The following is a 45,442-nucleotide window of genomic DNA, read 5'->3' as shown; positions in this document are numbered from 1 at the left end:
CTGTAACCCACCACCAAGAATGAAAAACCGGGAGCTGGTGAAAACAAGTGGGAAATGGCGGGACAAACTCAGGAATAGCGGGGCTTGTGGCGTGATGCGGTTAAGCCAAGCCGTTTAACCGCAAAATGAAAACTTTCGAGTCAAGCTGCTAGCCAATGCGCTGAAAATGAAAAACTAGGCGTAATGCCTAGTTTTAATTGGGATTGTTTAATCCCTTTGTAAACAGGTCACGAAATCCTAACTGGCGGAGTTGTTAGGATGTTTTTGGCTAAAAAAAATCGTGCCCGGCCCAGACTACCTTGCCGATCACGGCCAGGTTCTCCAGCTGGTTGGCTGGAACGACCTGCAGGGGGTAATCATCGCGGTTGTCGCTGATGATGGTGATCCCACCATCGAAGTTTTTCTGCAGGCGCTTGGCGTAGAGCTCTTCCCCCAGGCGCAACACGAAGATGGATCCATCTTCGATCTGATTCTTGCTGATATCGACCAGGATAGAGTCACCAGAGTGGATGGTGGGCTCCATGCTGTCGCCTTTGGCGAAGACCACCACCAGGTTATCCGGGTTTAACTTGCGAAACGTGAGCCACTTGCGGCGAAAGGCCAGCTTGCGTTTAACCTCATGATCATCATTAAACGCACCATGGCCGGTACTGACGGTGACATGGTAGCCATCGATCAGCGCGTACTCCTCATCAAACTCCTCACGTTGCACCATCTGCTCGGCCGCTCCATCGGGGTGTTTCGGGCCCTGACCGGTGGCCAGCCACTCCAGATTCACATTGAACGTCCGCGCGATGCGCAGCGCCTTGTCGATGGTGGGCAGCGAATTAAACGGTGGGAAGTATTTGCGCATCCCCGACTCACTCATCCCCACCAGTTCGGCAAATGCCTTGTAGCTCAGGCTCCCGCGCAGCTCATCCAGACGGTCACTCAAAGTATCCATTCCCGCCGTCAGAAAAGATACCTCACCGTCTTTTTGTGCTGCTTGTGGTTTTTCTTCATAACGCTCTGACATACAAGGAATTCTCGGCTAGTGGCTAATGCTGGTGAGTCGGTAGACAAAAAATTCCGCACAAAAAGACTTGTCAATCTTTTTGGGGTGATCAATCATTCATATGTGACGCATTGCGACATAAAATCATTCTTTTATGAATGATAAAGATACGCACTGCGACACTTGATGATACCGAAACGGGGTGAGTATGTCAGGGAAAACACCAGAGTGGATCAGGGCTGAGCTCATAAAATGCGGATATTCCCAAGCTGCTTGGGCCCGCGCTAAAGGGTTGCACCCCCGAGCCGTACAGCGTTGCATCAAACACTATGCTCCGGCCAGAGGGATTAGCCCCAAGCGTCGGGAAAGCCGCGCCATCATGGCCCTGCTGTCCGAGTCGCTGGGGATCGACCTGCTGGGAGGTGACCAATGAGCACCTGGTACACCGCCCAGGCGCTGGCCGGATTGGTCGGCATGCCCGCTTACCCCGATGGTGTGCGCAAAAAGGCCGAGCGTGAAGAGTGGCAAAGCCGCAAGCGCGAGAAAGGCAAAGGGGCCGAATACCACATTGGCTCACTGCCGATTGAAACCCGCCGTTACCTGGCAGAACAGGCTGTGGCCACACAAGGCCATGCAGTGACCGATCATGCAGCGGGTGGCAAGGCCATGGCCAAGTTGCTGGCACGCGAGGTGCCGGTCAAACCGGAGGCAGGCCGCAAATTGCTGACTTTGGGGGAGGGGGCTCGCCAGAAGGTCGATGCCAGACTGCTCATCCTGCAGGCCGCCGATATCTTCCTGGCCCCCTATCACGCCTGCCAGCAAGGGGAGGTGGGTCGCCGCGCCTTTATCGAGGCATACCGCGCCCGCACTCTAGCCCTGCCTGTCAGCGTTTATGAAAGGCAAAAGCCATTCAGTCTGATCACCCTGCGCCGCTGGCAAAGTGCGCTGGCGGATGAAGGCCCCGCAGCCCTGGCTGGCAACTATCAGCGGGAGCGGCCATCAACCGTCGAACAGAGCCCGGATCTGGCCCAGTTTCTCACCGCACTGGTCACTACCAAGCCCCATCTGGCCAACAAGTGGGGGGCGCTGCACGAACTGGCCAGCCAATACAGCGAAATGAACCAGCTGGGATGGCAGATCCCCAGCCAATCCTCCTTGCGTCGCTGGATGGTGAAATGGTTGGCAGAGAACAAGGTGGCGTTTACCTACACCACCAACCCGGATGCCTACAACAACAAATACCGCAGCGCGATCGAGGAGATGTACCCCTGGATGGCCCAGCCCAACGACGTGTGGGAGTTCGATAGCACTCCGGTCGATGCCATGCTGGTGGATGGTCGCCACAGCATCATCGCGGTGATCGACGTGTATACCCGTCGCGTTCGTCTGCTGGTGGCCAAGAGCTCATCGAGCGAAGGGATCTGCTTGCTGTTGCGCAAGACCCTGCTGGCCTGGGGCACCCTCAACGATAACGGCGTGATGCGCACCGATAACGGCTCTGACTACGTGAGCCAGCGGGTCATGTCCATCTGCACTCTGCTTGGTATGAACATCAGCCGCTCCAACGCCTACTCGGGGTGGGAGAAACCCCATATCGAGCGGTTTTTCCGCACCTTGAGCCATGGCCTGATAGAGCTGTTGCCCTCCTATATCGGCCACTGCGTGGCAGACCGTCAGGTGATAGAGGCCCGCAAGAGCTTTGCCCAGCGCCTGGAAGAGAAGCGCAAACCGGATGCGCAAAAAGAGATTTACGAGCTGGCCATGACAGCCGCAGAGCTGCAAACCCTGCTCGATAACTGGCTCGATGCCCGTTACCACAACCGCAAGCACAGTGCCCTAGGGGTCAGCCCCAATGAAAAGTACCAACTGGCCCGTTATCAGCGCCGCGCCATCCCCGATGAAGCTGCGCTGGATCTGCTGCTCAACCATATCGGCGAGGCGACCGTCTCCAAAGGCTTTATCAAGGCCGGTGGCCTCAAATACAGCGCCCCCGAACTGTTGGAGCACAACTGGAAGAGCCAGCGGGTCAGCGTCTTTCTCGATCCGAGCGATGTGGGCCGCGCCATCTTGTACCGCACCGGCGATTGGAACGAGCGGATCGAGGCTATCAACATCGACCTGCTGGGCAATGGCATCAGTCCCGATGCCTTCCGGGCGGCCAAAAAAGCCGATGCCAAGGCGTTGGCCAGTTTTCGCCGCGAGATGCGCAACCTTGCCAAGACCTTTGGCATCGACCAGCTCCATCAGGATGTGGTGCGCCACTTCGTCGATCAGGCCAAGGGTATTGAAGCGTTCAGTCGGCGCGATCTCACCCTCGATAACCCGGCATTGGCCGCGCTCACCGGGGTCTCAACCCCCGCTGAACCCGCCCGTTTCAATGCGGCAGAGCTGGCCGCCATAGAAGCCAGACGAGAAGCGAAAGCGCAGCGGGCGCAAGCCACCGCAGGGCAGGAATCGAGAGCACTCAAGACCGAGTACGAGCAAGCCATCTATCTGGCAGAGCGGGAGCTGGATACCCCGCTGACAGAGCGGGAGAAGGAGTGGCTGACCCGATACCTCTACAGCCACAAGCTGATGGCAAAACGCATTAACCGCCATCTGGATGAAGTTCGGGCTACCCGCCGCACCCAGGCAAAAGGTTAGCGAGTAGCCCGAAAAGGCCCAAAAACAAAGGACAAACCCACTATGAAACACAAGATCGTTGAAGTCAAAAACATGATCAAGACCGAGCAGCTGCTCGACAACTTGCTCAACCGCTCCAGCATAGTGCCAGGCATTGGCCTGATCCATGGCCCCTCCGGCTTTGGCAAGACCACCGCTGTGGAATGGCTGTTCAACCAGGACGAAGTGAACGGCATCTATGTCCGCTGCTACAAGGCCGACACGGTGACCAGCCTGCTGGAACAGATTGCCAAAGAGATCGGCATTCCCCAGCGCCATAACCTGCGTGCTCAGGTCGATAGCATCATCGAATCCGTCCGTGCCGAAGAGCTGGCCATCTTCGTGGATGAGGCCGATTACGTGGTCGGCAATGCCCGCATCATGGAGACCCTGCGCGATATCTACGATGCCACCGAACAACCCCTGATCCTGGTCGGGATGGAAGAGATTGCCCGCCGCATCAGCCAGCGCAAGCAACTGTTTAACCGCATCTCCCAGTGGATCGAATTCAAACCGGCCGATCTCGATGACGTGTCCCTGATTGCCAGCGAAATGCTGGAGGTGGACGTGGAGATCGACGATGCACTGCTGGATCTGATCCGCAAGCGTTCCAATGGCGTGGTGCGCACCATCGTCTCGGCCCTCGACAAGATTGAAAAAATGGCGATGGCCTCTGATGCCCGGATTATCCGGCTGGAGGACGTTGACGCCAGCGAGCTGCTCCATGACGTGCGTCGCAGCCGCTAGCCGTCAGGCTACAGCCAATAAAAACAAAGCACGGGAGGGATTCCAGTGGTTGATACAAAAGCAACGCTAATGACGTTGCAAGCCTGGGAATGGATGTGCCAGCAAGAGACTTTTCTGATCAAGGACGTGATCGCCGTGACGGGAATGTCGGAGGCACATATCTACAAGGTCGTGCGTGACTGGTTGGCCGCTGGCCACCTCATTAAACACCCGGACGGCGTGGTATCCCGCCCGGCCTATTTCAAAGTGGTTAGCGCTCAATACATGCCACCGATTGGCAAAAGCAGTGGCCAGAAGCGGCCCAAATGCAGGAACAAGCGCAAAACCAATCAACAGAAAATGTGGAACACCATGAAGATCAGCCGCTTCTTCACCCTGACAGACCTGATGCTGACGGCAGAGACGGGTCAGAAACAAGCCTGGTTTTACACCGATAGGTTGGTAAAAGCCGGTTACGTCAAAGTGCTGTTCAAAGTTGACAGTTTGCTGCCTGTACCCGCCAGACACGGCCTGACAGGACGCTATCAGCTGGTCAGGGATACAGGCCGTTATGCCCCGCTGTGTCGTGACCATGGTTGCTGGGATCAAAACCAGCAGCAGTTATACCCGTTCCAACGGGAGGAGGAGACACATGGAAACGTGGCTTGAGGTGTTGCAGGCCGAAGTGGCGGCCAGTTCGCTAGCCCAGGTGGCCGAGAAGCTCGGGCTCTCTCGCACCACCATCAGCCAGGTCTGTAACGAAAAGTATCCCGGCGATATGGCAAGGGTACAGACCCTGGTGGAAGGGGCCCTGATGGGCAACAAGGTGAGGTGCCCCATCCTGGGTGATATCCCGGCGCATCAGTGTCTCGCGCACCAACGCCGAGGCCCCAGCGAAGTGGGCAGCAGTCCGATGGATATCAAGCTCTGGAAGGCATGCCGCAGCGGTTGCCCCCATAGCCAGCTGACCGAGGCGCAGCAACTGCGCCGCCCGATGCGGTTATCGGTAGAGCAGGGCAAAGGGTCGCAGAAAACGGCTCGCTATGACGCCGAGGCCACCCTCTCGAGATTGCGCCGTCAGGCCAAAAGCGATGGCGACAATGCCAGCAGCAGCCTGCGCATCCTAAGTGAGCTGCTGGCCGAAGAGCTGAAAATCATGGCCATCAAATACAACCGGCTGCTCGACAAGCAAGAAGGCAAATAAGGGTTGGTGGGGCTCTTTCGCGGTGGGCCCGGTGACGAGATCACAAGGAGAACGGGATGAAAAAGCATCTGCACAGCAATTTGCAAAAGACCGCCGAGCAACTCAGCCACTGGCTGACGGCCAAGGGATATGACGTTCGCACCAGTCGGGTTTGCCATACCCCGCTGCTGGCGGTTACCGGGCCACTGCCCAAAGAGATGCAGGCGCGCGCCGTGTTAAGCCGTGAATGTCTGGCGGGCGTGGTGCGTGAAGTTGCCCTGGTGCGCTTTGGCGGGTGCCTGCTGCACTGGCGCCAAGAATCCTGAAACTGGCAAGGGGTATGAGATGAGCAAGATCCAGCTTGAGATAGAAGACGAGGCGCTGGCGCGGGTGGTGCTGCGCCAGTTACCCAAGTTTCTCGAATTCTGCAGCGCGGCCCACCAGGAGGAGCTGGCGAGCGCGACAGCAAAGCAACACTGCGCCGTGATGTGCCCTCCGGTGCCCGGCAGCAAAAAGATCCATTAAGGAGAAGTCCATGCAAGAAGCACAAACAAGCAGTACCACCCCGATGCGCCAGAACGCTCAGGGGCACTGGGTACCGGAAAACCTGATCGCCCCGGCAGACAAGCTGCGCGATGAAGTGGTGCTGGCCATTATCGCTGCTGCCCGCGAGCAGCGTTCGCAGCTGGCAGCCTTCAAGATTGGCGCCATGCAACAGATCGCCGACTTTGTGGATCTCTCCGCCGAGCAGTACGGCGTGGCGTGGGGCGGTACCAAGGGCAACGTGACCCTGCTCAGTTTTGATGGCCGTTACAAGCTCATTCGGGCAGTGGGGGAGCACCGCAAATTTGATGAACGGATCCAGGCCGCCAAAGCGCTAATTGACCAGTGCATCGAACGTTGGAGCGATGGCGCCAGCAGCGAGATCCGCGCTCTGGTAGACCATGCCTTTCGGGTATCCAAGAGCGGTCATATCGACGTGAACCAGGTGCTCTCCCTGCGCCAGCTCAATATCGATGACCCGGATTGGCTATTGGCCATGCAAGCTGCTGTCGATGCCATCCAGGTGACCGGCACCAGCCAATATCTGCGGCTCTACGAGCGTGACGCTCACGGGCGTTACATCCAGATGAGCCTGGATCTGGCCAAGGTATAGGGAGGAGGCGTGATGGAAATCAACGTAGAAAAAGCCGAAGAGCAACTGCTGCTCTGTGAGCAGATCACCGAAACCGAGGGCACCTGCTACCCCGACGACACCTATGAGGATGGCATCAAGGCCGCCTTGCTCTGGGCGCTGGGGCTGAGGCCTGCCCCCCTCAATGCCGAGGAGTATCAAGGGGTGACGCCACTGCAGTTCGAGTAATGGCCCGCTGCGAAACAGGGCGACGATGCCGCCCTGTCTGCCCGGTGTGGTGGCCGGGTACTGATGAGCAACCAAACGATCTGGGCCCAGGTCTTCACCGTCTTGATACAAGGAGCACGGCGATGACCAAAACAGAGATGGATATTCGACTTACCAAGTTATTCAGCAGCGCAGCCATTGCACTGGTAGCGGCTGACAAACGGGCTGTGTGCAAACAGCTCAAACAGTTTGATAAAGAGGCGCGCGCCCGTGGTTTTCATGCGCTGGCCGGAGAAGCCTGCCAGATGCGCTGGCAACTGGTGGCCGAATTGCAGCAGGCGAAATTGGCCAGAGATTGTGGCGGGGTACACGAAGCCGGGGATTGCCATGGCCATCTATAGCCCCCTGTTGGCTCCCCATATTCTGGCCCGTCGCCTGCAAAGCGGTCGGGCCTGCATCACCGAACTGGGGCTGGAGCAGCGCTGCCCCCGTTGTGGCGAGTTCTGGCCATGGGATACCGAGTTTTTCGGTATGGCTAGCGATGCCTCTGGGCTCTCCAGCTGGTGTCGGGGGTGCCTCAATGAGCACTACCAACAGCTGAGAGTGGCCGGGCAGCACCATGACAGCAAGGCCGAACGGGGAGGGGATAGGTGATGGATAAACGCAGCAGACTGATCCGGTTGGTACAGGTAGGGCGCCGTGCGTTGGCGCTCGATGACGAGTGTTACCGCGACCTGTTGGCCAGCCACACCGGCAAGCGCAGCGCCGCCCTGTTGAACGAGCAGGAGCTGGAACTGGTGCTGGCTGCCTTCAAGACGGCGGGCTTTACGCCCAAGCCTGCTCGCCATGCCGCCAACAGACGGCTGAGTCCGGTGACCGGTAGCCACGTCAGGGTCAATGAAATTGCCAAAATCAGGGCCATCTGGTGCGAGATGGCCCGCCTTGGCATCATCAGGGATGGCTCGGAAACCGCATTAAACCACTGGGTGCAACGGATGACCGCCCGTTTAAACGGTGGGGTCGGGGTGGCCGAGGTGGGCTGGCTGGATGCGCCTCTGGCCGTCAAAGTGCTGGAGGCGCTGAAAAAGTGGTGGGAAAGGAAGATTAGGGCATATTAGAAGTATACGATGTCTTGGCATCGTATTTATCTAAGGTTTTTAATACCCACTGCAAGGGAACTTTAAGTTCTTTGGCGATATCTTTTGGTTCAATATTACTGTTTGCCATTTCTAAGCATAAAATCCCACGGTCTTTGATTTCAATATCATTCACTGTTCTAGCTAGTGAAAAAGTATCTTTTGGCTGTTCCTGTGAGCGTTCCAATTGGTTTAAACGTTGGTTAAGTGAACGTGTATGCTCAAGAATTTCTGCCAGAATGTCTTTCTCTGGTCGTGTTTTTGGTCTTTCAGTAACCGGGGTATTAGCAATAATGGCTTGAAATTGCTGCTCAAATTGCGCCCAATAGGTGTCCAGTACCTTGGTCAGAATAGCGGGGTCTAGGCGGTTATCCCCCAAGCGGTTGTTGAGCGTATGCACTAGGGCATAAATACCACCTTGGTCTGGCTTGGTATGGTTGAACTGAGCCAAGGGGTCTCGAATATCGTGGGGCTCCAGGTCGATCAGCAGGGTGCAGACACGAGAGTTGGAGAGGCCCTTGGCCAGTGCGCCAGCCTCAAAGAGTATCCAGGGTTTCTCTTTGTTCTCTTGGGTCAGGCAGATTATGCCGGTTGTCACATCCTGCAACTGGTCTTGGATTTCGCTAAACCAGAGTGAACCCCGGTCAATATCCTTGGTGGAGATCCAGGGGCGGATCGCCTGCAATACGCAACGCAGCCACTCATCCAGCAAGGTGGCCACCAATCGACTGCGTTCCCCCGACCAACTCAGAAATACCTTCATCGCTTACCCCATTAACCCGCTGATTGAAGGGGGATTTTATCTGATGGGCGAAACAGGGGCCAGCAGAATCCTAGTCACTCCACCGCGCCAGCAAGCGGGCTAGAAAACCGAGCAGCCCTGAATGGTGTTGGCTCGGTTCCAGTCCCGTTGCCAGCAGCTTGATACCTGCAATCAAGAGACCTAACCATAGGAATGCCATTCCAACGAACTCAGACCAATGTAGTCTGCGCGCAACAGCTTGGAAGGCCATGGTTCGGAGATCCAAACCGGTTGTGAGCTGAGGGATTTCTTGAATCTTGCTGATGATCCATGCGGGTAGTAGCCAGTAGAAAAGCCCATATCCGATCAGGCCCAGCATTAGAGCACCCCACCAGGAACTCATCAGCATAGTGCTGGCGGTGTCGGTAATAAGTGACTGGTTTCTCCGTCGATAATAACGTCGGCCCATAGTTTTCAGACCTTTCCATGAATTTTGTTGGGAAGAGAGTTAAGGGACTCAGTATGCGCTAAAAAATGTGCGCATAAAATGGCCTGTGTTCTAATCGGCGCACCGCTTTTTCTATTTTGTCGGGGGAGTCATGGAACAGAATCAGGATCTCTTTGCTGATGATCACGCCTCGTTGGGGCAACTGGTCGATCGCCTCGACCAGGTCCCGGCCTCGGAACTGACGGCCAAATGGCCCAAAGCCCTGAGCGAGCTGGTGGATGTGCTGGCCTGCGAACTGGTAAGAGGGGGAATGGTGCAAGAACAGGCCAAGGCTCAGGCGCGAAAGCTGGCGCTGGTACAGGCCCATTACATGGGGGGGCGTGCCTACTACATCCCCACCGGGGAGCATCTCAAGGCAGCGCTGCGGGACAGAGCTATCTGGGATGAGTTCAATGGCCGCAATATCGACCAGCTTGCCCGTAAGCATGGCCTCTCGGTTCCGCAGACCTATGCTGTGGTTGCGGAGCAGAGATCATTAGCATTAAAACAACGACAAGGAAGACTATTTGTGTCGGTTGATACATGAAGTTTTCGTGATGAAGATAAAGTAAGTCATTGGTTGATGGTGATTTATCGATATTAGCGTGATATAGTTCAGCCCTATTTGGCACCAAAATGAATTCGCTTGAGTCCTAAAATGACAGAACATCCAACTAACAATCAAACAATGCTGACAGTTGAACATGCTCGTAGCTCCAACTATCAGGTTCATGTAGCTAGTGGTGTCACCGTAAATCCGATGGATGGTCGCATCGAGATGTCATTTTTTGCTGATAGAGTTCGATATAATCGAGAGGGACTTGTCACTGATGAACACAACCCCTCTGTAATGCGTGCGAATGGTCAAATTGAGGCGAGCCCGTTACGTGAACATGTAACAGGGGTTAGTATGTCAATAGAGAGTCTTATGGGTCTAAGGGATATGCTTAACTCTCTAATTGAAGATATTTCTATGCAACAGCGCCCCAATCCTTGATCCAGATGGCTACAGACATGGTCACTCACGGTCATAAAGACGGTGCAAAAAACACTGCGCAGTTTCCTCCTTATGTTCGGAGTTCTTCAGTCAATGAAGCAGTTCCATCGTGGAGTTCTAACGGTGTGCTTAAAGTCTTAACTTCATGCGCAGCGGTTGCAGTCGTTTCGTTGACTCCTATGCAGCAATCTAGCGCTAGCAATGTCAAGATTTCTCCAGCACCAATCGTTGTTTCCACAGAGGTTTCTCGTGTTATACGACGTGACAAGTGTGAGTCTGACGTGTACGTTGAAGAAGAGAGCATCGAGCCAACTAGCGATTGCCAAGCTTTTGAAGGCTCTTCTGTAGTCTCTGAAACAGTAAGGGAGGAAGGTTCTATGCTGAGTCCTGCCGATCTTGATCACCGTGAAAGAATCTTCAAGACCACCGTCAATAGTGTGACGTTACTCATAGGGGCGGGGATTGCGTCTGCAGTCTTTGGTCTACTAAGCTGGGTAGATGTTGTTCCAGGTGTTTTAGCTGGCATTGGGGTTCTGGGGTCTTGTGGCATTCAGCTGAACAAAGTTGATGCTTTAAGAAAACAGTAATGGCCCAGTCAAGGAAATGATTTGATAAAATGCCTGATTTTAGTCAGTTGTTTAACTTCATACCAAATACTCTTAAAGAGTTGGCATCTTTTTTGCCAACCAAAGACAACCATAGATTCAATCTTACATTTGATATAATTGCGCTCTTATTTATAGTTTGTTACGCATTTATTTTGTATGCAACGTTGGGTGTAACCAACAGTGACAAAATGGACTTGGTTCTCGAGATTATTAGTCGCATAGACATCGCATTTTTATCCGGTGGCGTGATGGCTTTTCTATGCTGGGTCACAACACTGTTTAAAAAAGAATAGCTTCGGCCCTTCAGTGACTTGCTGAGGGGCTTTTTGCTAGCATTCAAGTTAACTAACCCACCATAAACCCATGCCATAGAGGCCCCTCGGTACGCTGCTGATAACGCAGTTCACCGAGGGGCCTTTATGTTATCACTCGCTCTTAAATGGTTGCTTCGTCCTGATGTGGAAGGGGGGGAAGTCAACCACCCGGCAGACCGGGGTGGTCATACCAAGTACGGCATCGCCGATGCCGCCGATGGCAAGAAGGACGGCATGGCCGACCTCGATCGGGATGGGGTACCCGATATCGCTATCGGTGATCTGACTCCGGCCCATACCGAGCCCTTTTACCGCCAGAACTACTGGGCGCCCGCCCGCTGTGACCTGATCGCCAGCTTAAGCCCGGCCCTCGCTATCGCCGTGTTTGATGCAGCGGTGCATCACGGGCCGAAACGCGCCATCCAACAGCTGCAGCAGGTCTTGGGGGTGATGGCAGATGGTCGCCTTGGCCCGGTATCGATTGGCAGGCTCAAGCAGCAACTGGGCGCCAAGGGTGAAGGCCAGTTGTTGCTGGCGTTGATGATGCAGCGGGCCAGCTTCATGCACGGCATTGTGCGCAAAGACCCGAGCCAGTGGGCCAATGCCGATGGCTGGATCAACCGGCTGCTGCGTCTGCAGAGCTACCTCCTTTCCGACGTGGTTGGCGAGGTGGTGGCATGAGCGTGCTGACCATCAAGCAACAGAAGGCGGCGGCCGCGATCCAGGCTGCGGGCTACTTTGGCATTCCTGAGCTCAAGAACCCCCGTTACCTCGCTTGCTTCAAGGATGGGCGCAAAGCCCATCTCAAGGCCGCTCTGGCCAATCAGATCGCTGACCCGAAGGCGATCCCGCTCTATAGCCACCACCAGACCCGTCAATCCCTGTTTGAGAAAGGCTGGCGTTCGGTGACCGAACTGGATCGCCTGCGGGCCCGTGCCCGTCATTGCCAACCTCCGTTATTTCACCCCAAAAAGAAGGAAGTCCATCATGCCTGATTCCCTGTTACCTCAAGCGAAGTCTGCCTTTAAAAGCCGCACCGTGATCGGTGGTGTGATTGCCGTGGGGGCCGGTATTGCGGGTCTGTTCGGTGTGCCGGTCGATGCGGGTACCCAAGCGAGCTTGGCATCCACTCTGGTGGATCTGGCCAGTGCGGTGGGTGGCCTGCTCGCCATCTGGGGCCGCATCAAGGCGACCCATACCGTCCGTTAAAACACTGTTTGAGCCTGTTCCAGTAGGCGTTATTGGCGCAGCCAGTTTGGTCTCGGACAGCGCGCAGAAACCGCAGCGTACACGCAGTACGTGAGGCTTTCGAGCACTGCCCAGGGCCAAAATGGCAAGTGAAATAGCCTAATGGGATGGGCTCCGAGAGAGGTCATGTGACAGACCAAATAGACCGTGCCCAGCTGGCCGATGCCGATCGAACTGGGCGCATTATCGAAGCCCACCAGAACAGGGAAAGGCCACACGGCGATGGTATCTGTTGCGATTGTGACGAAGCCATCCCGTCCTCCCGCCTTGCCGCCGAGCCTGGTGCCGAGCGCTGTATCGAGTGCCAGACCCTGTATGAGCGCAAGGAGGCGACCCGTGTGGGAATTCATCGTTAAGAACTGGGGGCCTCTTTATGCATTGGCCAGCTTGGTGGGTCTGGTGGTCATCATCTTGCTCTCCAAAACCTACGCCAAGCGCGAAGACCTCACGGCCCTGGTGCAGAGAGTCCAGCGGGTGGAGCAGGTACTGGCTGATCTGCCGAGCGAGCGTGAGCTGCACAAGCTGCAGTTGGAGATCAGCGAGTTGCGGGGGGAGTTGCGGGAGGTGAAGCCGGAGCTGCGCCAAGCCCGTCGCCTTGCCGATCTGCTGTTGGAAAATGAGCTCGCCGCTGTACAGAAGGAGAAGCCATGAGCATTCAACAAATATTGGACGCCCAGCAGCGGCTGGTGATCCTGCGCTCCCTGCTGGATATCGGTGGTGCCGCCAACGAGTCAATCCTCAATGACTGCCTTGACCAGCTGGGTACCGGCCGGGTGACGCGGGATCGGGTGAAGATCCTGCTGGCCTGGCTGGAAGAGCAGGGGCTGGTACGCATCGAGCGACTGGCTACGGTGCAGGTGGCTCACCTGACCGGTCGTGGCCAGGATGCGGCAGAGGGCCGGGCAACGGTACCCGGCGTCAAGAAGCCCAGGGCTGGGGATTAAGGGGAGGATTAAGCATGAGTGAGAAGCCTACCCGAGGCCGCGCCAGCAAGGTGTGGCTGCTGCCTGAGTCCATCCGCAACGCGCTCAACGAGATGCTGCGGGACAAGGGCAACAGTCAGGCTGCCATCCTGGATGAGATCAACGGCCTGATCGAGGAGGCGGGGTTGCCCGATGATCTCAAGCTATCCCGCTCCGGGTTGAGCCGTCATGCCAGCCAGGTTGAACAGGTCGGCCAGCACCTGCGGGATTTGCGCGAAACCACGGCCGCCTTGACCTCCCAGCTTGGCGACAAGCCGATGGGGGAGACCACCAAGCTCATTCTGGAGCTGGGCCGTTCCCAGTTGTTCAAGGCGATGCTGGCTCAGGTGCAGAACCCGGAGGAGGCGGTGGATATCGACATGCTGAAAAACGCCATGCTGGCGGCCCAGCGGCTCGAATCGACCGCGATGCAGAGTCACAAGCGGGAGAAAGAGATCCGCCAGGCATTTGCCGAAGAGATCGCCGCCAAGACTGAAGCCATCGTGACTCAGGCGGGCTTGAGCGGTGAAGCCGCCGCCGAGATACGCCGCGAAATCCTGGGGATTGCCTGATGACCTCCATTACTCAGACCCCTATCGCCCAACAGTTGGCCCAGACCCTGGGTACCGAATACAACCCCGACGAGGTGTTGCTGCCATACCAGCGCATCTGGATTGCCGACGAGAGCCCGCTCAAGATTGCCGAGAAGAGCCGCCGCACCGGTATCACCTGGGCGGAGGCTGCTGATGCAGCCCTGACGGCCTCCAAGACCAAGACGGCCGGGGGCTGCCACCACTTTTATGTGGGCAGCAACAAGGAGATGGCCCGCGAGTTTATCGATGCGGTAGCGATGTGGGCCAAGGCGTACAACAAGGCGGCCGGTGAGATCCAGGAGGAGGTGTTCACCGACGATGAGGATAAAGCGATCCTCACCTTCGTGGTCTATTTCGCCTCTGGCTTCAAGGTGCAGGCGCTCTCCAGTAACCCCTCCAACCTGCGGGGGATGCAGGGCAATGTGACCATCGACGAGGCCGCATTCCACGACCGACTGGCCGAGGTGTTGAAGGCCGCCATGGCGCTGACCATGTGGGGCGCCAAGGTGCGGTTGATCAGTACCCATAACGGCGTCGATAACCTGTTTAACCAGCTCATCAACGACAGCCGCGCGGGCCGCAAAGAGTATTCCATCCATACCATCAGCCTGGACGATGCTTGCCGCCAGGGGCTCTATCGCCGGATCTGCCAGGTCAAGGGCGGCCTTTGGACACAGGAAGCAGAGGACGCCTGGAAGGCGGGGCTGCTCAAGGCCACCGCCACCGAAGAGGATGCCCTTGAGGAGTATTTCTGCGTACCCAAGCAGAGCAGCGGCGTCTATATCAAGCGCACCCTGATCGAGCGGGCGATGCAACCGGATATCCCCATCCTGCGCTTTACCGCCCCCAAAGACTTTGAGCTCTCGAGCGAGGAGACCCGCAAGGCAGTGGTGGATATCTGGTGCGAGGAGAACCTCAAGCCCTGTCTGGAAGCGCTCGATCGCAGTTGCCGCCATGCGTTTGGAGAGGACTTCGCCCGCAAGGGGGACTTGTCGGTGTTCGTTCCGCTCTCCATCACCACCAACTTGCGCAAACAGGTGCCCTTTGTGGTGGAGCTGGTCAATGCCCCCTATGAGAGTCAGCGCCAGATCCTGTTCTACCTGCTGCAGGGGTTGCACCGTTTCACGGCGGCGGCCTTCGATGCCACCGGTAACGGCGGCTATCTGGCAGAGGCTGCCAGACTGCGCTGGGGCGCCAGCATGATCGAGTGCGTGATGCTCAATGACCCCTGGTATCGGGAGTGGATGCCCAAGCTCAAGGCAGAGTTTGAGGATGGCAACCTGACCATCCCGCGCCATGCAGACGTGCAGGATGACTTGGGGAAAATCCAGGTCATCAACGGCATCCCCAAGATCGACAAGGGCAAGAACACCGGCCAAGGGGGCCAACAGCGCCACGGTGACTTTGCGGTGGCCTTGGCCATGGCGGTGCGGGCCAGCTGGATGGAGGGGGGCGCCATCGAGTTCACCCCACTACCAGGTAAACGTGATGACCATGGCAGCGACAACAACGATGACTATCACCGATATGAGCGAGGAGCCTGGTAATGGGCAGGATCATTGATATCCATGGCAAAACCATGAGCCTGGAAAAAGAGCCGCAGACCGAGAACGATGCCAAGTTGGCCCAGCTGCGCCGTCACTACAGCGATCACCCGACTATCGGGCTAACCCCCGGCAAAGCGGCGGCTGCGTTGAAAGAGGCCGAGGAAGGGGGCCTGCTCGCCCAGTGCGAGCTGGCCGAAGATATGGAGGAGAAGGATGCCCACCTGCAGAGTGAGCTCGGCAAACGCCGCCGCGCCCTGCTGGGGGTGAGCTGGACAATCGAGCCGCCCCGCAATGCGTCTCCAGCCGAGAAGCGCGATGCCGAGCTTATCCGGGAGCTGCTGGAGGACTTCACCTGGTTGGATGATGCCATCTTTGATGCCACCGACGGGATCCTCAAGGGGTTCAGTGCCCAGGAGTTCTGCGGCTGGGAGATGGTCGAGGGGCTGCAGATCCCCAAGGGCATCGTCTGGCGCGACCCTGCCTGGTTCCAGACCCACCCGGATGATCGCAATCAGCTGCGCTTGCGAGACGGCAGCCAGGAAGGGGTTGCCCTCAACCCCTTTGGCTGGCTGCTGCACAAGGCCAAGTCCAAATCGGGGTATCTGGCCCGCACCGGTCTTGTCCGTACCCTGATCTGGCCGTTTCTGTTCAAGAACTACAGCGTGCGGGATCTTGCCGAGTTTTTGGAGATCTACGGCCTGCCGGTGCGCCTTGGCAAATACCCGGAAGGGGCGACCGAGAAAGAGAAGGCCACTCTGCTGCAGGCGGTACTATCTATCGGTCATAACGCCGGGGGCATTATTCCGCGTGGGATGGAGATTGAGTTCCAGAACGCCGCCAGCGGTCAGGCCGACCCCTTTGTGGTGATGATGGAGTGGTGCGAGCGCTCCATGAGCAAGGCCATTCTGGGGGGCACCTTGACCTCGCAGGCCGATGGCAAGAGCTCGACCAATGCTCTGGGTAATGTCCATAACGAGGTGCGTCAGGAGGTACGGGATGCAGATCTCCGCCAGCTGGCCGCCACCCTGACCCGCGATCTGGTCTATCCCCTCTATGCCCTGAACGGCAAGAGCTATCAGGGCCCGCGCCGTAGCCCCCGGCTGGAGTTTGATGTGACCGAGCCGGAGGATATCTGCCGTTATGCCGACAGCCTGCCCAAGCTGGCAGCCTGCGGCATGCGCATCCCGCTCGACTGGGCCCACAAGAAGATGCAGATCCCGCAGGCCGAGCCCGATGAGCCGCAACTGGTTGCTGCTACGTCGGCCAGCAAACCGCCAGCTGATAAAGGGGAGGGGTGATGGCGGTTGCTGTTTTTAGCGACCGATCTTCTTTAGCCCCCTCTCCCCTTGCGGGAGAGGGGTGGGGTGAGGGGGAGGTTGCAGGGGGAAAATAAAAATACCCAAGCGGCCAGATACTGACGGCTTGGGTATCGCGCCCACCCCTATCCCTGTTGGTATACAGCCATTTCGGCTACTGGGAGACCTGTTCGCCTAGCTCTGTATGAGCCGCCTGCATACCCCTTGTTGATTTGAATCGCGCCGTGAGAGCAAAGGGCTGTTCACAGGGCTTAACTCGCAAGAGTGCTCAAATCTGTGGCGGTATTGCCGCCTTTCAGAGCGTTAAGGTGCTCTGACACCTGTTTGGGTGTCCGGTGAGGCTACCACTGTGCCGGGAACTCCTCAATCCCTTCCACCTGAAAGCCGTGTTGCAGCAGGGCTTGGCGGATCAGAAAGGGGACAGTGTGAGCATCGCTAGGCCATGTGGACGCTATTTCAGCGCTGGCCTTATCAAGGTGGCCCACCAGTTGTTTGCAAGTTAGTGGGGGAGAAATGGATGAGAACCAAATCGAATCATCCTGATGGCTATCGAGTAACAGCCCATCGTTAAATTGAATGCGCGCTTGAAAAACTATTCGAAAGGTATCCTGCCCTTGGTGATGCACAATCAGGCGCTCTTCCGGGTTGATCTTGTGCTGTTTTCCGCTGCGGGCATCGCGCCGCAGGTTGTAGAAGATGTGCTGGAAAATCACCTTGCCCTCAACCCGATAAAATTTCTTCGTCTTGGTTTCATCATCGATAGACCAATAGAGGCGAAAGGATTGGCGGCGCAGCGTATGGCCATAGCGGGTCAGCAATTCGGTCAGTTGCCCCTCATTGGCCAGTTTCGTCCCTTTTGCCCACGCGCTGACAATAGATTGCTGGGTTCGGCAAAGTGCGGCGATCTCTTTTTGCGTAAGACCATCGTTGAGAGCAAGCCGGATAAGGGCCCGAGTCTGTTTAAAAGGGCGCTTGGCGCCGGTGGATTGCTCGTTCTGTGTCATAAGGATCCAGATAAGGGGGGACTGAGCCCCCCGGTGCCTCTTGCTTACTTTTTGCCGCCGCTTTTCGGGGTCTGCGGATTCAATTGCCAGCCACGGTTCCCCTGATTACGGTCATAGGTATGGTTCGTACCGTTCGAGCCTTTGTTGGGGTTGCTGATATCGGCATTGTGGTTTGATTGCTTGGTCATAACATTCTCCCTTGTGTGTGTGATGACGAGAGAAATGTTAGCTAATTCATAATCTTATACCATTGATGATTTAATGATAAAAGTTGATAAACCGTGATATTTGACCTGGCTGCCCAATTTTCATTGGGCGCAGGATACAAGCACTGGCACAACAAGCAGCAGGGGGAATCAGATGGCAAATAACGAGAGTGTGCTCAATATGGTGGGGTTGGTGGAGGCTAGCGACTATCTGGCCAGCTTGCTGGCACGGCTCGCTGCACTGGAGCAGGGGAACGGTGTGGCTGCGGTCAGCGCGTTGCCAGAATTGCTGGCTGCCCAGCCCGATCCCCGCTCTCTCTACTTCGGTACCCCGCTTGAATATGGCGCGGCCCACCAGTTCGGGCGCCCAGAGATCAACCTGCCAGAGCGCCGCGCTCTGGGGCTGTCAGAAGGGGATAAAAAGAGCGTGTTGGAGACGCTGGAGGGGTATCTCATAACTGATTGAAAAGGATTGAGATCTAGCTAGTGCCAATGTCATCATATCCAGAATTCGATTGAGGCTGGTGCATGATGAGCGAACAAAGTATTGATACTAAAATTTCTGTTCCGCTAGGTAATGGAAGAGGTGAGAAAGTATTTTCATCAATTGACCAATATAACGATTTCATTAGAGGGGAGAGAGAATTCTGGAAATGGACAGATAGAAGATTTGATTATCCATTGAACCATCTGCAAGACTTCGTGAGGTCTTATTGTATTAACAATTTATTGATAGAAATTAATGATGGTAATGCTAAAAGTCAGTGGGATATATTGGTAAATAGGCAACATCAATGGTTGCCTATTTACTCATTCACCCCTGAAGGGGAGTTTGTTAAGTCCCTAGAGAGTGAATATGGTCATATAATTGCCATGTTTGCGCTGATTCATATCACGGATCTAACCCATAATGGATTGTCAACGGAATGTCAGCGTAACAGTCATTGTGCGGAAATGATGAAAATATTCTCTACTCAAAATTCATTTGCAGTTAGTTTGGTTCTTTCATTTGGCAATAAACTTTGTATAAACCAAGTTTCTTCATATATAAGCTCTGTTGAAAATTCACATAGACAATTTATGTCTACATTAGAATCAGTGGAAAAAGATCTCTCCCAATCAGTAGAGGACTATAGCAATAAACTCTCTGAAATAGTTAACAAGCATGAACTACTCCACAAAAAAACAAAAGAAAAAATAAAAAGATGGAGCTATAGATGCTTGTCAGGAATTAATAAAACTAGGGTTTTTGCAAAGAAAATCTTCGATGAGTCCAAACTGGATATAAGCCAAGCAGCAGCTGCATACCATGAGCAGATCGATTTAGATGCTTCAGTAACTTACTGGAATTCAAAAAAAACCAGAAATAATAGAAAAGCTTTCATATGGTTTGTTTTTGGAATTGGAGGATCTGTGGGGGCTACCTTTTATTTATTGGCAAAATACTATGCAAAAGGAGGTATTATTGGTATATCTGCAAAGTTGGCTGATGTGGGGGAGGCTGGCACAGCAGGTGTTAATAAACTCCAATCTGTTACTCCTGTGATAAGTAGTGGCATGGAGCATCTGGTATTTAACACTACAGGAGCCGCTCTTGTAGTCACCCTGATGGCTGTTATTATCAGAGTTGCATTACGTCAATTCAACACCTATTCCCATCTTAGCCTTGAGGCGGAGGAACGGGTCACTATGGTTAAAACTTACTTAGCCTTGCTTAATGAAGGCAAGCTCAAGTCCGATCAGGATCGCCATCTGGCATTGGAAGCTTTGTTCCGAACTTCTCAGACCGGCATGATTGCCGAAACCTCCTTTAACAGTCCCGTTGATATCATAGTGAAGTCACTAGCTGACAAGGCTAAGGTGTAGACGTTTTGGATAGCTGCCCCATCCCACTAGGTGGGGCACATGCTTTAGCTGCATTTGAGAGAGATTTAAACACCATTAAACACTAATCGGTTGATTGTTCATCATTGTAGTATTGGACAGGAAATGGTATTTGAAGATGTCTAAGGTAATAAGGTATCAATCTTTTCATAATAGATGTTACCAAAGAGTCTCTGATTTCTTCCGTCAAAATAGCACCTTCAGGATACATGCTAAAAAATTCATTTGTGGCTGATTTTATTAAATCGTCAAAGTGTTTCTTATTCTGAAGTATACTTGATATCGAATTTGCTCTTATAAGTCGCTCACGAATTTTGCAAACAGTTGCATCGTCAAGTTCACACGATGCTGGAATCGTATCTCTGTCAATTAATAATGGAATGTCTTTGCTTTCCTCCAAGTCTGTAACAATATTGTGACTATATGTTTTGTTGAGAGCAGTTCCAGTGTAATTATCATTTAATATAATCAAAAAACAGTGAGCACTAAAATATTCTATATAACAGTATAGTAATCTTGTCTGAGGGCAGCCTCGTAAATGAATCAAATGTGCTATCTCATATTCTGATAGTGACCCCATGACCATATCTGATGGATAGTTAAATACACAATCCACTTCATCATTTCCAATTATGTAACCAAGAAGGTGTTGTATAAATGAACGTTCACCACCAGAATGTATATAGAAATTTATTGCTGCTTTGCATACTGCTCTGAAGGTATCATCTCCCCCTACGCTAGAACTAATCCGAAGAGAGTCATTAAGATACACTGATTCTTTTTTTATTTTTGATTCAAGCATTGCTGTATTGATTTGTGGGTATTTTCTTTGGAGGCCAGAAAGCACTTGTTCTAGTTGCTTCTTGTCTTTAGCGTTGACATTTATAGTCACTTCCTTGTCAGAATTCTCTATTTTGATTTTTGGTACTTTTAGCTCAGGGTAACCACCGGGCCTGATATTATAGGCTATTCCAGTGTTTATATCTGTTGCGACAATATTAGGGACAGTCTTTCTATGTCTTTTTACATTGAACGAATTAGATAAAAATAAGAGTTGTGATGCTAGAGTCGCATCATACCTCTCACCTAAGGTAGAATTGCACTTGACACATATTAAATCCTTGGATGTAAGTTTTCCCCCACATGCATTCAATATAATATGTTCTTCAGTTACATTCTTACCGGCCAGCTCAGTGTTACATATATAGCAATTACTCATTGTTTCATCCTCAGCTGGTTATATAAGAGCTAGAGTTTACAGCATTAATCTACCATAAACCCCATCCCCCTTCATGCCGCCGCACTATGGCGGCATGAACATATCCAAGACCCCATACTCAGCGCCTTTCGTGGCTATCCTCCAAGCCAACCCTGTCAGCGGGGAGCGGCTGGCGGTGCTCGATGCGCAGCTCACCCCCCAAGGCGATGGCTGGTACCAGCTGCTGCCTGTCGGCCCGTTCAAGGCCCGTGATGGTCGTCCGTTCGATGTGGCGAGTGGTCACTGGCAACTGGACGGGCAGATCGCTGCAGCCCTGATTGCCCGTGCCAAAGCGCTCGGGCAAGACATCCTGATCGATTACGACCACCAGACCCTCAAGACTGACCAGAACGGCCAGCCAGCCCCTGCGGCCGGTTGGTACAACGCCGACGAGATTGTATGGCGCGAAGGGCAGGGGCTCTTTATTAAGCCGCGCTGGACGGAGCGGGCTGCCGCCCTGGTGGCTGCCAAAGAGTATCGATTCCTTTCTGCCGTCTTCCCCTATGACGCTCAGGGCCGCCCGCTGGAACTGCGGATGACAGCCATTACCAATGACCCCGGTGTGGTGGGCATGCAGGCGCTTGCCGCTTTGAGTGCGTTACCCGTTTCAAGCCATATGTCTATCCAACCCGGCCAGCTGGCCACCTCATCCCATGTTGCACAACAGGAGAAATCCATGAACGAACACCTGATCGCGCTGCTCGGCAAACTCGGCATCCAGCCGGGTGCCGATGGCCAGTTTACCGCCGAGCAGGGGACTGCCGCTCTGGCAGCTCTGGATACCCTGCAGGCCAGCGCTGCGAGCGCGCCGGAGCTGGAGGCGGCACTCTCTGCCGAGAAGGCATCGCTGGCTGCGCTCAAGGCGACCGTCGCCACAGGGCAGGGTGGCCAGATTGACCTGGCCAAGTATGTACCGGTGGAGACCTATAACGCCCTGGTGACGGAAGTCGCCACCTTGAGCGCCAAGGTTGAGACCACGGATGCCGCGACCTTGATCAAGGAAGCCCGTACCCAGGGCAAGGTGGTGGCAGCAGAAGAGGAGTATTTGACCGCCTATGCCGCCCAGAAAGGGGTGGCTGCCCTCAAGGCGTTGCTGGAGCCCCGTCCGGCGATTGCCGCCCTGGCCGCCAGCCAGACCACCCAGGTGACCCTGCCCGAGAAGAAGGGAGAGGCAGTGCTCTCGGCGGATGACAAGTATGCCGCCGATCAGCTCGGCATTTCCTATGAAGAGTTTGCCAAGGCAAAAGGCCGGTAGATTCGCTTAGCCGCGTAGCGGCGTAATCGGACGAACGCGACCGCCAGACCAACCTGTTTAACCAGAGAAGGAACACCCGTATGGCCATTGTTACTCCCGCGCTGTTGCAGGCCCTCTTCACCGGCTTCAAGAAGAACTTTGAAGACGCCAAGGGTGAAGCACCTGCCCAGTACACCAAGATCGCCACCGTGATCAAATCGACCACCAAGTCCAACACCTATGGCTGGCTGGGCAAGTTCCCCAGTCTGCGCAAGTGGGTCGGTGATCGGGTGATCGAGTCGATGAAGGCGCACGGTTACCAGATCGTAAACGAAGACTTCGAGGCCACCGTGGCGGTCGATCGCAACGATATCGAAGATGACGAGCTGGGTATCTACGCGCCGATGTTTGCCGAGATGGGCCGTTCGGCGGGCATTCACCCCGATGAGCTCTGTTTCGGTCTGCTCGGTGCTGGCTTCACCACGCCTTGCTATGACGGCCAGTATTTCTTCGACACCGATCACCCGGTCTATCCCAAGGCCGATGGCACCGGTACCCCTGTCTTGACTGCCAACGTGGTGGTGGATGCCGGTTATCAGGGGGAGCCCTGGTTCCTGCTCGATACCAGCCGCGCCCTCAAGCCGGTCATCTTCCAGGATCGCAAGTCACCGCAGCTGATTGCCATGACCAAGATCGATGACGAAGCGGTGTTTACCCGCAAGGAGTTCCGTTACGGGGTCGATTGCCGTGATGCCGCAGGCTTTGGCTTCTGGCAGCTGGCCTTTGCCAACAAGCGGGCGCTGACCCCCGACAACCTGTGGGATTCCTTCTCCAAAATGCGGGAGTTTCAGGCTGATGGCGGCCGCAAGCTCGGGGTGAAGGCCACCATGTTGGTGGTACACCCCTCCCTTGAGAAGCTGGCTACCCAGATGCTGGAGCGAGAGCTGTCGAACAGCAGCAGCAACGAGCTGAAAGGCAAGTTGGAGCTGGTGGTGGCTGACTACCTCTAACCCTGCGTTATGCCTGTTTAAAGCGGGGTTAAACAGCTGCCAGGCACTGTTTAACCCCCGGTTTAAACAGCCTCTCTATCAGATACGACGAGGAAAACATGAGATGGAACAAGAGATGGAACTGGCTATTCGAGTGGGGATTTATTGCCAAACAGGGTCAACAGTTCGTCAGGTCTATTTTCGCGCGGGCCTGCCGATTGTACCGGGCAAGTCTGAGATGGTTGTGTCGCCTGAGCAGTGCGCGACCCTGGAGAACGACCCGCGTCTGGTGGTCGTCCGGTTGGCTGAAGACACCAGCCTTCAGGCAGGTGATGCACCATCGGCGCCTGGGGATCTGGACGCAACACTGGGCGTCCTGACCGGTTCGGGCTATCTGGCAGGGGTTGCCACCTTGGCTGGCAAGGTCACGCCGCTGGCCGAGATGAAGGTCGATGAGCTGCGCGATCTGGCGGTGCAGATGGGTATCCCGGATGCGGCCAAGCTCAAGAAGGCAGAGCTGGTGACAGCGATCGCCGCGACCGACGTGCAATACCCGGTCAAGGATGAGCCGTCATCTGGCCAGAACGGAGAGCAGTGATATGTACGCCAGCGTCAATGACATGGTGATCCGCTTTGGCGAGGCTGAGTTGCTGCGCTTGAGTATGACGCCGACCGGTGAGCTGGACGAGGTGGCCTTGCGCCTCGCCCTGCAGGATGCAGGTGCCTTGATCGATGGCTATCTGGCGGGTCGCTATCCCTTGCCGCTGGCCCATATCCCGAGTGCCCTGGTACCTATCTGCGCCGATATCGCCCGTCACCGTCTCTATGGTGAACAGGCACCGGAGCAGATAGCCAAGCGCAACGAGGCGGCTCTGGCCTTTTTGAAATTGGTTGGCAAGGGGGAGCTGGCGCTGGGGTTGGCATCTGATGGGGCCACCCTGGAGAGCCAGAACCTGGCTCAACTGCAGTCGGATGGGCGCATCTTTGGCCGAAGTCAGGGGCGCGACAAGGGGGGCTTTCTATGAGCCAGCCCGCCAACCAGTCTGGTACCGAACTCGACTACCTGCAGGCGGGCGAGCGGCTGCGTGAGCTGCTGGCCCCCCTGATCGCCAAGGGGCTCAAGGATGTGTTTGTGGCCACCGATGTGGCGGCCATCGCCAATCTGGGCCAGCACAGCCCGGCGGTGCATGTGGTCTATCAGGGCGAACGTGAGAGCGAAGGCTCCCAGTCAGGCCGGGCCAGCAGCTTTGATCAACTCTGGTTGCTGGTGCTTGTGCATCGTGCCAGCCCCAAGGAGGTCAGTGCCGGAGTGTGGCTTGCCCGCATCCTGCAGGCCGTCAGTGGGCGAGCATGTGGTGACAGTACCTTTCGCCGGGTCACCCCACCGGTCAAACCCAGTTACAGCGGCGGTGCGGCTTATTTGCCGCTTGCCTTTACTACCCGAGTGAAATTCAAAGGAGAGCGATGATGAGCGAAACACTGCACCTGGAAGGGGATCTCTTTATCGAGACCTTTACCAACGGGGTCTCGGGCGGGGTGATTGGCCCCATTGATGTGGATAGCCTGGAAGTGAAACCCGACAGCCAGAAGATCTCCATTCCCAGCAAGCGCAAGGGGCAATACGGTCAGGCGCGGGAGAACTACCACATTCCCAAGCCCGCCATGGTCACCATCAAGACCACCGAGATCCCGCCCGTGCTGCTGGCTGCCGCCTTTATGGGTCTGGAGAGCCCCATAAATCAGGGGGCCGGGACGCTTACCGATCTGCCGGTGACCCTGCCCGCCTGGCCGAAGTGGGCCCAGCTGGGCAAAAGCAATATTGCCGCAACCGGTCTGGCCATCAAGGAAGGGGCCACGGCGCTGGTGGTGGGTACCGATATCGAGGTCAACTATGCGCTCGGGCTGGTACGGGCGATCAAGGGGAGCTCGGTGGCAGATGGCGGCAGCCTGACGGTCAGCGGTACCTATAACGCGGTGACCGGTACCCGCATCGCGGGCAACATCCAGCCGGAGATCAAGGCGCGGCTGCTGCTCGATGGCCGCAGTATCGTCAGCGGCGAGGCCATCAAACTGACGGTGCCCCGTGCCAGCTTGTCCCCCAAGAAGGCGGTGGACTTTATGAGCGACAAGCCCATCGAGATCGAGCTGGAAGGGGAGTTGCTGGCCGTGGATGGCGAGACCGCCCCCTTCTATGTGGATCGGCCGGTGACGGTGTGATGATTGGGGTGGGGAAGGGGAATGAAAAACGGCGGGGAGGCCCGCCGTTTTTCATATCGTTCATAGTCATTGGTCAGAAGCTTGATGTTTTATTGATCTCTATCTAGTCCAAAGATATATATCGTTCTCTCGAGAATATCACAGTTGGTATCGTACATGTTTTTAAATGCTCGACCATATCTAAAGTTGTAAAATTCACGAGTTGTTTCATCTTTAGTGATAAGTTCTACCTTTTCTATCAAATAAGACAAGTTCTCGGCTTCTTGGCATAAAACAGCAATCTCAATTTTAAGATTTGATTTTATAGCATCAATTTCATTCTGGGTGACTTTGCCACTTCGATTGCCGCCAAAATACATCAAGCAAAAATATACACTCCATATCTTCCTGTTCTTTTCACAAGGAATAATATTATGGATTATGTCGTCGACATCTTTGTCTAGTATGGCATCTATTCTTAGTGTAGTAGAGTTCAGTAAGGGCTGTAGTTCCCCTAGCTTCTTCTGTGAATTAGCAATATCCAGTTGTTTTTGCTGTAAATTGTAAGTGTACAGGACTCCAATGACAGTGAAAAATGATAGGGCAGAGCCGACTGTTCCTCCAATGAAGCTGCCGAAATTTCCCCATGTTTGGTTATTCTGAAAGCTATACTTTGATAAAAGGCCAAACTCCGAATAGTAAAAGTGAAGAGGAAAAAAAACTATCATTACAAGTAGAAGTAAAAGAGTTAGCCAAATGAGAGCTCTGAATGCAATTTTTACCATGTCGGACCTTTTATTCGTGATTCAGCATAAACCTATCCATTTTGCCATTTATTTATAATAAGGTATATCTTTACCTGACAGGAATACCTCATGCTCAGCTCCAAAAGTCTAAGCTTACCTTGGATCTCGCGATTGGGAACAGTTGGCTGATGTGATCAGATAAGAAGGGGCTTAGGCTTAGCGTAATGCCAGTCGCTTAATCATGACCAGTGGTTGAGATGAGGCAGAAAGGGGCAAGATGGATTGCTCTAACCACTGCCAGTCCAGCGGCGGAGTGCCTTCCTTAAATTTCTGATATGGCACGCCATCCTTGATGGTCAGAAACAGGGTGCAAGGCGTATCGGCACGACACACATAGCGCACCATCACATCGCCATGGAGTGAGCGCAGTAGATGTTTCAGGATTGGCAGCCCTTGTATGGTGTGGTGCCCCCCTTCATGCCAGATGCCAAATTGATGCATTCCGCCCATACCTTTCAACACAAGTAAATCTAAGTTTTGACCGTCTAGGCCAACTTGCCACTGTCAGAAATGACAGTTAACTTGTAAAAGTGGGAAGGTTGTTAGCCGTAGATTAGAGACAAAGAGAACGGAAAGCGGCGGGAGGAGCCCGCCGTCATGCTATTTTATATTGTCTCGAGATTTCTATGATATCTATCAATTAATAGTATCTATAGCCTTAACCTGAAATAGAGTGAGTTTGATTACTTGCTTTTGATAGGGTATCTATTTGTTCCTTAGACAACATTGTCTTAAGAGGGTTCGCAATCTCAATGGACTCCATTGAATAGCCAAAGGCAAGCAGCACGTGCTTTGTTGAATCAAAAGAATTTAGTGATGAACTACCAGTATAACGTTCCTTCTCAATTTTCATTCTATGCAAGTGGTAATATACATAGCACGATTTAGATATTATATTCCTGATAGAACGAGTGTTGTAATAACATTCATCTTGAATGTCTCTACGCAAAGACTCTGACTGTTCAACCAACATTAGGACAGAACCATCAATTATTTTGATAGTGTTTCTTTGCGCTGGATTAAGCATTTTTAATGCTTCGCAGTAAAAAGTATGAATGAATTGAGTGTCATATTTTTCAACCAGAGGCACTACTATCGGATTGCTTAAGTTAATCAAACCATTCTCATTTTTGTTTTTTTCCAAATGATACAAAAAATCAAAATGACTTATTATTATATTTTCGAGATATGAACAGCAATCCTCAATCTCTATGTATAGGCGTTCATTGTGTTGTTTGGTGTTTAATAAATAATCCCACTTTTTTATTACTGGGTTCAAAAGAACCCCAGCAATGAAGGTAGTGAATGCGATGAGGGCTGAATAATCCATATAGATAGACTCCAGATTTATTATAGAGTTTTAAAAGTGCCAGTTGATATAAAGTCATAAATGTAATATATCATTTTTTTAGTTGCTGTCTATGCATCTGGTAACATATTGGGGGCGTATTTTTCAATATTTATAAAAATTCATTTTGCCGTTTTTTTAGTGACAATAAATCATCAGCGAACTTCGTGGTTGAAATGATACAGTCAATTAGTAGTCGATGTTCTTTGACATAGAATTTTAGTACTTTCGATGACCCTCCGCATGAGAGATATTCCTCATAAATCTCATCTGTATTTATTAGTATCTTCGTGATCTCTTTTATTTCTCTGTATGGAAAAACATCATCCATGCAGCTAAGTCGATGGGTTATATTATTTGCTCTGATAGGACTAAGGCTTTCATTTGTTTTTGACTTTAAGTTCATAAACATTAAAAGGTATTCTTGGATTGTCATCTTCCGTGTGTCTTCCAAAGGAAAAGAACAGTACACTAATTGTTGTAACATAAGTTCTATAGTTTGATGCTGATTGCTAATTAAGCGCTGCAGCTCATCTAAAATGCCTTGGTTTTTAGCTATGGTCAGTTGTTCTCGCTGTACTTTATAAGTGGCCCAAACGCCGTAGAAAGCGCAAGCAGAGAGTAGTGGGCCGAGAGTGCCTCCAATAAAACTGCCAAAGTTAGCCCATGCTTGATCATTACGAGCGAGGCTATAGCCTGACTGGGGACCGAAAATATAAAAGTAGAAAATGAAAGGAGTCAGCAGCCCTGCAGCTGTGAGTCCACCAAGATAGCATTTCGTTTTAAGCGACATATTATCTATCAGCTTCATTATTCCCTCATTAATTCTCAGTAATTAGCCATAAACCCTCCTATTCTGCCATTTCTTCACAATAGGGCATATCTGAATCTGATCGGAATGCCCCATGTCCACCTCTACCACCCTGAAACTAGCCTTGGAGCTGGCTGCCAAGGTCACCGGCCGGGAAGACCTGGCCGCCTTGGTGGGTGAGGTGCAGGAGCTGGGCCCGATCTCGGATGAGACGGCCGCCGAAACGGCGCAACTGGCGCAAACCCTCGAAGCGTTAAGTCGCCAGCAGGCGTTGATCCAGCAGTTCAATGACTCAAAGGCCGCCCTGACCCAGCTCGAACTGGCGACCGTGCTCAGCCGTGACAAGCTGGAGCAGTTGCGCCGCTCCAGCCAAGCAGGCGCCGGTGATGCCAAGGCGCTGGCCGAACAAGAGCGGTTGCTGACTTCCGAGGTCAAGCAGCTGGAGCGCCAGCTGGTCGCTCAGTCAGCCAGTCATACCCGCCTGCATGCAGGGCTCAAGCAGTCCGGGCTCGATACCAAGAACCTTGCCCAGGAACAGCAGCGCCTGCAGCGTGAGCTGACCAAGAGTGTCGCCCAGACCGAACGGCTGGGGCGCGAGTTTAGCCACGGCAGTCAGCAGGCCGGTAGCTTGCAGGGGGCCATCGGCAGTCTGACCGGGCGCCTGGTGGCGCTGGCGGGTACCTGGTTCGGTATCCAGACCCTGACTACCCAATTGCTCGCCATGTTCCAGACCGGCGATCAGGCAGAGCGCCTCGATGTGCAGCTCAAGGCTGTGATGGGGTCGATTGCAGGTGGCAAAGAGGCGTCAGCCTGGATCCAGGACTTTGCCAAAAACACCCCCCTGCAGCTTAGTGAAGTCACCCAGGTATTCGTGCGCCTCAAGGCGTTCGGCATCGACCCCATGGCGGGGGCCATGCAGGGCATTGTCGATCAGGCGTTCAAGTTGGGCGGCGGTTTTGAAGAGGTGCAGGGCATCTCCCTGGCCCTTGGCCAAGCCTGGGCCAAGCAGAAGCTGCAGGGTGAGGAGATCCTGCAGCTGATTGAGCGAGGCGTGCCGGTCTGGCAGATGCTGGAGCAGGTGACGGGCAAGAATACTGCCGAGCTGCAGAAGCTCTCTGAGGCGGGCAAGCTGGGCCGCGAGACCATCTCTGCCCTGATGAACGAGATTGCAGCCCAATCGCGCGGTGCGGCTGCCGACAACATGAGCCTGCTCTCCGGGCTTATCTCCAATGCCCAGGACAACCTCGCCAAGTTTTACCGGATGGTGGCCGAGAACGGGGCGCTGGCCTGGCTCAAAAACCAGCTGGCCAACCTTAATGCCGAATTTGAGGCGATGGCCAGGGATGGCCGCCTGCAGGAGTGGGCCAAGCGCCTCTCCGATGGCTTTATCACCATGGGGGAAACCCTCAAGTCACTGATCCAGACCCTCTATGAGTGGCGCACCGCGCTGACCGTGCTGGCTCAGGCTTGGGTCGGCCTGAAAATCGCGGGTTGGATTGGTGATCTGCGCAGCCTCTACGCCCAGTTTATTGCCATACCCGCGGCGACCGCGACAGCAGCAGGCGGCATGACGACAGCGGGCACGGCAGCAGCAGGAGCTGCCATTGGGGTCAGGGCACTGGGCGCTGCCGTTAAGGGGCTGCTGGCCGCCATGGCGGTCGAGTCCATCATCCAGATCACCCAGTTTGCCTCTGCCCTGCGCCAGCTGGTGCAGGCTGAGCTGGCACTCCGGGAGGCGCAGGGGCTGCGCTCCGAGACTCAGGCCCGCCTCAATGGTCAGTTTGCCGCCCTGTCAACGGAGCTGGGGTTTGCCATCACCAGCATGGCGGATCTCGATCGCCTAGTCGCCGAGGGCAAGGTGCATTACGACGAGGCCACTGGAAGCTGGCGACAAGGCGCCGCAGCCGTTAAAGCGCTGGGTGATGAGGCCAAGAGTTCCCGTGATTATCTGGCCGAGATCAATGCGGTGGCCAAGCAAACCGCCGCCGATGGCCCGGCCCAGTTGGCCAAGGCGTTTGAGGCGTTGGGGCTGGACTTCGAACGGGCCAATGGCCGTATCGGTGCGGGCTTTCAGAAGACCATCGGCGCCCTGGATGTATTGGTGGCGCACACGGGGGCCAGTAGCGCCGCCATCGAGGAGGCGCTGGCCAGTGCCTACAACAGCGCCAAGACCACCGCCGAGATCGATGCGTTGATCGCGCGTCAGAAGCAACTTGCCGCCCAGGGCAAGATCACCGGGGATGCGCTGGCGCGGTCGATGGCCATCGCAGCCGATGCCATGGCCAAGGTGAAAGGGGGGAGTGGCGATACCAAGCAGGCCGTCGCGGCCATTGGTGATGGTTTTGATGAGGCCGCCGCACGGGCCAAAGGCGCCACCGATGCGATGCGGGCGGGGCTTAAAGGGGTACAGGATGAAGCCAAGCAGACCAATGCCAGCCTTGCCAGTAGCGGCGGGGGCGGAGGTCGAGGCGATATCACCCGTACCGTGAACGCCGGTTCTTTCTACTACAAGAGCGTGGATATCAATAGCCTGCGCGGTAATGCCGAGGGGCTGGCCAATACCCTGGCCGGGGTGGAGGAGGAACTGGCCCGCTACAGCCAGAAGGTCAAGGATATTCCGGCCTACAGCGAGTGGAGCAAGTATTACGGCGAGAAGTTCCAAAAAGAGATGGAGGCGATGCAGGCTCGCCTCAAAGAGGAGCTCAACAAAGCGTTGGCCAAAGAGAGTGCCAAAACCAATCAGGCCGCCGCCCAGCCACCGGCCCCGGCTGTCGCGCCATCTACCCCCAGCACCAACACCCCAGGGACACGCAGGCTGTTGTCCGAGCGGATCACCATCGAGCTCAAAGGGGCAGGGGGTTCGGCCGAACTGCAGGCGGATGAGGCCAATGCGAATGCCCTGATTTCCCTTCTTAAACAGCAAGGACTGCGGCAATGAACGTGACCTTAAACAGCGTGCTGCTACCAGATGATCTGGTCTGGCGCGACGAGTTCGAGTGGGCGCCGGTCGAGCAGGTGGTGACCCCGACCCTGAGCGGCGCCCTGTTGGTGGAGGAGACCGCCAAGCCCGAGGGACGACCGCTGACCCTGAGCGGGCATTGCTCCCGCGCCAAGGTGCTGGAGATCAAGGTGCTGGAGGCTCAGGTGGCCCGGCTGATGACGTTGACCCTGCTCGATGGCCTGGCTCGCACCGTGGTGTGGCGCCGCCCTGGTGTGGTGGCCATGCCACTGATCGAGATGGCCGACCCGGAAGGGGGCGACCCCTATGCCTTGACCCTGAATCTCACAGAGGTAACCCCATGACCATTCTATCTGGCGATATCGTGTTGTTGGCCAGCCAGCGCCTGGTTGATACCGATGACGGCGGTGGTCGCATCACTGGCCGCGAGATCATCAGCGGCAACCATAACAGTCTGTTCCCTGATGTCAGCGACATGGATCGGGCCTATGGCACCGTGAATATGCGCAAGGCGTTTCTGGCGGTGCAGACGGACGACACCGACACCTACTATGGCGCCAATGCCATGGTGCTGCTGCCGCCCAGTGACCCCAGCGTCAACCTGACGCTGATGACCACCAAAGACCACAACGACACCAGAGGCAACGCCCGCAACACCCTGGAACGCTATCAGGCCAGAGGCCCGAAGTGGCAAGGGGTGCTCTACGATACCCAGCTGGAAGGGCAGCGGGCGATCCGCATCCTGCAACGGGTAGAGGTACGGTTGCCGGAGGTTGGGGAGGTGCTGGTACTGGTCGGCAACGAAGGGAAGGGGAACGAGGTTGAGCAGTATGTACGGGTTGACCGGGTAACCGCCGAGCTGCGCAAGTTCGGGGTGGCTGGCTATCAGGGCGAGTTCACCCGCAACGTGGTCACCTGCGTGATCACTGACCCGCTGCGCCACACCTTTGAAGGGGAGCAGCCCAGCCCTTATGACCAGGCAACCACCAAGACCACCCTGCGGGAAACCGTGGTGGCCGATGCCGCCAACTACTTTTCGACCACCAAGCTGGTCGCGGATGCGGCGCTGGGGGCAATGCGGGTGCAGGCCAAGACCATTTTCACCCAGCTGGTACCCAGTGCCCGCAGTGAAACCCCGGTGGTGGATCTGACCGCTGCCGGTGAGCTGGGCGCCCTGCTGGAATCCGGGGTGGGCAGTCCCCACACCTTCACCACCACCTCACCGGTCAGCCCTAGTCAAGGGCTGTTCCTAGGGATTGGTGCCATGCCGGGCAGCGTATCGGTCACCATCGGTGCGGCGGTGATCACCGACAAGGGCGGCGAGCTGTTCCTGGTCGGTACCGTGGTGGGGGCTATCGACTACGGGCGCGGCCTGCTGACCTTCAACAGCCAGTGCCCGAACTATGGCGCGGCCAGCAAAACCGTGAGTTTTCGCCCGGCAGTGATGCCATCGCGCATTGCTGACACGGCCCAGATCCAGATCGCCGCCAACAACCGGGGCTATGCCTACACCGCGACCCTGCTGCCCACCCCTTGCCCTGGTTCGCTGACCGTCAGCTATCTGGCCCAGGGCAAATGGTACGACCTGAAAGATAACGGGCGCGGGGAGTTGTTTGGCCAGGACAAATCCTATGGCTCTGGCCTGCTCAACTTCACCACCGGCTCTGTGGTGTTGACCCTGGGGGCGCTGCCGGATGTGAACAGCGCGATCATGTTCAGCTGGGGTACCAAGGTCTCTTACCTCAACCGCGCCAGCATGGTGCTGGATCCGGTGCAGCTGGCCCATAAGTTGGCCCATGAGGGGATCACCCCCAACAGCCTGACCCTGACCTGGCAAGCCGGTGGTGCGACCAAAACCGCCATCGACAACGGGGCGGGTCAGCTGACCGGGGATGCCACCGGCACCATCAATTATGTGACCGGCGATCTGGCCCTGCGGGTAGCGACCCTGCCCGATGGCGGTCAGGAGTACCAGGTTGTTTACCAGTACGGCGACCCGGACACCCAACGCTTTGACTACCCGGCCCGCAACCCGGACGGGACGATCACCATGCAGCTGGCCAAGCAAAACCTGACCCCCCGAATGGTCTCGCTGCGCTGGAATGCCCTTTATGAGGAAGTGAAGGACGACACCGAACTGGTGATCGCTACCCGTGACCCGATCATCAGTGTGCGCGACAACGGCGCGGGCAAGCTACTGGATGCGGCAGGGGTTGAACGGGGCAGCGTCAACTACACCACCGGCCAGATCACCATCAAGCCGGATGGCCAGGGCGGCATTCCGAAAACCCGCTATGAGTGGCGCACCATCGGTACCTATGGCGATGGTCACGGCAACACCATTGCCCGCCAGCGCTGGACACTGGTGGAAATCTACTATGTGCAGGCCGCCTACCTGTTCCCGGTGGACGACAGTGGTTGGGTCGAGGTGGAGTACCGCAGCAATAATGCAAGCCAAGCGGGCCAGGACACCGTGAAGGCTACCCCGCTGGTGCTGGATATCACCCCGCGCAACGGCGAGGCGATCCTGGCCAACTCAGTGCGCTTTGCGCTGGGCGGGTCTGTCTATGTGGACAGGCAAGGGATCCTCTATCGCAACATCGACCCCGCCACCGGGGCCGGTGAGCAGGCCGGGACACTGGATTATGCCACCGGCAAGGCGACCGTCACGGTCTGGAACCCTGGCGCGGTGCCCGTGCCAGCCCTGAGTTCGTTGGTCACCAGCCTGGTGGCCCAGACGGTGGACGAGGTGACATTCAGGACGCCGGGGGCACCCATTGCCCCATCCAGCCTCTACCTGAGTGGCAACACCGCAGACGGACGCCGGTTTGAGGTGACCGCCAACGGCGATGGCACCATCACCAGCCAGGATGTAACCGGCAAGGTGGACTATCAGACCGGGGTGGTATCGGTGCGCTTTGGCCGCCTGGTGACGGCTGCGGGCAACGAGGGTAAACCCTGGTACGACCCGGATATGGTGGTCGATGGCAAGATCTGGCGCCCCTTGTCGGTGGTGGCTGACACCATCCGGTTTAATGCGGTGGTCTATAGCTATCTGCCGCTCGATGCGGATCTCATCAAGCTGGATCCGGTGCGCCTGCCATCCGATGGCCGGGTGCCCTTCATTCGCAAGGGTTACATCGTGGTGGTGCATTCCACCAAGCGCAGCGCCTTTCCTATGGGTGTACAGGCGGGGCAGCAGCTCAACACCGGGCGCGAACGGCTGGCCTATTGCCGGGTGGAGGACAAGAACGGCAAGGAGCTGGCGCCGCAGCTTTACAGCGTCAACATGAACAGCGGGATGGTGACCTTGGCCAGCCCGCTGAACCTGACCGGCTATGTAGAGCCGCTGACCGTGGTTCACCGGATCGAGGATATGAGCTTGGCCACCGATGTGGAGATTTCTGGCCGGATCACCCTGGCTCGGCCCCTCAGCCACAACTATGAGGCGGCGGATACCCTGGTCTCCAGCGCCCTGATCATCGGTGACTTGTGGGCCCGTTATGGGGCGCTGTTCGACCAACGTACCTGGACAAATAACTGGTCTGATTTTCTGATTGGCGACCCCTGCACGGCGGAATACAACGATACGGACTTCCCGATCGTGGTGACCAACCGGGCGACGCTGCAAGAGCGATGGGCCATCATCTTCCAGACCTCCACCACGTTTATTTTGGTCGGCGAGCATGTGGGCCAAATTGCGGTGGGGGACGTGAATACCGACTTTTCACCCATCAACCCCAACAACGGCCAGCCCTATTTCAGGCTTGACCGCCGTGGCTGGGGCGCCGGGTGGGCTGCGGGCAACGTGCTGCGGTTCAACACCTACGCCGCCAATTACCCGATCTGGTTTATCCGCACCATCTTGCAGTCGGTGGCGGCGGTAGATACCGACCGTTTCGAGGCCCAGCTCAGGGGCAACGTCAACCGTTAACAAACCGGGTAGGGCACTCTTTTCTCAGAGAGCGCCCCACCACCTTTTGGCAATGGGGCACCGCGCCCCGCCATGGAGAGTACATATATGGCTGTTTATCCGGTGAAGTGGTTCGCCAGTGAAATGCAGGGGGCCCCAAACCTGGGCGACACAACTGCTGGTACTTTGGCTGCCTTGCTCAAGGCGGTGCTAGTTACTGGCTTTGGCACTCTGACCATCAATGCACTGGCCTTTGATGTTGCCAAGGGGTGGGCAGTGGCGACCTTTACCGGTGGTCATGCTTATCTGCAAGACTCAGTTGTCCTGGTCGAGGGGGTATCGCCTGCCGCCTACAACGGCGAGCATCGAGTGATGCAGGTCACCGCCACTCAGGTCTGGTTTGAGATTGACGGTGGTAACCCTGGTGCAGCAGGCAGCGGCGCAGCCATGACCATGAAGGTTGCCCCGTTGGGGTGGACGATGACCTTTGAAAGCGGCGACAGCAAAACCTTTATCGTGCGCCCTACCAATGTTAACGAGTCGGGTAATGTCTCCTTGCGTATCGACAACACGGCATTTAGTGGTTGGATCGGTGCCAGCTACGGTGCCTGTTTGGCCAAGGTAGCGATGGTTGAGGATGTAGTTGATATCAATACCTACACCACGATTTTTGAGCACCGTTGGCCCTGTACCGGGCGCTATTCAAATAAACGCTGGGATCTTGTGGGTGATAGCCAGTTGTTTTACTTCATGCCAGCTTATGCTGCTGGTAACTGGCAATTCATGTATAGCTTTGGCTATATCCGTTCTATTCGCCCCGGTGACCGTTATCACGCCGTTCTTAACCACTATCCGACCACGGCAGCAGATGATGCTGGCCGTAACTGGGCTGGCGGGTCAGGAGGTAATACTAGCTGGGGTAATCAGTATCCGTATTTTGATAACTCGAACTGTCGAGCTATCGCCCGCCCATATCATCAGCTGTTTGGTGCCATTAACTGGTGGTTTAAAGGGTTGTTCGGTCGGTTTGGTAACGGGTTGAACATCCCCAATGGCCCTGACAACGGCATTTATGTGACCCCGGATCCCACCATCGTGATGGAGGCCGGTAACCATCTGCGTGGTTATTTGCCGGGGTTGGTGTGCCCGTTCGCTACGGTTGCGGCTTGGGATCGAAAAAACTTCAAAGACCTGCCAGCCATACCAGGAAAGTTATTGCGGTTTATTCGGGTAGGGTTTGAGGAGAACAACTACACATGGGGGCAAGTCACCATGATGGGGTTCGACTTAACCGGCCCATGGAGGTAAGTCATGGCGACTTTCTTGCCGTCAAAAGGGTGGCTGATGGTTTCCAAAGCGGGAACAGTCACGTATGACGCCACCTGTGATGTAACGGCTACCACAGGCCCCGAGTGGGCAGACTGGTTTGGTGACACGGCGGATATTGGTCTGTTTCGGTATAACTTCAACCGAAGCTCTTCCGCAGATACAGGGACATGGAGTGGCTCTATCCAGTTCCGGCCACTGGGGTATCGCTTTAAGTTAGGGGCATACAATAACTGCTGGGTAAATGATCTATGCGATATGGATCTGGAGTTTCTGGATGCTGTGGGCAATGTGGTTGGGGCTATTCGTACCAGAACTGACGGTAACTATCGCAGCGGTTTATGGTACGGCAAGACGTTGGCAAGTCTGACCAAGGCTCCGCAGCGTGGGCCATATCCTGCAACCTATGGTGAGCTGACCTTTACCGACACCAGTCTGATTTATACCGATGATGGCCTGGATAATCGCAATGCGTCATTTACCTTGGTTTGCGCCATGGCATCTGTCACCACTCTGCGTTTTACCAATATGCGGGCCTTTGAAACCTATACCGGTGGGTCAGGCTGTTCAGCTGGAAGCTATCTGAGGATTGCCAGTGCGCCATCAGGGTTTAACGGTGACTTTGCCGCGCTGACGGCAGAGCAGTACGCCATTTTGCAGCCTGACTTGGTATTGCCAACCGGTGCCGCTATTGTCCACCAACCAGGGGTTGGCCTGGTCGCCTCTGGTATCGCGCCATCCTACACCTTGGCCAGGGGGATTTTGCCTGGTCAAACTGGGGTGCTGTTTGATGCGGCTGGTGCAGTGGTTGCAACGCTTGCCTATCTCAATGGCAAGGCAACGCTGACAGTTGGCGGGGTAACGACAGAGGGCCCCGCAGATGCACCATATCTTGGCCTTACGACCATCAACGGCCAGGTGTTTGGCTACTACCAGACCAAGATTTTCGTCCGTTCAATCAAAATGATTGCGCCGCCGAAAGCAAAAATATGGATAGAGCTGCAACCAGGGCAAACCCTGCGAAAGATAGGGCTTGAGTCCGTACCCCTACAGGTCGAGTTTACCTATGTGCTGTTCACTACCCCGATGACCGTCACCGTGGCCAACCAGGAGGCTCGCGCTCAGTTCGTGCCGCAAGATGTGGCGTGGAAAGGAACCCCACCATTTGTCGCTGGCCGATTGATTAACCAACCAATGAATCAGCAGTTGTTATGCAAGGGTCGGGACTATTTCTGGATCCGCGATGGGGTGCGCAACGTGGAGCAGGGGTTTATTGAAAGTACGGTGACCATCAGCGGGATGGGAGTGCGGCGCCGGGTTCTTTGCTTTACCCAGGATGGTGAGCTGGTTGGCGAGACCTACAGCCGCGCATCGGATGGGGTCTATCGGTTCGATCTGCTGTGGCTGAATCGCCGTTATATGGTGGTCGCCCAGGATGACCCGGCATATGGCCCCGCCGACTACAACGCTGTGGCTGCCGACTATCAGGCGCCAAAACCCTATCCGCCTGGTGGTGGGGGGGCACCTGCATCATTCCCCCAGCTTGCCCCGATCAAGAGGAAATAACCATGATCTCCTATGCCGAAGGGCTGCGCACCAGTCGCGCCCAGCTATTGGCCACGGCCATTGATACGGGCAGCGGGGCGAGTGCCAAGCTGACCATCTACACCGGCACCAAACCGGCACCGGGGGCGGCCACGACTGACCAGCTGGCTCTGGTGGTGCTGACGTTCAGCCACCCTTGCGCCAAGACGATCGCTGGTGGGGTGCTGACCCTGAAACCCCTGGCGGAGCAGATGGCCACTGGCAGCGGTGCCCCCACCTGGGGGCGCATTGTTGACCGGGATGGGGCCTTTGTGGCGGATCTCGATGTCGGAGTACCGGGCAGTGGCGCCGATCTGGAGCTGCCCGCAGCGGAGTTTTTTGTCGGTGCGCTGATCCGCATCAATACCGCCACAATCACTGAACCGTAACCGGGGAACCATATGGCCAGAAAGGATGCCAGCCTAGCGCTGCATAAGGCTCGCAGCATCAATGGTCAGCTGGAGCTGAACCAGTCCGACGTGGTGCGCCTGGTCGGCATCCTGAATAGTACCAACTTGCCGCCACGCCTGAGTGCGTCACCTGGTCTGGTACTCGCATCGGTATTGGCTGGCGCCCCGCATCGCTCCCGCGCGATGCTGGACGGCTCTGTGGTACTTGATGCGGTGATTGCCAGCCAAACCCATAGCCATGGGGAGCTGGTAGGCACGTTCGTCATTGAATGCACCATTGCCAGCACATCCCGCATCCCGGTGCCGATGCTCGCCGGGGAGTATGACCAGAACGTATTCCGAGGCCCTGCCAGTGCAATGGGGGATGCCTGGGAGCGGGCGGATAGCCATTACCAGGCCCTCAGTAGCGAATGGCAGAAGGCAGGCAACGAGCGAGCAACCAACCGATCCCTGTGGCAACAGGCCGCCGCGTATCAGCAGCAGGTGGCCGAGCAGGGCGAGCAGATGCCCCAGACGTTCATGGCCAATCGACAGCGCTTTGCCGAGGGGCTGCCGATCAGCCAGCAGAGCCGCCAGGGCTATGACAGCCTGGCCGCTGGCCATGTGGCGAATCAGTCTCTGTGGGTTGAGGCGGCGCCGGTCAGCAGCTGGCGCCTGGTCGGGTTCACCAACCCGCCGCGCTTTGACCAGGTTTGGCAGGCTGACCAGTGGCAAGAGGGCATCCCCATCGGTAAAGGGGTGGCCGCTCAAGCCTGGCACCACGGCAAGCCGCTGATAGAGGGCTGGCGTGATGGCTGGGACGAGGCCATGTGGCCACCCAAGGGCAAAATGCCGCCGCCAGAACCACCTAAACCATCGATTCGCCCCGATAAGCGGGTGTTGCGGCTGGCGTTCGGTCGCAAGCGCGACACGGCAGAGCTGGAGTTCGTCTGGCAGGGCTGTGATGCGGCAATTGTCATTCCAACCCGGAGGGTTTATCTGGTGAGCAATACAGCAAAGATCGTGCGGGTACGCGATGGGCTAGATATCCCAGCTACTGCGGTGAGTATCGAACTCGATACCGACTCCTGGGCGTGGCAGTTCAGCGCTCAAATCCCCCGTATCGCGGCGGCTGCGCTGACCGATGAGGAAGAGGTCAGCATCCATATCAATAGGCAGCAATGGGACTGCGTGTGTGATGGCTGGCAATCGAGCCAGAGCTTTGGCCGTGAGTCGGCAACGCTGACGGGACGCTCTCGCACCGCTTACTTGTCGCCGACTCATGTATTGGCGCAGGCGGTGAGTGAGCGTGCAGCCGCGACCATGGCCCAGCTGGCTGCGGCCGTATTGCCGGTGGGTTGGACGCTGGATTGGCAAGCGGCTGACTGGTTGGTGCCTGCCGGGTTCTTTAGCCTGGATAACCAGACCCCGATCGAGGTGGTCAGGTACCTGGCCGAGGCGGCCGGTGGCTTTGTGCTGCCACACCAGCGCAACCGTCATCTGGTCATCAAACCACGTTATCCAACGGTGCCGTGGCAGCTCGATACTGCAGAGGCCGATGTGGCGATCCCCCGCGCCATCATTACCACCCTGGGCAGTGACTTCCAGCCGGGTCATGCCGCCAACGGGATCTGGGTCAGCGGTGGCCACCAGGGCATCAGTGCGCGGGTGGTGCGCCAGGGTACGGCTGGCGAGCAACAAGCGCCGACCATCACCCACCCGTTGGTGTGTGATGTGACGGCCGCCCGTGCCCAGGGTGTGGTGGGGCTGGCCAAGACTATGCCCAAGCGTACCCAGACCATTGAACTGCCGTTGTCAGCTGATACCGGCTTGATCCTGCCGGGTGCGCTGCTCGCCGTGGACGGTTGGAAGGGTTACAACCGGGGCGTCAGGGTCTCTGCTGCGCTGCAGAACAGGGCCATGACGGTGCGCCAGCAACTGAGTGTGGAGCGATTTGTATGAACCTGTTTAAGCGATTCCTTGAGCTGGTACCGGGCGCTGATCCCTTGCAGGTTGGTACCGTGACAGCAGTAGGCACCACGACCACCACTCTCACCGCGTTGGCGGGTGGAACGGTCACAGTACGGGGCACCGGGGTAGCCATCGGCAAGAAGGCATTTTACAGGGGAGGGGAGCTGGCAGGAGAGGCGCCGGATTTACCGACCTATGAGATAGAGGTTTAATGCCGGTTTAACTTGCTTATCAAACTCAGTGATTCCGGTGCCACCAAGTTTGATAAACTACTGGGCCGATAGCTTTTCATTTTCCCCGTAACTCTTTTTCATTTTCGGCGGCGGGCTACACCAACCTGCACATTACGCTGCCGGAATATGTGGTGACCACGGCCTCGCTGCTTGGCCAGATCTCGGTGCCCCTGATGCTCTTTGCGCTGGGCATTCGCCTGATGGAGGGGGAGCTCGATCACCTGGGCCTCGCGCTCAAGTGCAACCTGCTCTATCTGCTGGCGGGGGGATTGTCGCTGCTGCTGGCGATCTGGCTGTTGCCGCTCAAGACGGAGTGGATCCCGCTGTTGATGTTGTCGGTTTCCTTGCCCCCTGCGGTGTTGAATTATATGCTCTGCGAGCAGTATCACTGTCAGCCGGACAAGGTGGCCGGTATCGTGCTCGGCGGCAATGCCCTCTCTGTGGTGGTGATCCCGCTGGCGGTCTGGTTGGCACTTCATCTGCCTGGCTAAGTCAGAATGCATCGCTGCGGCGGTGCGACTCACTGGCCAATTGCTTGATCGAACCGAGTCACAGTCGTTCGCATTTCATCCATGTCATCTCTATTCATCATTAGCTTCCGTGATACATCTGTCGTCCCTGTATCCGGCCCTGAGCCCCGGGCCTAACGGCGACAGTTATAGTTGAAAAAGAGCTGACTGACACTGTTTAACCAATGCCAGTAAGGGAAACCGGATGAGCACAAGTGAGCAATCTGATCCTGTGGGGCAGGCAAAATCGCGCTATGACCCGGCATTGCCTACCGGTTATGACTGGCGCAGACACCGCCGTTTTATCCTCAGTGGCGGTGGTTACAAGGCGGAATGTCGCCGTCGCAACTGGTTTCTGGAGTTGCTCAATCCGGTGCCCTATGTGGTGGTGCGCGACATAGCCATCGGCGGCATCGGTATTCTGGGAGCCATACGGTTGAAAGAGGGGGATGAGCTGGTGATCGCTATTCCCTCTGGCGAGAAGCTGCGCGGTCTGGTCGTGAGATCCCAGCCAGACCCACTTTTTCCCAAACTCTATCGCACCGGTATTCGTCTGCATCGTTACCCGACGGCCGAGCTGTTTGCCCGCTGGCAAAGTTACATTCAGCCACAAGATAAAGCGGATTTCGACCATGAGTGCCAAGTCTTGAAACAGGTACGCGGCGCGTGAACCAAATGCCATTTCAGAGGTTGTTTTCCCCACATTCAGCATGATCTGTCGATGGAGTCTGCAGATCAGCAGGCTTGGTTGGCCCGAGTGGCTTATCCCACCGCATGTGTTTTCATCTTTATGTTTTTATTGAATTTTATCTGTGCCTCGGAAGTCGCAGAGGATGCGAGTGATTTTCCGTTTTTATGCTCTTTCGTAAATTTATTCATGGCGCAAATATTGCTTTGTTCGCCGTTTAGACGAGAGTGGAGAGCGAATAATGATCATTGGTGCAGCCCGATATCAATTAGTGCAGCCAGCGCTGGGGGCGACCCGGACGAGTGAATATGCCGAAACGCAGCAGAAAAGTATCCAGCTTGCTGACGACAAGGTGACCTTGAATGCAAGTCGGGATGCATTTAATGCGACCTATGAACGTCCTGTGTTGGCTCGCAAGGAGCAGGAGCGAAGCCTGACCCAGATTGCTTGGGGTAATTTGGTGGCGCAGCGTATCGGGCTGAGCAGGGAAAAGCTTGATGAGCTGGAGCAGCAGAAAAAAGAGGTTGAGCATAACAGCGAGCTGTCAGATGAAAAGAAGCAGCAGTTATTGGCGGATCTCGACAAGCAGAAGGAGGAGCTCATCAAGGAAGCAATCGAGCGGCGTCAGGCACGTGGAGACGAAGAGCGCCAATCCAATCCAGACTCAGGCTCACCCAGTTAAAAATTGCTATTGGCGGCAACAGGTTGCCGAATGCCAGGCAGCCTTTTGCCGTTTATAACACCCCATTCTCTTTCCCCAGACCAGCCTGCACATAGTGCGAGCTGTAGCGACACGCCATTTCCCTTTTCGTGATCCCCCCCGAAGTAGTTCCCCCTGATATCCCTTAGTATCTGGTCAGCATGACTCCCTTTAGGGGGAGGATAACAAGAATAAAAAGGAATGATGGATGAGATCCGTGAGCAACCAGTGTCTGTTGATGCAGATCCAGCCGACCATCTTGCGCTTTGCCAAGATGCTGGCGAGTGTGCTGCAGCTTGAGGTCGAAATTGTGGATGCCGATATGGTTCGGGTGGCTGGCACCGGGCCCTATGGCAAGTTCTTCGGACGTCAGCTGGAGGGCGACTCCCGCCTGCTGCGCTATGTGATTGATAACCAGCGTGAGAAGATCGTTACCCACACCAGCGATGATCCCGTGTGTGACGGTTGTACCTGCAAGGAGAGTTGCCGTGAGCGCGCCTTCCTCGGGGTGCCCATCATGGTGGACGAGCGCTGCATCGGGGTGATCAGTCTGGTGGCCTTCAGCGACGAGCAGCAGGCGCGCCTCAACAACAATCTGCAGGATGTGTGCGACTATGTGCGCCACATTTCCACCATCTTTGTGGCCAAGTTGCTCGATTCGCGCGGGCTGTCGGACGGGGTCAACAAGGTGTTCCTCAATCTGATGACCAACATGGATCAGGGTTGCCTGCTGCTCGATGACAAGAGTCAACTGCTCTACGCCAACGAGGCGGCACTCCATCATCTGGGTTGCCAGCAGGAACAGCTGCAGGGGCGCGAAGTGGGGATCCGCCCGCTCACTTTCTCCCAACAGGGGCTGAGTGGTCATCTTCAGCACATCATCACCTTTGAAGGTCGTCAGGAGCTGATCATCGGCCAGCTACACCATGTGCAGGGGCAGCAGCTCTTTCTGATGGCCTTTCATCAGTCCCACTCCGGTCAGGTTCAGGAGCCGGATCCGGATGTGCGGATCGATCAGCTGATCGGCGAGAGCAAGCCGATGCGCCCCCTCAAACGACTGCTGCACCGCATCGCCCAGAGCCCCTCCAGCGTGCTGATTTGTGGCGAGAGCGGCACCGGTAAAGAGGTAGTGGCCCGCGCTGTCCATCGCCTGAGTCCGCGGCAGGACAAGCCCTTTATCGCCATCAACTGTGCCGCCATTCCCGAACAACTGCTGGAGAGCGAGCTGTTTGGCTATGTGAAGGGCTCCTTTACCGGTGCCTCCAGCGGTGGCAAGCAGGGCCTTATTCAGGCGGCCCATCAGGGCACCCTGTTCCTTGACGAGATTGGCGACATGCCTCTCACCATGCAGGCCAAGCTGCTGCGGGTGCTGGAGCTGCGGGAGGTGACCCCCATCGGGGCCAGCCGACCGGTGCCGGTGGATATTCGCATCATCGCCGCCACTCACCAGCATCTCGATCAATACATCGCCGAGGGGAAGTTTCGCGAGGATCTCTACTATCGCATCAACGTCATCCCCCTCAACCTGCCGCCGCTGCGGGAGCGGGAAGGGGACGTGGAGCTGCTGACCCACTACTTCCTCAACCTGCACACCAGCCGCATTGGCATTGTCTATCCCGGTCTGGCACCCGAGGTGATGGCGCTGCTCAAGGGGTATCGCTGGCCGGGCAACGTGCGCGAGCTCAGCAACCTCATCGAATATCTGGTCAACGTCAGCCAGGCGGGCGAGGTGATTGACGCCAGCCTGCTGCCCCCCAACATCATCCGCAATCAGGAGCCCCATCGCGTCACCGCCCAGTCGATCCCGGTGACCAACCTGGATGCGGCGTTCAATGTGGCTGCCGCCGCTCCGCTCGCCGCCACGCCGGAGAAACTGCCTGAACCCGTACCGGGTGAGAGCGGCCTTGAGAGCATGGAGAAACAGATGATTGAAGAGACCCTGCAGCGGCTCGGCAACAAGAAACTGGCAGCACAGGCGCTGGGGATTGGGATTGCTACCCTCTATCGCAAGATAAAGAAGTACGAGATTGCCGTGCAGAGCTGAGGCGCTGGCGGCATCTATCCGGCCCGTGTCGTTCATCAGACGACACGGGTTTTTTATGGGAACAAGGCTTTGCGCCATTGCCGAATTGTGCTGAACGGATTGGCGGGGCAGGGGAGTGGCTAAATGGCATGTCTAGTCCTGAAATAGGTTTACACATTTTCAACTAGCATTTCTCTACTCAGAACCCCCTATGTACCGCATCGGGGGTTCTGTATTTCAACGCATGATGCGGCCGCTCCTCGTTGTAAATATCTACTGCTTCACGCACCATTTCCCGCGCTTGCGTCAAATCCTGCGGGCTTTGCAACAACAGCTCTCCTTTCAAAATCTCGTTCACCCGCTCCGCCAACGCATTCTGGTAACAGTCTTTTTTACGATGGAGACGCCGTAGTCATTCTTCAGTACATCGACGACGGCCTCAAAGAACTGGGCCTTCTGGCTCATCAGCGCCAGCTGTTGCTCGAGTTCCTTGATGCGCTGTTCGGGTGTCTGGTTGTCGGGGTCAGGCATGGTGATGCTCCTGCCGGCACGCAC

The 45,442-nt window shown here is 55.9% G+C and carries 52 protein-coding genes, 1 other RNA gene and 3 pseudogenes; 44 read left to right on the top strand and 12 right to left on the bottom strand.

Features of this window, described 5'->3' with window-relative positions:
* Positions 1 to 268: 268 nt before the first annotated feature.
* Positions 269 to 1,015 carry a helix-turn-helix transcriptional regulator gene (locus AB5Y76_RS17795; protein ID WP_081318870.1) on the bottom strand — a complete coding sequence of 249 codons (747 nt, stop codon included), beginning with the start codon at positions 1,013 to 1,015 and terminating at the stop codon, positions 269 to 271.
* A 408-nt stretch (positions 1,016 to 1,423) separates the two neighbouring features.
* On the opposite strand from AB5Y76_RS17795, the gene AB5Y76_RS17790 reads away from it, so the two are divergent.
* The 12 genes from AB5Y76_RS17790 to AB5Y76_RS17735 all read left to right on the top strand — a co-directional run bounded on the left by AB5Y76_RS17790 (position 1,424) and on the right by AB5Y76_RS17735 (position 8,024).
* Positions 1,424 to 3,637, top strand: coding sequence for a DNA-binding protein (locus AB5Y76_RS17790; protein ID WP_368177800.1), 2,214 nt, complete (start codon positions 1,424 to 1,426; stop codon positions 3,635 to 3,637).
* A gap of 42 nt (positions 3,638 to 3,679) precedes the next feature.
* Complete coding sequence (locus AB5Y76_RS17785) at positions 3,680 to 4,402, top strand: AAA family ATPase (protein ID WP_029300291.1); 723 nt, start codon at positions 3,680 to 3,682, stop codon at positions 4,400 to 4,402.
* Positions 4,403 to 4,471: 69 nt separating this feature from the next.
* Complete coding sequence (locus AB5Y76_RS17780; RefSeq protein WP_052143514.1) at positions 4,472 to 5,050, top strand: hypothetical protein; 579 nt, start codon at positions 4,472 to 4,474, stop codon at positions 5,048 to 5,050.
* The gene (locus AB5Y76_RS17775) at positions 5,034 to 5,585 is read left to right on the top strand and encodes a transcriptional regulator (protein ID WP_041217404.1); all 552 of its coding nucleotides are present in this window, start codon (positions 5,034 to 5,036) and stop codon (positions 5,583 to 5,585) included. The genes AB5Y76_RS17780 and AB5Y76_RS17775 overlap by 17 nt, the downstream gene beginning before the upstream one ends.
* Positions 5,586 to 5,641: 56 nt before the next feature.
* Complete coding sequence (locus AB5Y76_RS17770) at positions 5,642 to 5,890, top strand: hypothetical protein (RefSeq protein WP_005353401.1); 249 nt, start codon at positions 5,642 to 5,644, stop codon at positions 5,888 to 5,890.
* A gap of 19 nt (positions 5,891 to 5,909) precedes the next feature.
* On the top strand, positions 5,910 to 6,089 hold the full coding sequence (locus AB5Y76_RS17765; protein WP_368177799.1) for a hypothetical protein: 180 nt from the start codon (positions 5,910 to 5,912) through the stop codon (positions 6,087 to 6,089).
* A 10-nt stretch (positions 6,090 to 6,099) separates the two neighbouring features.
* Positions 6,100 to 6,720 carry a DUF3164 family protein gene (locus tag AB5Y76_RS17760; RefSeq protein ID WP_167567774.1) on the top strand — a complete coding sequence of 207 codons (621 nt, stop codon included), beginning with the start codon at positions 6,100 to 6,102 and terminating at the stop codon, positions 6,718 to 6,720.
* A 12-nt stretch (positions 6,721 to 6,732) separates the two neighbouring features.
* Positions 6,733 to 6,927: a hypothetical protein gene (locus tag AB5Y76_RS17755; protein WP_368177798.1), complete on the top strand. Its 195-nt coding sequence runs from the start codon at positions 6,733 to 6,735 to the stop codon at positions 6,925 to 6,927.
* A gap of 7 nt (positions 6,928 to 6,934) precedes the next feature.
* Positions 6,935 to 7,004: hammerhead ribozyme type II (locus tag AB5Y76_RS17750), an RNA gene on the top strand.
* A 45-nt stretch (positions 7,005 to 7,049) separates the two neighbouring features.
* Positions 7,050 to 7,307 (top strand): hypothetical protein, encoded by a 258-nt coding sequence (locus tag AB5Y76_RS17745; RefSeq protein WP_368177797.1) that lies wholly within the window; start codon positions 7,050 to 7,052, stop codon positions 7,305 to 7,307.
* Positions 7,294 to 7,560 carry a hypothetical protein gene (locus AB5Y76_RS17740; RefSeq protein WP_368177796.1) on the top strand — a complete coding sequence of 89 codons (267 nt, stop codon included), beginning with the start codon at positions 7,294 to 7,296 and terminating at the stop codon, positions 7,558 to 7,560. The genes AB5Y76_RS17745 and AB5Y76_RS17740 overlap by 14 nt, the downstream gene beginning before the upstream one ends.
* Complete coding sequence (locus tag AB5Y76_RS17735; RefSeq protein ID WP_368177795.1) at positions 7,560 to 8,024, top strand: gp16 family protein; 465 nt, start codon at positions 7,560 to 7,562, stop codon at positions 8,022 to 8,024. Before AB5Y76_RS17740 ends, AB5Y76_RS17735 begins: the two co-directional genes overlap by 1 nt.
* Here the strand turns inward: AB5Y76_RS17735 and AB5Y76_RS17730 are convergent.
* Both AB5Y76_RS17730 and AB5Y76_RS17725 read right to left on the bottom strand, forming a co-directional pair.
* Positions 8,011 to 8,805: a toll/interleukin-1 receptor domain-containing protein gene (locus AB5Y76_RS17730; RefSeq protein ID WP_368177794.1), complete on the bottom strand. Its 795-nt coding sequence runs from the start codon at positions 8,803 to 8,805 to the stop codon at positions 8,011 to 8,013. The two genes, AB5Y76_RS17735 and AB5Y76_RS17730, sit on opposite strands and share 14 nt — an antisense overlap.
* Positions 8,806 to 8,875: 70 nt before the next feature.
* Positions 8,876 to 9,253: a hypothetical protein gene (locus AB5Y76_RS17725; RefSeq protein WP_368177793.1), complete on the bottom strand. Its 378-nt coding sequence runs from the start codon at positions 9,251 to 9,253 to the stop codon at positions 8,876 to 8,878.
* A 130-nt stretch (positions 9,254 to 9,383) separates the two neighbouring features.
* On the opposite strand from AB5Y76_RS17725, the gene AB5Y76_RS17720 reads away from it, so the two are divergent.
* The 12 genes from AB5Y76_RS17720 to AB5Y76_RS17665 all read left to right on the top strand — a co-directional run bounded on the left by AB5Y76_RS17720 (position 9,384) and on the right by AB5Y76_RS17665 (position 16,838).
* A complete protein-coding gene (locus AB5Y76_RS17720; protein WP_368177792.1) occupies positions 9,384 to 9,818 on the top strand; it encodes a Mor transcription activator family protein in 435 nt (144 codons plus the stop codon).
* 111 nt (positions 9,819 to 9,929) lie between these two features.
* Positions 9,930 to 10,268, top strand: a complete 339-nt coding sequence (locus AB5Y76_RS17715) for a hypothetical protein (RefSeq protein WP_257124840.1) — start codon at positions 9,930 to 9,932, stop codon at positions 10,266 to 10,268.
* A 5-nt stretch (positions 10,269 to 10,273) separates the two neighbouring features.
* Positions 10,274 to 10,855 carry a hypothetical protein gene (locus AB5Y76_RS17710; RefSeq protein ID WP_257124841.1) on the top strand — a complete coding sequence of 194 codons (582 nt, stop codon included), beginning with the start codon at positions 10,274 to 10,276 and terminating at the stop codon, positions 10,853 to 10,855.
* Positions 10,856 to 11,295: 440 nt separating this feature from the next.
* Positions 11,296 to 11,871 (top strand): glycoside hydrolase family 108 protein, encoded by a 576-nt coding sequence (locus AB5Y76_RS17705; protein ID WP_368177791.1) that lies wholly within the window; start codon positions 11,296 to 11,298, stop codon positions 11,869 to 11,871.
* The gene (locus AB5Y76_RS17700; RefSeq protein WP_368177790.1) at positions 11,868 to 12,185 is read left to right on the top strand and encodes a hypothetical protein; all 318 of its coding nucleotides are present in this window, start codon (positions 11,868 to 11,870) and stop codon (positions 12,183 to 12,185) included. The genes AB5Y76_RS17705 and AB5Y76_RS17700 overlap by 4 nt, the downstream gene beginning before the upstream one ends.
* The gene (locus AB5Y76_RS17695) at positions 12,178 to 12,399 is read left to right on the top strand and encodes a hypothetical protein (protein ID WP_005353373.1); all 222 of its coding nucleotides are present in this window, start codon (positions 12,178 to 12,180) and stop codon (positions 12,397 to 12,399) included. The genes AB5Y76_RS17700 and AB5Y76_RS17695 overlap by 8 nt, the downstream gene beginning before the upstream one ends.
* Before the next feature lie 167 nt (positions 12,400 to 12,566).
* Complete coding sequence (locus AB5Y76_RS17690) at positions 12,567 to 12,794, top strand: TraR/DksA C4-type zinc finger protein (RefSeq protein WP_368177789.1); 228 nt, start codon at positions 12,567 to 12,569, stop codon at positions 12,792 to 12,794.
* A complete protein-coding gene (locus AB5Y76_RS17685; protein ID WP_016350122.1) occupies positions 12,775 to 13,089 on the top strand; it encodes a DUF2730 family protein in 315 nt (104 codons plus the stop codon). Before AB5Y76_RS17690 ends, AB5Y76_RS17685 begins: the two co-directional genes overlap by 20 nt.
* Entirely contained in the window at positions 13,086 to 13,382 is a 297-nt protein-coding gene (locus tag AB5Y76_RS17680) for a hypothetical protein (protein ID WP_068982158.1), read from the top strand. Before AB5Y76_RS17685 ends, AB5Y76_RS17680 begins: the two co-directional genes overlap by 4 nt.
* A gap of 14 nt (positions 13,383 to 13,396) precedes the next feature.
* Positions 13,397 to 13,972, top strand: coding sequence for a DUF3486 family protein (locus AB5Y76_RS17675; RefSeq protein WP_106843604.1), 576 nt, complete (start codon positions 13,397 to 13,399; stop codon positions 13,970 to 13,972).
* Entirely contained in the window at positions 13,972 to 15,540 is a 1,569-nt protein-coding gene (locus tag AB5Y76_RS17670; protein WP_368177788.1) for a terminase family protein, read from the top strand. The genes AB5Y76_RS17675 and AB5Y76_RS17670 overlap by 1 nt, the downstream gene beginning before the upstream one ends.
* Complete coding sequence (locus tag AB5Y76_RS17665; protein WP_368177787.1) at positions 15,540 to 16,838, top strand: DUF935 domain-containing protein; 1,299 nt, start codon at positions 15,540 to 15,542, stop codon at positions 16,836 to 16,838. Before AB5Y76_RS17670 ends, AB5Y76_RS17665 begins: the two co-directional genes overlap by 1 nt.
* 359 nt (positions 16,839 to 17,197) lie before the next feature.
* Here the strand turns inward: AB5Y76_RS17665 and AB5Y76_RS17660 are convergent, their stop codons facing one another.
* Complete coding sequence (locus tag AB5Y76_RS17660) at positions 17,198 to 17,860, bottom strand: hypothetical protein (protein ID WP_335838130.1); 663 nt, start codon at positions 17,858 to 17,860, stop codon at positions 17,198 to 17,200.
* Positions 17,861 to 17,904: 44 nt separating this feature from the next.
* The gene (locus AB5Y76_RS17655) at positions 17,905 to 18,048 is read right to left on the bottom strand and encodes a hypothetical protein (protein WP_335838131.1); all 144 of its coding nucleotides are present in this window, start codon (positions 18,046 to 18,048) and stop codon (positions 17,905 to 17,907) included.
* Between the two features lie 172 nt (positions 18,049 to 18,220).
* On the opposite strand from AB5Y76_RS17655, the gene AB5Y76_RS17650 reads away from it, so the two are divergent.
* On the top strand, positions 18,221 to 18,532 hold the full coding sequence (locus AB5Y76_RS17650) for a phage virion morphogenesis protein (RefSeq protein WP_368177786.1): 312 nt from the start codon (positions 18,221 to 18,223) through the stop codon (positions 18,530 to 18,532).
* Positions 18,533 to 18,594: 62 nt separating this feature from the next.
* Positions 18,595 to 19,932 (top strand): DUF6161 domain-containing protein, encoded by a 1,338-nt coding sequence (locus AB5Y76_RS17645; RefSeq protein WP_148610706.1) that lies wholly within the window; start codon positions 18,595 to 18,597, stop codon positions 19,930 to 19,932.
* An 82-nt stretch (positions 19,933 to 20,014) separates the two neighbouring features.
* Here the strand turns inward: AB5Y76_RS17645 and AB5Y76_RS17640 are convergent, their stop codons facing one another.
* On the bottom strand, positions 20,015 to 21,169 hold the full coding sequence (locus AB5Y76_RS17640; protein ID WP_368177785.1) for an HNH endonuclease: 1,155 nt from the start codon (positions 21,167 to 21,169) through the stop codon (positions 20,015 to 20,017).
* A 73-nt stretch (positions 21,170 to 21,242) separates the two neighbouring features.
* On the opposite strand from AB5Y76_RS17640, the gene AB5Y76_RS17635 reads away from it, so the two are divergent.
* From AB5Y76_RS17635 to AB5Y76_RS17610, 6 genes are all read left to right on the top strand, one after another.
* The gene (locus tag AB5Y76_RS17635; protein ID WP_368177784.1) at positions 21,243 to 22,463 is read left to right on the top strand and encodes a phage protease; all 1,221 of its coding nucleotides are present in this window, start codon (positions 21,243 to 21,245) and stop codon (positions 22,461 to 22,463) included.
* A gap of 80 nt (positions 22,464 to 22,543) precedes the next feature.
* Positions 22,544 to 23,452: a Mu-like prophage major head subunit gpT family protein gene (locus AB5Y76_RS17630; RefSeq protein WP_368177783.1), complete on the top strand. Its 909-nt coding sequence runs from the start codon at positions 22,544 to 22,546 to the stop codon at positions 23,450 to 23,452.
* A 103-nt stretch (positions 23,453 to 23,555) separates the two neighbouring features.
* The gene (locus tag AB5Y76_RS17625) at positions 23,556 to 24,029 is read left to right on the top strand and encodes a Rho termination factor N-terminal domain-containing protein (protein ID WP_368177782.1); all 474 of its coding nucleotides are present in this window, start codon (positions 23,556 to 23,558) and stop codon (positions 24,027 to 24,029) included.
* Position 24,030: 1 nt separating this feature from the next.
* Positions 24,031 to 24,456 carry a gp436 family protein gene (locus AB5Y76_RS17620; protein ID WP_368177781.1) on the top strand — a complete coding sequence of 142 codons (426 nt, stop codon included), beginning with the start codon at positions 24,031 to 24,033 and terminating at the stop codon, positions 24,454 to 24,456.
* On the top strand, positions 24,453 to 24,899 hold the full coding sequence (locus AB5Y76_RS17615) for a hypothetical protein (protein ID WP_368177780.1): 447 nt from the start codon (positions 24,453 to 24,455) through the stop codon (positions 24,897 to 24,899). The genes AB5Y76_RS17620 and AB5Y76_RS17615 overlap by 4 nt, the downstream gene beginning before the upstream one ends.
* Positions 24,899 to 25,648 carry a hypothetical protein gene (locus tag AB5Y76_RS17610; RefSeq protein ID WP_368177801.1) on the top strand — a complete coding sequence of 250 codons (750 nt, stop codon included), beginning with the start codon at positions 24,899 to 24,901 and terminating at the stop codon, positions 25,646 to 25,648. Before AB5Y76_RS17615 ends, AB5Y76_RS17610 begins: the two co-directional genes overlap by 1 nt.
* Before the next feature lie 89 nt (positions 25,649 to 25,737).
* Here AB5Y76_RS17610 and AB5Y76_RS17605 read toward each other — a convergent pair whose 3' ends face one another.
* The 4 genes from AB5Y76_RS17605 to AB5Y76_RS17590 form a co-directional block, all read right to left on the bottom strand.
* Entirely contained in the window at positions 25,738 to 26,412 is a 675-nt protein-coding gene (locus AB5Y76_RS17605; protein ID WP_368177779.1) for a hypothetical protein, read from the bottom strand.
* Positions 26,413 to 26,589: 177 nt separating this feature from the next.
* Positions 26,590 to 26,874 carry a hypothetical protein gene (locus tag AB5Y76_RS17600; RefSeq protein ID WP_368177778.1) on the bottom strand — a complete coding sequence of 95 codons (285 nt, stop codon included), beginning with the start codon at positions 26,872 to 26,874 and terminating at the stop codon, positions 26,590 to 26,592.
* Between the two features lie 217 nt (positions 26,875 to 27,091).
* Positions 27,092 to 27,763, bottom strand: coding sequence for a hypothetical protein (locus tag AB5Y76_RS17595; RefSeq protein ID WP_139747531.1), 672 nt, complete (start codon positions 27,761 to 27,763; stop codon positions 27,092 to 27,094).
* A gap of 130 nt (positions 27,764 to 27,893) precedes the next feature.
* Complete coding sequence (locus tag AB5Y76_RS17590; protein ID WP_368177777.1) at positions 27,894 to 28,592, bottom strand: hypothetical protein; 699 nt, start codon at positions 28,590 to 28,592, stop codon at positions 27,894 to 27,896.
* 94 nt (positions 28,593 to 28,686) lie between these two features.
* On the opposite strand from AB5Y76_RS17590, the gene AB5Y76_RS17585 reads away from it, so the two are divergent.
* From AB5Y76_RS17585 to AB5Y76_RS17530, 12 genes and pseudogenes are all read left to right on the top strand, one after another.
* On the top strand, positions 28,687 to 31,530 hold the full coding sequence (locus tag AB5Y76_RS17585) for a tape measure protein (RefSeq protein ID WP_368177776.1): 2,844 nt from the start codon (positions 28,687 to 28,689) through the stop codon (positions 31,528 to 31,530).
* Positions 31,527 to 31,895, top strand: coding sequence for a hypothetical protein (locus AB5Y76_RS17580; RefSeq protein WP_016350137.1), 369 nt, complete (start codon positions 31,527 to 31,529; stop codon positions 31,893 to 31,895). Before AB5Y76_RS17585 ends, AB5Y76_RS17580 begins: the two co-directional genes overlap by 4 nt.
* A complete protein-coding gene (locus AB5Y76_RS17575; RefSeq protein ID WP_368177775.1) occupies positions 31,892 to 35,485 on the top strand; it encodes a curculin (mannose-binding) lectin protein in 3,594 nt (1,197 codons plus the stop codon). Before AB5Y76_RS17580 ends, AB5Y76_RS17575 begins: the two co-directional genes overlap by 4 nt.
* 87 nt (positions 35,486 to 35,572) lie before the next feature.
* The gene (locus tag AB5Y76_RS17570) at positions 35,573 to 36,772 is read left to right on the top strand and encodes a hypothetical protein (protein ID WP_368177774.1); all 1,200 of its coding nucleotides are present in this window, start codon (positions 35,573 to 35,575) and stop codon (positions 36,770 to 36,772) included.
* Positions 36,773 to 36,775: 3 nt separating this feature from the next.
* On the top strand, positions 36,776 to 38,356 hold the full coding sequence (locus AB5Y76_RS17565) for a hypothetical protein (protein WP_368177773.1): 1,581 nt from the start codon (positions 36,776 to 36,778) through the stop codon (positions 38,354 to 38,356).
* 2 nt (positions 38,357 to 38,358) lie between these two features.
* Positions 38,359 to 38,763 (top strand): hypothetical protein, encoded by a 405-nt coding sequence (locus AB5Y76_RS17560; RefSeq protein WP_368177772.1) that lies wholly within the window; start codon positions 38,359 to 38,361, stop codon positions 38,761 to 38,763.
* A 12-nt stretch (positions 38,764 to 38,775) separates the two neighbouring features.
* The gene (locus AB5Y76_RS17555) at positions 38,776 to 40,725 is read left to right on the top strand and encodes a hypothetical protein (protein WP_368177771.1); all 1,950 of its coding nucleotides are present in this window, start codon (positions 38,776 to 38,778) and stop codon (positions 40,723 to 40,725) included.
* Positions 40,722 to 40,946, top strand: a complete 225-nt coding sequence (locus tag AB5Y76_RS17550) for a hypothetical protein (protein ID WP_111900168.1) — start codon at positions 40,722 to 40,724, stop codon at positions 40,944 to 40,946. Before AB5Y76_RS17555 ends, AB5Y76_RS17550 begins: the two co-directional genes overlap by 4 nt.
* Before the next feature lie 122 nt (positions 40,947 to 41,068).
* Positions 41,069 to 41,458, top strand: a pseudogene (locus tag AB5Y76_RS17545) (AEC family transporter); the annotation flags it as partial.
* Positions 41,459 to 41,681: 223 nt separating this feature from the next.
* On the top strand, positions 41,682 to 42,146 hold the full coding sequence (locus tag AB5Y76_RS17540) for a hypothetical protein (RefSeq protein WP_005360970.1): 465 nt from the start codon (positions 41,682 to 41,684) through the stop codon (positions 42,144 to 42,146).
* A 259-nt stretch (positions 42,147 to 42,405) separates the two neighbouring features.
* Complete coding sequence (locus AB5Y76_RS17535; RefSeq protein WP_263717143.1) at positions 42,406 to 42,846, top strand: hypothetical protein; 441 nt, start codon at positions 42,406 to 42,408, stop codon at positions 42,844 to 42,846.
* Between the two features lie 226 nt (positions 42,847 to 43,072).
* Positions 43,073 to 44,908 carry a sigma 54-interacting transcriptional regulator gene (locus AB5Y76_RS17530; RefSeq protein WP_263717144.1) on the top strand — a complete coding sequence of 612 codons (1,836 nt, stop codon included), beginning with the start codon at positions 43,073 to 43,075 and terminating at the stop codon, positions 44,906 to 44,908.
* Positions 44,909 to 45,086: 178 nt separating this feature from the next.
* Here the strand turns inward: AB5Y76_RS17530 and AB5Y76_RS17525 are convergent.
* Together AB5Y76_RS17525 and AB5Y76_RS17520 are read right to left on the bottom strand one after the other, a co-directional pair.
* Positions 45,087 to 45,275: pseudogene (locus AB5Y76_RS17525) on the bottom strand (integrase core domain-containing protein); the annotation flags it as partial.
* A pseudogene (locus AB5Y76_RS17520) lies at positions 45,242 to 45,442 on the bottom strand (IS3 family transposase); the annotation flags it as partial. The pseudogenes AB5Y76_RS17525 and AB5Y76_RS17520, both read right to left, overlap by 34 nt.

The sequence above is a fragment of the Aeromonas sp. R1-2 genome (assembly GCF_040908505.1).
In the GTDB taxonomy this organism is placed as follows: Bacteria; Pseudomonadota; Gammaproteobacteria; order Enterobacterales; family Aeromonadaceae; genus Aeromonas; species Aeromonas veronii.
This window is presented reverse-complemented; position numbering and strand designations above follow the sequence as displayed.

Excerpts from the sequence above, each read along its gene's own strand:
- AB5Y76_RS17795 (WP_081318870.1), bottom strand. The coding sequence starts at position 1,015 with ATGTCAGAGCGTTATGAAGAAAAACCACAAGCAGCACAAAAAGACGGT.
- AB5Y76_RS17790 (WP_368177800.1), top strand. The coding sequence starts at position 1,424 with ATGAGCACCTGGTACACCGCCCAGGCGCTGGCCGGATTGGTCGGCATG.
- AB5Y76_RS17785 (WP_029300291.1), top strand. The coding sequence starts at position 3,680 with ATGAAACACAAGATCGTTGAAGTCAAAAACATGATCAAGACCGAGCAG.
- AB5Y76_RS17780 (WP_052143514.1), top strand. The coding sequence starts at position 4,472 with ATGACGTTGCAAGCCTGGGAATGGATGTGCCAGCAAGAGACTTTTCTG.
- AB5Y76_RS17775 (WP_041217404.1), top strand. The coding sequence starts at position 5,034 with ATGGAAACGTGGCTTGAGGTGTTGCAGGCCGAAGTGGCGGCCAGTTCG.
- AB5Y76_RS17770 (WP_005353401.1), top strand. The coding sequence starts at position 5,642 with ATGAAAAAGCATCTGCACAGCAATTTGCAAAAGACCGCCGAGCAACTC.
- AB5Y76_RS17765 (WP_368177799.1), top strand. The coding sequence starts at position 5,910 with ATGAGCAAGATCCAGCTTGAGATAGAAGACGAGGCGCTGGCGCGGGTG.
- AB5Y76_RS17760 (WP_167567774.1), top strand. The coding sequence starts at position 6,100 with ATGCAAGAAGCACAAACAAGCAGTACCACCCCGATGCGCCAGAACGCT.
- AB5Y76_RS17755 (WP_368177798.1), top strand. The coding sequence starts at position 6,733 with ATGGAAATCAACGTAGAAAAAGCCGAAGAGCAACTGCTGCTCTGTGAG.
- AB5Y76_RS17745 (WP_368177797.1), top strand. The coding sequence starts at position 7,050 with ATGACCAAAACAGAGATGGATATTCGACTTACCAAGTTATTCAGCAGC.
- AB5Y76_RS17740 (WP_368177796.1), top strand. The coding sequence starts at position 7,294 with ATGGCCATCTATAGCCCCCTGTTGGCTCCCCATATTCTGGCCCGTCGC.
- AB5Y76_RS17735 (WP_368177795.1), top strand. The coding sequence starts at position 7,560 with ATGGATAAACGCAGCAGACTGATCCGGTTGGTACAGGTAGGGCGCCGT.
- AB5Y76_RS17730 (WP_368177794.1), bottom strand. The coding sequence starts at position 8,805 with ATGAAGGTATTTCTGAGTTGGTCGGGGGAACGCAGTCGATTGGTGGCC.
- AB5Y76_RS17725 (WP_368177793.1), bottom strand. The coding sequence starts at position 9,253 with ATGGGCCGACGTTATTATCGACGGAGAAACCAGTCACTTATTACCGAC.
- AB5Y76_RS17720 (WP_368177792.1), top strand. The coding sequence starts at position 9,384 with ATGGAACAGAATCAGGATCTCTTTGCTGATGATCACGCCTCGTTGGGG.
- AB5Y76_RS17715 (WP_257124840.1), top strand. The coding sequence starts at position 9,930 with ATGACAGAACATCCAACTAACAATCAAACAATGCTGACAGTTGAACAT.
- AB5Y76_RS17710 (WP_257124841.1), top strand. The coding sequence starts at position 10,274 with ATGGCTACAGACATGGTCACTCACGGTCATAAAGACGGTGCAAAAAAC.
- AB5Y76_RS17705 (WP_368177791.1), top strand. The coding sequence starts at position 11,296 with ATGTTATCACTCGCTCTTAAATGGTTGCTTCGTCCTGATGTGGAAGGG.
- AB5Y76_RS17700 (WP_368177790.1), top strand. The coding sequence starts at position 11,868 with ATGAGCGTGCTGACCATCAAGCAACAGAAGGCGGCGGCCGCGATCCAG.
- AB5Y76_RS17695 (WP_005353373.1), top strand. The coding sequence starts at position 12,178 with ATGCCTGATTCCCTGTTACCTCAAGCGAAGTCTGCCTTTAAAAGCCGC.
- AB5Y76_RS17680 (WP_068982158.1), top strand. The coding sequence starts at position 13,086 with ATGAGCATTCAACAAATATTGGACGCCCAGCAGCGGCTGGTGATCCTG.
- AB5Y76_RS17675 (WP_106843604.1), top strand. The coding sequence starts at position 13,397 with ATGAGTGAGAAGCCTACCCGAGGCCGCGCCAGCAAGGTGTGGCTGCTG.
- AB5Y76_RS17670 (WP_368177788.1), top strand. The coding sequence starts at position 13,972 with ATGACCTCCATTACTCAGACCCCTATCGCCCAACAGTTGGCCCAGACC.
- AB5Y76_RS17665 (WP_368177787.1), top strand. The coding sequence starts at position 15,540 with ATGGGCAGGATCATTGATATCCATGGCAAAACCATGAGCCTGGAAAAA.
- AB5Y76_RS17660 (WP_335838130.1), bottom strand. The coding sequence starts at position 17,860 with ATGACACAGAACGAGCAATCCACCGGCGCCAAGCGCCCTTTTAAACAG.
- AB5Y76_RS17655 (WP_335838131.1), bottom strand. The coding sequence starts at position 18,048 with ATGACCAAGCAATCAAACCACAATGCCGATATCAGCAACCCCAACAAA.
- AB5Y76_RS17650 (WP_368177786.1), top strand. The coding sequence starts at position 18,221 with ATGGCAAATAACGAGAGTGTGCTCAATATGGTGGGGTTGGTGGAGGCT.
- AB5Y76_RS17645 (WP_148610706.1), top strand. The coding sequence starts at position 18,595 with ATGATGAGCGAACAAAGTATTGATACTAAAATTTCTGTTCCGCTAGGT.
- AB5Y76_RS17640 (WP_368177785.1), bottom strand. The coding sequence starts at position 21,169 with ATGAGTAATTGCTATATATGTAACACTGAGCTGGCCGGTAAGAATGTA.
- AB5Y76_RS17635 (WP_368177784.1), top strand. The coding sequence starts at position 21,243 with ATGCCGCCGCACTATGGCGGCATGAACATATCCAAGACCCCATACTCA.
- AB5Y76_RS17630 (WP_368177783.1), top strand. The coding sequence starts at position 22,544 with ATGGCCATTGTTACTCCCGCGCTGTTGCAGGCCCTCTTCACCGGCTTC.
- AB5Y76_RS17625 (WP_368177782.1), top strand. The coding sequence starts at position 23,556 with ATGGAACAAGAGATGGAACTGGCTATTCGAGTGGGGATTTATTGCCAA.
- AB5Y76_RS17620 (WP_368177781.1), top strand. The coding sequence starts at position 24,031 with ATGTACGCCAGCGTCAATGACATGGTGATCCGCTTTGGCGAGGCTGAG.
- AB5Y76_RS17615 (WP_368177780.1), top strand. The coding sequence starts at position 24,453 with ATGAGCCAGCCCGCCAACCAGTCTGGTACCGAACTCGACTACCTGCAG.
- AB5Y76_RS17610 (WP_368177801.1), top strand. The coding sequence starts at position 24,899 with ATGAGCGAAACACTGCACCTGGAAGGGGATCTCTTTATCGAGACCTTT.
- AB5Y76_RS17605 (WP_368177779.1), bottom strand. The coding sequence starts at position 26,412 with ATGGTAAAAATTGCATTCAGAGCTCTCATTTGGCTAACTCTTTTACTT.
- AB5Y76_RS17600 (WP_368177778.1), bottom strand. The coding sequence starts at position 26,874 with ATGCATCAATTTGGCATCTGGCATGAAGGGGGGCACCACACCATACAA.
- AB5Y76_RS17595 (WP_139747531.1), bottom strand. The coding sequence starts at position 27,763 with ATGGATTATTCAGCCCTCATCGCATTCACTACCTTCATTGCTGGGGTT.
- AB5Y76_RS17590 (WP_368177777.1), bottom strand. The coding sequence starts at position 28,592 with ATGAAGCTGATAGATAATATGTCGCTTAAAACGAAATGCTATCTTGGT.
- AB5Y76_RS17585 (WP_368177776.1), top strand. The coding sequence starts at position 28,687 with ATGTCCACCTCTACCACCCTGAAACTAGCCTTGGAGCTGGCTGCCAAG.
- AB5Y76_RS17580 (WP_016350137.1), top strand. The coding sequence starts at position 31,527 with ATGAACGTGACCTTAAACAGCGTGCTGCTACCAGATGATCTGGTCTGG.
- AB5Y76_RS17575 (WP_368177775.1), top strand. The coding sequence starts at position 31,892 with ATGACCATTCTATCTGGCGATATCGTGTTGTTGGCCAGCCAGCGCCTG.
- AB5Y76_RS17570 (WP_368177774.1), top strand. The coding sequence starts at position 35,573 with ATGGCTGTTTATCCGGTGAAGTGGTTCGCCAGTGAAATGCAGGGGGCC.
- AB5Y76_RS17565 (WP_368177773.1), top strand. The coding sequence starts at position 36,776 with ATGGCGACTTTCTTGCCGTCAAAAGGGTGGCTGATGGTTTCCAAAGCG.
- AB5Y76_RS17560 (WP_368177772.1), top strand. The coding sequence starts at position 38,359 with ATGATCTCCTATGCCGAAGGGCTGCGCACCAGTCGCGCCCAGCTATTG.
- AB5Y76_RS17555 (WP_368177771.1), top strand. The coding sequence starts at position 38,776 with ATGGCCAGAAAGGATGCCAGCCTAGCGCTGCATAAGGCTCGCAGCATC.
- AB5Y76_RS17550 (WP_111900168.1), top strand. The coding sequence starts at position 40,722 with ATGAACCTGTTTAAGCGATTCCTTGAGCTGGTACCGGGCGCTGATCCC.
- AB5Y76_RS17540 (WP_005360970.1), top strand. The coding sequence starts at position 41,682 with ATGAGCACAAGTGAGCAATCTGATCCTGTGGGGCAGGCAAAATCGCGC.
- AB5Y76_RS17535 (WP_263717143.1), top strand. The coding sequence starts at position 42,406 with ATGATCATTGGTGCAGCCCGATATCAATTAGTGCAGCCAGCGCTGGGG.
- AB5Y76_RS17530 (WP_263717144.1), top strand. The coding sequence starts at position 43,073 with ATGAGATCCGTGAGCAACCAGTGTCTGTTGATGCAGATCCAGCCGACC.